Genomic DNA, 49,275 nt, shown 5'->3' with positions numbered 1-49,275 from the left:
CGCGTGTAGCTGACCGATACTAATAAGCCGAGGGCTTGACCTTAACATGATGATTGCAGGCGCTTGCCTGGTACTGGAGACTGCATTGTTCGGTTTTGAGGGTGCTGACATAGCGACGCGTAAATGTGGCCCGTTGGTCAAGCGGTTAAGACGGCGGCCTCTCACGCCGCAAACGTGGGTTCGATTCCCGCACGGGTCACCACTTTTTCTCGTGGTGAAATTTCCTCTTGACAAGAGGATGAAAAATGAATATAATAACTTATCGTTGAGAAGAACGGTAAGGAGAAGAAAGTTGTTAAAGTTTCTTTTACTTACTTTTCTTTTCAAAGAAAAGTAAGTTGGTGTTGATTGCGGTGAGGGTCCACCCGTTCCCATCCCGAACACGGAAGTTAAGCTCACCTGCGCCGAAAATACTTGTCTGGAGACGGACCGGGAAGATAGGTAACGCCAACACAAAGAAGGGTCTGGTCTGACCAGACCGGACCCTTTCATATTCCTCCTTAGCTCAGTCGGTAGAGCATGCGGCTGTTAACCGCAGGGTCGTTGGTTCGAGTCCAACAGGGGGAGCCAAATGTGGCTCGCCGCCACAAGGTGACGGCGAGCCTCTTTTTAAAACAAGTTGGATCGGTATGGGCCTTTAGCTCAGTTGGTTAGAGCAGCCGGCTCATAACCGGCCGGTCCACGGTTCGAGCCCGTGAAGGCCCACCATTTAGGGGTATAGCTCAGCTGGTAGAGCATCGGTCTCCAAAACCGAGTGCCGAGGGTTCGAATCCTTCTGCCCCTGCCAGACGATATCAGCGCTCCGCTGTTTGAATAGATGCATATATGGCGCGGTAGTTCAGTTGGTTAGAACGCCGGCCTGTCACGCCGGAGGTCGAGGGTTCAAGTCCCTTCCGCGTCGCCATTATGCTGCTGTAGCTCAGTAGGTAGAGCACATCCTTGGTAAGGATGAGGTCTCCGGTTCAAATCCGGATAGCAGCTCCACATGAAGCCCTAGAGCCGCAAGGCTTTGGGGCTTTTTGTTTTTTCTTCCAGCAGGTTGAGTGGAGGAAAAAACCAGACAAAAACCCAGACGGGGGCAAAAAACGGAGCCGGACAGGTCAACCCTGCCCGGCTTTTTTCGTGTCCTGTTTGAGAGCGTCCCGGAAAATCTGACTGGCCCGCTTCATGCTTTCCTGATCGGCATGGGTGTACATCCGCAGCGTGACCGCCTTATCACTGTGGCCCAGCTTCTCAGACACGCTGGCCACGTCCGCCCCGCTCGTGATGGCGATACTGGCAAAGGTGTGGCGCAGCTTATGGGGGTGGAGGTCTGGGACGTTGTAGCGTTTGGCGAACTTCTTCAGGTAGCGTGTAGGGCTTTGAGGGTGCATAGGCTCCGGGCTGCCGTCCTGGGTAAAGACATAGGCACTGATGGCCTGGGCGGCCTGCTCCGAGCGGAGGGCCCGCAGCAGAGCCATGATATCTGGATCCACATCAACGGTACGGCTCCGCCCGTTCTTGGGGGTGTCCAGGTATACCCCATTCTGTGGGGTATAGCAGAGGTTTCCGCAGATCGTGATGGTGTTCTCCTGGAAGTCTATGTCCTTCCACTGGAGGCCGCAGCACTCGCCGCGGCGTATGCCGGTATCAATGAGCAGCCGCACCAGCACCTGCCATTTGAGCGGCTCCTTGTCCAGACAGGACAGGATATGGCGCACCTCCTCCACAGTGTAGGCCTCTACCTCATCGTGCCGGGCTTCGTCCTTTCTGGGCTTGGGGCGTTCCACCTTGTGCATGGGATTCCTGGGGATGGTGTCGGCCAGAAAGGCCATTTTGAACAGGCTGTTCAGGATGGTATAGCACTTCACCACCGTTGCGTGGGCCTTGCCCTGGGCCTGCATGGACAGCAGCAGGGCGGTAATATTGGCGGGGGTAATGTCCGGCAGCTTCAGATCCCCCAGGGCGGGATAGATCCACTTGTCAAGCATCCCCTGGAAGCTGCTTCGGCTGTTCTCTGAGATGGAAATGGTCTTGGCGGGCATGAAAACATCCTCGCTGTACTGCTTCAAGGTCTGGATCCTGGCGGCGGCCCGCCGGGCCTCAGCTTCCCGCTCGTGCCGCTCTGACCGGCTGAGGATCTCCCCGGCCTGGCAGCGGCGCTCAAAGTCGGCGGCCACCTTGGAGAGTTCCCGGTCTATGGCCCGCTGGCCCCAGCCTGCGGGCGGATACCACCGCATGGACAGAGGAGCTGTGCTCCGGCCACGGCTGACCCGGATCTCATAGAAGGAATCCCCGGCCTTATTGGTCATTTTCCGGGTGGAAGGCATAAAATCATTTCCTTTCCCGGCCCCGTGTGGTACAATGAGAAGGCATACAGGGCCTATATTTGAACGTGTGGGACTGTGCGCACCGCCCGCTTGGAGTTGCAGCTCCGAGCGGGCTTTATTCTTTATTTAGTAAATTTTTACGTTGATATTTGGGGACTTCTGTTAGTTCATCCACACGGCGAATAGCCTCTTGTTGCCCAATTTCGTTGAGACTTGAAAAGCTATAAAGAAGCTGGCCCACCGAAGTCTCCATAGAGGCTTTTATAAGGGCTCCGTCTGAATTTTCAAATAAATAATCAGGCATACGAGATGGAGGCAATCCATCATTAAAGAAATCTTCAAGAACAAGACGAGTAGTAAAACGTTCATCTAATGTCTTTACTTCAACATTAAGGGCATCTGCAATGCGCTGTAAAGTTTCAAATTTTGGTTTGCGCAAATCATTTTCCCATTGTGCTACGGCTTGAAAGGTGACGCCTATTTTTTCGCCCAGCTCCTTTTGCGTCATTCGGGCAGCCTTTCGGGCATTCTTGATTCGTTGTCCGGTGGTCATTTGTATCACCTCTAACCATAGTATACCACATATAAACAAAAGTTCAAGCAAAAGATAAAGAGTTGAGTAATAAAATGGGTTGACTTTTTCAAAAGATTGAATTATACTGTACTCAGCTCAATCAAATGCAAAAGAAAAGGGGGTAAAACGGTGAGAATCGATAGGGTCAAATTTGCGGCTGAACTTGCTCGGGCAGATTTGAATATAAAGCGACTTGCCGAGCGAGCGGGTCTGTCCAGGGTAACCATTACATCCGTCAAAGGTGGAAAATCTTGCTCTAGATCTACGGCAGAAAAAATAGCCGCAGGGTTAGGTGTATGTGTTCAAGACATCCTGACTACATCCGAATGATAATGGTGTCCAACTTGGACACAGGAAAGGAGAATGAACCATGTCAGCACAAAAGCAGACGCCATTCCAGACCATTGAGCAGGCGTGCAAGACCACGGGGTTATCTATGTACTACCTGCGCCGGGGCTGCTGGGACGGCACGGTGCCCCACGTCAAGAGCGGCCGGGTCTATTACATCAACGTTCCCGCCCTCCTACGCAGCCTTGGGGCCACGACAGAGGAACCGGAACCGGCCCAGCTCCCCGCCAAGGTGACCGATATCAGGGCCGCAGGCCGGAAGAAGGCAAGGGCATGAGAGAATCGGTACTGGAGGGTATCTCCTTCTGCCTGGTTCTGGGTTTGGCGGTCTGTGCGGACGGCCTGGCGGAGCAACCAGGCGGGCTGGTTGCCCTGCTGGTGGGGGTGTTGCTGTCCGGTGTTCCCCTGCTCCTGATCCGGCTGGTGGGGACAGGAGGCCGCAGGAAACGGGCTGGACAAATACGAAAACGCTTTCGTATTTGGGGCAAAAAGAAAGCCGCTGAGGTGGTAGCAACACCCCAACGGCAGGTGAAACAAAGCAGTCACGCAACTATTTCACGCCTCTATTTTACAGAGGCAGAGGGAGATTGTCAAATTGAATTTTGAGGTAATCGAGACCTTGCGCCTGGTATGCGCCGGGTTTGTAACGGACATCGAAAAGGAGTACATACACCTGCCCGCCGCCGATGAGCGATATGACGCCTTTAGCCTGGCGGTCAAAGAAGGCAGGGGGGAAGACCTGGAGGAGCTGTGTATGGCCGTGGCCAGTGAGCATGAATCCCAGGGGTTTGTGAACGGCTTCCGGCTGGGTGTCCGGCTCATGCTGGAGAGCCTTAGCCCCCAGGGCCGGGAGACCGGCAGGAAGGGAGGCGGACGGCATGAGAATGGAACTTGAAAAAATTGCGGCTGCAATACGAAACGCCAGGATCGGGGCTGGATTTACGCAAAAGGAAGTTGCCGAAGTCTTTGGCAAAGGCCAAACAACAGTTGCATCATGGGAAACCGGTAGGTCACAGCCTGATGCAAGCACAATTATTGCATTATCCAACCTTTTTCATGTATCAAGCGACTATCTTTTAGGGATAGGTTTATCATGTGCGCCTGACACCACTCCCGAGCGGGTGCCCATTGCCTCCGTAAAGAGCTATGCTGAGGATGTACAAGCGCTGATTCCGTCTGCCCGTGCCGTACTGGAGGCAGCGGAAGACCAGGTAAGCCGTTATATCCGCAGCGCCCCGGTAAATGGTGGGATGCGGGATTATCTGACGGCCCATGCTGAAAACGTTCAAAACCTGTTGGCGGTAGTGGTTCACTTGCTTGGGGAAATGGAGGACACCCAGAGCCTGGTGATCTCTCTTTGCAGTGGGTGACGGAGTGAAGGCCCGGAGGCTGCCCGCTAACCAGGAGAACGAATACAGGGCGGGGTGCGGTATGCGCTCCGCCCTGGCCTATCAGAAATGGAGGACACGCACATGGAGCAGAGAGGCACGAAGTCTGGGGAACGGCAGCGGATGAGAAACCTGCTGCTTTCACGGGATCGGCTGGCCCGCACTCTGGCGGCCAACTTTACCGGCGGGGATCTGCTGGTTGCACTGACCTATCAGGCAGGCCCCCGGCCCCACTCGCGTGAGCTGGCACGGCAGCAGGTAAGGCAATGGATAGGCAGCATATCGGCGCTCAGAAGGGGCCAGGGCATGGCTGCCAAGTATGTTTATCTGCTGGGAACGGAGCAGGCGGGTAGCCTTGTGCACCGTGTCATACTCAACAGGGGAAAGGAATCTGCCGATGTGCTGGGGCATACGTGGCCGTATGGCCCGGTGTATGTGAGCCCGCTGGATCTGTCTCAGCAGGGGCAGGCGTTGGCGTCGGAGCTGCTGCGCCAGCCCCTCCAGGCAGGACATTCCCCGCTGCCCTGTGCCCGCCTGTGGGTGTCCTCCAGGGGAATCCATCATACATAGAAAGGCGGAAAGAGCATGAATGTAAATCTGGAAACAATTTTGCTGGAAAATGAGGAACTGAAATTCCTGAGCGAATATACCCCATATGCGGAGGGCGGGATTTTATCCGAATTTGAGGAGGAGGGCAAGCGGGTGGCAAAGGCCCTTGCCCAGGTAAATACCCAGGTGGCCGACAAGCGGGCAAAGCGGCTGCTCCTGCTCCGGGGGTTCTATTTCCTTGGGGTGCTTCGAGGTGCAGAGGCGTACAGAACTGTGGTTCTGGATGAGGTAAAGCCGGAGCACCCCGACGCTGATCCGCTTCCCTTTGAGCTGGACGAGGTGTGTGCGCAGCTGTTTGCGGATGGCCTGAACCAGCTTTCACGGGGAGAATTAGATAAACTGTGCGCTGCCCTTGGCGTGTAACCGAGCGGGATCGTACAGAGGGAAAACAACATTTGCCAGAGCCCTTAGAGGCCAGTGCAGGATATAGAGCCGGGTGTGTCCCGGTGCCCTCACTGATGGCAAGCGCATAGTGTGCCAGCGCCTGAGCCCGTCCCGGAGCCTTCCGGGCAGTGCCTGAGCCAGAGCCAACGGTGACCGGGCGGGAGATGATCCCGCCCATGGGGCCATGCTCTGGCTCTTTCTTTATACCTAAAACGGGATAAGAGGTGCGGCGATATGGCAAAGCGGAAAAAGACCATTACAGCGGGTTGCATCGTCAAGACAATCTTATATACCGCTCCCGAGCCACGGGACAGTGAGCGGGCCAGGGCCGAAAAGTCCCGCATGACCACCGCCGCACAGAAGGCCATGAACGACAAGACGGCACGGGCAAGACTGGAAATGCTGCTGGCGGCCAACTTTGAGGGAAAGGATCTCTTTCTTACGCTTACATATCGGGACGCGGATCTTCCGGCCAAACGGGCGGAGGCTGTAAAGAATGTGCGGAAGTTCCTAAAACAGCTGCGAGAGTACCGCAAGGCCCGGGGGCAGGTGCTGAAATACGTCTATACCACAGAGCAGAAGCACGGAGCTGCCCGCCTCCACCACCACCTGGTGATTAACGCCACCGAGCGGGATAGTGAGACGATACGCAGCCTGTGGCCCTACGGCGATATGATAGACCTTGTATACGTGCGAGACAGGGACTATGACACCCTAGCCCGGTATATGACCAAGGAAAGCGTGGAGGGCCGCCCGGTTGGCGCTCAGATGTGGACAAGAAGCCGCAACCTGGAAAAGCCGGTGGTGGAGAGCTGCTTTGTACCGGATGATACGGCCCTGGCCGTCCCTTCTGGATGCTTTGTCCTGGAGCGGGAGGAGAGGGCTACAGAGTATGGGAGCTACAGCTATATCAAGTACCGTATTCCATCCTGGAGACGGCAGTACAGTGGCCCGGAAACGGCCATAGAGCAGGCTTGGCGGGCCTCTCAATATCTTACTTGTAAGTATATATAACTTTAGAACAGGCCCTAGAGAATCAAGGGATAGCCCCTTGTATCGGCGTTCCGGGTGCGCTATGCTGAGACAGGAACAGGCATATACACGCCCGGGCGGCGGCGGGCGTAAAAATTTGAACCAGGAGATGATAGCATGAGTGGGACAGCGGCAGAGCTGGTTTGTAAAACTACCGTGGGAGGGACATGGGTCGTGTGTCCGGTGTGTCGGCGGGGGAAGCTGCTGAAACTGACAGAGGCCACCAGAGCGCAGGGGCTGGTGCTGTTCTGCCGGTGCTGCAAGCATGAGACCGTAGTGGAAATCGGGCCGGGCGGCGGCGGACTGCCCAGGGTGTGGGAAGAGGCCAGGGAGGAGTCCATGCACGGAAGCGCAGCCCGGGCGTGCTGCTGATCCTGGCGACGGAGCGGGGAATTTCACGGGGAAAACGGTGATTTTTTGCGGGGTGATCTTGCCGGTTGGCTACGTACAGGCGTACGGGTACCCGTGTGCGGGCAGGGGCGCACGGGTGCGGGGCCTACGGCCCACCCACCCCCCGGCCCGAAAAAGTTTCAGGGGGCGGGGGTGCAAGACCGTGTGGCCCCTCTGGTGTGAGAAATTCTCCCCAATGGGAGTTTAGGCCAAAACAGGCATAAAGCCGGGGAAAAAGTGTACTTTTGCAGGGGCGATTTGAGGACAAATCACCGGGAGACTTGGGCGCACACGTGGGCGGGTGCGGGTGCGTGCGGGCCTTCGGCCAGAGGCGCCCCGGCTCCGAAAAAATTTGCGGCTTTGTGGGTAAGACCGTGGGCCACCCTCCATGCGGAAATTTTTCCCCATGCAAAAAACTGTTTCCCCACCCCCCCAGCCAAAAAACAGCACGGCCCAAAGAATGGCCTAATCGGGTGGGTTCGAGACAATCCCGAATTGCTCGTACGTGTGCGCGCGCAGCAGCCGAGACTGGTTACGCAGCCGGTGACCTCCGGCTTATGCTTGGGGTAAGCCCTGCTCCCCAGCGGTGCCCAGTGAGTGCCTGGTGGCGCTCCTGGCCCATCCTGCGGGATGGTTAGCCCCAGGGATACCCGCTCGTGCCGGAGGGCCTTTACGTGGGGCGCAGCTTGGCCCCAGCTGGCTTGCTGAGGCCCTGGTATGCAGCTGGTAGTCTCCGGCCGAGCCCGGGATATGCCCGCTCCCCAGCGGTGCCCAGTGAGTGCCTGGTGGCGCTCCTGGCCCTTCCTGTGGGGTGGTAGGCTCTGGGATACCTGCCCGTGTTGAGTAAGGTGCAGCCCGGCCCCGCTGGCCTACTGAGGCCCTGATATGCAGCCGACGGAGGCCCCTAGCCTACCTGGGTATGCCCGCTCCCGGGCGGTGTCTGGTGGGTGCCTGGCGGCGCTCCAGGCCCCTCCTGTGGGGCGGCAGCCCATGGGATACCCGCTCGTGCCGGAGGGCCTTTATATGGGGTGCAGCCCGCCCCAGCTGGCCTGCTGAGGCCCTGGTGCGTAGCCGGTAGCCTGGAATATCCCCGGTCTGGGTGTGGCTCTGTAGGCCTATTCAAATACGAAATCGCTTGCGGATTTGGGGAAGTATTCCGCTTTTCGTTCTGCCCAGGTCTGTAGCCTGGGATACCCGCCCGTATGAGAGAATAGCAGCGGGGCGCAGCACAGGCCACATCACCGATTATGGGGGTGCAGCCAGGCTTACGGGGTATTAGGGGAGCCCCCTAAAAGGGCGTTTGGCTGGCCAAATGCGATGCTTGCGGAAACTGTGGTAACTGATGGATGGGGGCAGATCTGGGAAAGTTCTTGATTGCCTTTTGAATCCATCTGCACTACGGGCAAATCCGTCAACGTTGGCGGATTTGAGGTAGCAGCTGCACGGTACACACTAATCTGAAAAACGACAGCGTTGTCGTTTTTGGCGGCGGGATCGGAGCATAAGGAAATCAAATCGGCAGACGCTTGCCGATTTGGCAGTGTGTCCGACTTGGACACATAACAACAACGAGCGGGCATCCTTCTGAGGTAGGATACCCGCTCGCTATTCTGCTGGGGAATGAGTCTTTATGCCACGCAAAAGCGGCGGCTGGTGATAGTTTTGGTGAATCGCTCTACCAGCTCGGGGGCGGCTGCCTTCAGGGCCTTGCTATCCAGCCGGGAGGAGGTTACCGGCTTCCAGGTGACCTTATATTCCCCGGCCCGCAGCTCCTGGGCGTCGCCCATGTGGGCCTTGATCGTATCCTTGATCGCCTCCGCCTCGGCTTGGGCCTCCTCAATAATGCTCTGGAGCTGGCGCAGCTCCCGGATCCTGCTTTCAAGTTCGTAGCTGCTCATACTGCAAACCTCCTGTTAACTGGGGTCAAGTGCCGGGGGGCTTTACGGCATAGCGTTCTGCTCAGTGCGTCTCAATCTCCCGTATCCCGTCCCGGTCTAACCTTGTGTTCTTGGGATCCACCTTGACTTGACTTGTTCCTCTTGACATTATGAATTATAGCATATCTACCGGTAGATAACAAGCGGTATACCGTACAAATATCTACCGGTAGATTTGTGCAATATATATCTACCGGTAGATTGAATTGTGTGGTATAATTTAAACATAATGGAGGAGGTGCCGAGATTTTACCGGCCCCAGAAAGGAGGAAAGCATGGCAGGGAAAACCGATGCGCAGAAGCGTGCCCAGAAGGCATATATGGAGGGCTTTGCACGGGTTGAAATCAGAATGACTACACAGCAAAGGGCAGCGGTTCAGGCCCATGCAGAGGCCCACGGCGAGAGCGTGAACGGCTTTATCAACCGGGCCATAGCTGAGGCGATGGAGCGGGACAGTGTCGCTTGTGCGGTCACTGGTGGGCCTGCTGAGGGCACAAAATAACCCCAGGCACAGCGCCCGGGGCTTGACAGTGTGGCCACAGCGGCCTATAATGGATATAGAAAGAGGCGCTGCCGAATCGCCGTATCGGTCAGCCCTTAGAGTAGTTTGAAGTGATCGCTGTACTTGTCAGGGTGCCGGCGGTCACTTCTTTTTTGCCTGAATAAACAGGCTGCAAACACCAATGATGACCAAACAAAGCTGAAGAACTTCGGATGTACTCATGGGCAGCCCTCCTTTCCGAAGATCGGAGAGCAAAGAAGCTGCCCTCCGTCAAGAGGGCTGACCGCTGCTGTCCGGCAGCGCCAAGGTCAGGATAACATAGAATGGAGTCGAAAGCAAGTGGGGGGCTTTATGTCTGGTTTTTTGGCCTATAGGGATGAGGTCAGCGGTCAGGGTGGCAGATAGAAACCCAGACAAAAACCAGACGGACTCCCCGAATAAGTTCAGAAACGCCAATGCAAGCAGACAAAAGAACAGAACAGAAAATCCGGGGAAGTATTGCGCCACAATGGAAAGAGACGATAGCGGACAAAAGGCCAGTAAAGTGGAAAATGCGCAAAAAGTAATTGGTAAGGATGAGGTCCCCAGTTCAAATCTGGGTAGCAGCTCCACAAGAAGGTCGCTTTTCTTTTGAAAAGCGGCCTTTTCTTCTAAAATTCGCAACAATTTTTGAAATATTAAATTTTTCCATTTGCTATTGACCACAGAACCAGCCACAGACAGGAAAAAGACGGGCCTCCGGGGGCGCTTTGCCCTCGGAGGCCTGTTTGTTCAACTTGCCGGTTTTTGTTGCTTCGCCTGCTCTTTTCCGGCGGCGATCTCCGCCTTCATTTCCCAGATCAGTCCTGCCAGCTTTTTCTCACACTCGGCTTCCGTTTTCGCGTAGACATTCCGGGCCATGCGCTGGCCATTGAAGATGGGGGAGTAACGGCCCTCCCACAGGTGGTCATTGATTTGGCTGACACAGCCGGTGCCCGGTTTGCGCCGCTGTCCCTTGTGGGCCTGGAAGGTGCTGGGGGCTGGTTTCTGGGGTGCCGCTTCCTGCCTGGGTTTCGGTTCGGCTCTCCCGATTCCTTGGTCGATCTTGTCCGCCGCGTTCTGCCGCATGGCATCGGTGACGTGGGTGTAGGTGTTCAGGGTGGTGGTGCTGGACACATGGCCGATGATGGTGGACAGCGTTTTGATGTCCATGCCGTGTTCCAGGGAGGCGGTAGCGAAGGTGTGCCGCAGGTCATGGAATCGCAGCCGTTTACACTCTGCCCGCTCCAATACTGTCTGGAGCCGCTTCCGGACGGCTGCCGGGTCCATAGGGGAGTCTTCCTTGACAGGGGAGGGAAACATCCACCGTGAGTGGACGGCTTGTTTGTAGGTCTTGAGCACGTTTAGGACCGGGGCAGGGAGGAGTACCGTCCGGTTCCCCGCCTTGGTCTTGGGCGGGGATACTGCCAGTTCTCCCTTGACCCGGTGGACCTGCCGCTCCACCCGCAGGGCGCCGGTCCGGAGATTCAGGTCACGCCACTGGAGGGCCAGGATCTCGCCCCGGCGCAGGCCAGTGGCCAGTTCCAAGAGAAGCAGCTCGTAGCAGCCGTCCTCCCTGGCCTGGATCAGCAGCCGCTGGATCTCCTCCGGAGTCAGAACCTTCATTTCTCTGCCCTTGACAGGAGGAAGTTTACAGCTGTCCGCCGGGTTGCGGAAGATCAGTTTCTCCTCCACTGCCTTGTCCAGTGCGGCGTGGAGGGTGGTGTGGATGCCCCGGATGGTCTGGTCGGAGAGACCCTCTCCATAGAGTTCTGTGCGCAGCAATCTGCCATTCTGCCTAAGATGGGTATAGAACTGCTGGATGTCCCCGGTGGTCAGCTTGTCCAGCTGGATACCGCCCAAGGCGGGGATGATGTGTTGGTAGATCCGCCGTTCATAGGACATCTGGGTGTTAGGACGGAGACTCGCTTTCTTGTAGTCCTGGTACCAATGATCCAGCCAAGCACCCAGGGAAAGCCCTGCTTTTGGAACTTCAGGGGCGGGAGTCTCCAGTCTCTCCCGCAGGGCCTTCAGCTTTGCCACACATTCTGTTTTTGTCTTAGCAAGGACATTTTTGGTTTTGGGCAGGCCCTTTTCGTCATAGCCGATGACCACTCGGCCCTCCCACCGGCCGTCCTTTCTCAGACGGACGCTGCCGTCGCCGTGTTTTCTGCGTTTTGCCACGGGGCCATCTCCTCTCCTAAGTAGTCGGTCAGGAAGCCGCCCACGATTTCCGCCGCCCGCCTCTGCATATCCCCGGTGGTGTGGGTGTAGGTGTCCAGGGTGAAGCTGGCTTTGGTGTGGCCCAGGATGCCGGATAGGGTCTTGGCATCCACTCCGCTGGCCAGAGCGTGGGTGGCGAAGGTGTGCCTTAAATCGTGAAATCTAAGTTCAGGCAGTCCGGTCTCCTGCAGGACCTTTTTCAGCTGGCGGTATGCGGTGCCGGGGTTCAGCAGGGTTTCCGGGCGAAGTGGGTCATGGAAGATCCAAGGGGAGTAGGAAGTCTTTTTTCGCAGCCGCAGCCGCTCCGCCGTGCTGGTGGGCAGGAGGATGGTCCGGGTCCCGGCGTAGGTCTTGGTGTCCCCGGCCACCAGCCGTCCGCCTTTTTCTTTACGCAGTGTACGGGAAATGCTGAGGGTGCCCTTTCGCCCATCGAAGTCGCTCCACATGAGGCCACAGATCTCACCCAGCCGCAGACCGGTGGTGAGTTCCGTGTAGAAGAAGTCCCGCCAAATCGGGTCCCGATCCGTCGCCTCCAGAAAAATGTTCACCTGCGCCTCGTTTAGAATTTTCATGGGCTTGTGGGTGATTTTAGGCGGGTCCACCTGTTTGGCGGGGTTGTTGGGCATCAGCCCCTGATCTGCTGCCGCTTGGAGGGCTTGGTGGAGGGCGGCGTGGATACCGCGGACGGTGGCGGGAGAGAGGCCGGGGCTTTGGCCGGGGCGAGGGGCAATTCGCCCCTGTTCCAGAAGGAAACGGTACAATTCCCGCAGATCCTCAGCGGTGAGTTGCGTGAGCTTCTTTTGTCCCAGGCGGGGTTTGACATGGCGGTCCATGTCGCCCCGGTACCGTTTCAGGGTGCCGGGGCGCAGGGTGAGTGCCATCTGCTCCAGCCAGCGGTCCAGCCACTCTGACAGCGTCATTCTGCTCTCCTCCGTCAGGTCCACTCCCTGATAGGCGTCGATGTTCTGCCGGAGTTTGGCGGTCAGTTCCTTTTGGGTATCTGCGTAGATATACCGGAAGATTGAGTCGCCATTGCTCTTGTGGCCCACTACGATCCGGCCCTCCCAGCGGCCATCCTCCCGCTTGCGCACCATGCCGTCCCCGGATGGTCTTCGCTTTGCCATGTTTCTTACCTCCAGAGTTTATCTTTGATTTGCGGTGCAATTTCTGGGGGACTCACTTGATAGACGGGAACTTGTGAGGCTCTGCCACCCATTGATACACCACAGCCCCGCAGCGGCGGCAGATCAGATAGCGAAGCCGGCTGCCCAGGAGTCCGTGCTTCTTGTAGGTCACCAGCGCCTCTCCGTGCTGCCAGCCCAGGCCCAGATTGTCGCTCCCGCAGTACTGGCACCGCTGGACTGGGGTTTGATTGGTCGTCATTGGTCATCCCTCCTCAGCAACACAACATACCACAGAAACAGGAAATAGCCAGGGGCACGGCGAACTATTATCAGAAAATTATCATTTTGCCTGGCCTTCTTGCTCCAAGGGCTTTCCTATTGTTTTAGGTGCCGTAATTTTTGAGGTGCTCACATCCCGCCCATGACCATGCCGCCCTGGTTCTGCGCCTCCTCATGGTCATCCGGTTTGTGGCCCATAGCGATTTTCTTTTCCTGAATCTTTCTCCGAAGTTTGCTGTCTACCTGGAGGCCGGTGCTGGAGCGGGGCAGGGAGTGATCCTCAAAGATCCGGATCATGTGGTAGAGCAGGCGCGTGGCCGCCAGCATGACGGAAGGCGGATGGAGGCTGTCCTGGTGCTCCAGAAAGAACTGCGCGTACTGGTTCCCCTGGGCGGCGGAGCGGCTGAACCACGCCATTGCTTGGGCTTGATCTTGGGCTACTCCCTGCCCGGTCAGGTACAGCTTGCCCAGCATGTATTGGGCGTACTGGTTGCCCGCCTCTGCCGATTTGGTGAACCACTCCACTGCTCTGGTGGTGTCCTTGTTGACAGCGTTCCCCTCCAGATACTCTTTGCCCAGACGGTAAGCGGTGAAGTGGCATCCGTTTTCTGCGGCCTGTTTCAACCAGCGGATACCCTCGTCCGGGTCCCGGACTTCCATATCGTCAGAGAGAAGCAGTTTGCCCAAGGCATATTGTGCAGCTCGCAGACCATGCCCTGCCGCTTGGGTGAACCAGTGCTTTGCCTTTTGACTGTCTGGGATCAACAGAGGCCCGTCCCGGTAGAGTAGGCCCATCATGTATTGGGCGTGGGCGTCGCCTCGCCCTGCCAGCCGCTTCAACTCTTCCGCCGCCCTGTCCCGGTCCTCCAGCGAAAGTGTCTCGTCCCGGATGATCTGCCGCAGTTCCCAGCAATCATAAGACTCGCCCCGCACCTGCTCCGCCTCGTCGTGGCCAGCCAGGTTCGCATCCTCGAAAGTGATCTCCCCCAACCGGATGCGCTCCGCCTCCTGAATGACGGCGTTCTTGATTTGCCGGAACTTCTTCTCCTGGGACAGCTTTTTCTTCTCTCTGGGCTTGTCGTGGTAGTAGCTGTCCACCTCACTTTGGAGGACGCACCACTGGTCGTAGCACTCACGGACCACTGGCAGTTCCTCCAGCTTGTCCACGATCTCGTCCACGGTTTTCTTCACCGGCTTAGGGAGGTAGCCGTAGGACTTCTTGCCCTTGACCGTCTCCAGCTGCGTGGCCAGCTGCTCCATCTTCTGTTCAATCTCAGGAGCCGAACAGATGCTCTGCGCCATCTCACGGGTCAGACGTCGAATGGCCCTGCGTGCCTCCCGCACCAACTCATCCCGCGACTGGGATTTTTGCTCATGAGTGTGCAGCATCTCCTGTTTGAATATTTGATTCATCAGCCTGGACTTGATCTGCCGGATGCCTTCTTTTGTGAGATAGGCTTCTTCCGGCACCGTTGACCACGCCATCATGTGGACATGGGGGTGCTCCCCCTCGTCGTGGTAGGCGGCATACCAGCGGAAGTGATTTGGCGGGATGTTCATAGCGGCGGCGATGTCATTGCGGTTTGTCCGAAGCAAATTCATCCACGCCCTGGCATTGTCGTAGCCAAGACGAGCGGCATCCTCACGTTTCAGGGAGAAGATGTGCGTCCACACGTTGCCGGTGTATTGATCCAACTCCCGCATTGCTTTTTCTAAATCCACGCCGTCCTCATCCCCAAAGAGGCCGTGGTCACCCAACCGCTCTGCCCTGGGACGGGTGGCAATGTACTTCATGTAGCCGTCCGACTGCTGAACCTGCGGCCAGTTTTCTTCCAGTGCCCTGGTGATGAATGCAGAGGCATTGGCTTTGGTAGGCTTGGCTTCGTAGTCAGAATACTCGTCCAGTCCTATGGCCTCTGGGAAATCTTTTATCAGTTTTCTGACCAACTGCTCTTGTTTCCTTGTGGGCGGCCGGTCATCCGGGATCAGTTCCACGCGCTCCCGTGTTCCAATGTACTGCAGATATCCACTGACAGGATGGTTCCTATCGCACTTCAGGTAGGGACTTTTCAGGATCAGTCTTGCCATTCATCGTCCTCCTCCCAGGCCCCACGTACCCGCTGCTCCAGCGAGACACGGCCGTTGGTCTTTTTCACATTTTGCACGCTCTCCGCCCTCCGGCGGCGGAGATCCTCGTCGCTGAACTGATAGGCGTCAGCAAGGATACCGGCCACCATGTCCTGCTCCACCGCCTGCCGGAAGGCAAGGGAGGACAGACGTTCCTCCAGCTGTCCCAGCCGTCCGTCCAGGTACGATTTGATAGATGTTGGCAGGAAAAGGCCGGCGTCGTTGGCGCTGAGGTAGTCCAGGTAAAAGTCCACCGCCCGCTCGATGAAAGCGGTCATACTCCGGCTTCCGTCCTCCTGATACCGGCGCTCCAGGATGGCTTTCTTTTCCGGGTTGAGATAAAAAGCAAATCTCTCTTTTTTGCCCATAAACTGCTCCTTTCCGGGGCGTGACCCCTATTTTTTCGTTATGGCAGTAGGAGTTCGGGGATTGTGACCACAAACGTGATCCCCGCTGCCTGTTTTTGACCCCACTTTTGATACACCGCAAAACCCCGTAACGACCCGCACTGCGGGGCGAAGTGACCGGCCGGAGGAGCCACTGGCGACCCCGGCGTTTATCCTGCTTTTCCTTTCGTCCTCCGTAAATCAGTTATGGGGCGGCAAATTCCCCGGATAGGCCTCCTCCACAGCGGTGGAACAACGGGCCAAATCCGCTCCAAAACCGCCGGGAGGGGCAGGGACTCTGCCTGCCCCGAAGGGAGCCACACAGCGGCCCACAGGCGGTCACGCGGGGCTTTTCTGCTCCAGCAGGAGGTTCACCACACGCTGGCGCTCTGTAGCCAACTCCAATTCCTCCAACTGGCGGTCGTAGTACTCGTCGATCACCTCCTGGATCGGCCGGAGGGTGAACAGTAGATTGCCGTTGCGCTTTTCTCCTGTCTTGGTGATCACCTCGGTGGGTTCCGTGGTGATAAGTCCACGCTCCTCCAGCTGCCGGATGTACTTGCGGACAGTATTTTCACTCATGCGCACTGCTTCGCCGATGGTTCGGATGCTGGGCCAGCACTGATGCGTCTTGCGATTCTCACACCGTTTCAGGAAACTGTACACAGATAACTCTCCGGCGCTCAGGCCCAAGAGAAACACTTCGTTGGGCAGAGAGAAAAAATTTCCGCGCCCACTGTACTTGCTGTACCTCATACGCCGCCTCCTGTGTGCTCTTTCACCCACTGGATGAACTGCTCTTTGGGCACCACCATGCGATTCCCGATGCGCAGCACCGGGAAACCCGGTTCATGCATCAGCTCATAACCGCTGGACGGTGACACGCCAAGCACCTTTGCCACTGTGTCTGCATTGAGAAACAGCGGCAGGTCATCGTAGGATTTGTATTCGGATTTTTTCAATCAGCATCCTCCTTTGAAATCTTACGGACATCATCCGGGTGGACCAGCTGCAGGAACTCCTCCACGGAGTTGACCACCCCGGCATCTTTCAATTGCTGATATCGGATCAGGTCACAGAGCGTTCGGAGATTGACCTCCGCACACTCCAGCAGCTTGTCCATGGCCACGATCTGCTGTGCTGTGCTGAGCTCCGTGGGCTTGTCAGGATCTTGCAGATAGGTCCGCACCGCATCCGTTTCCGGCATCTCTTCCCCCAGGACTGCCTGCATCTCCTGAAGGACGTAGTCCATAGTTTCCTTTTCTGCATTGGCAGTCAGTGCTTGCAGCAGCTGTTTTGAACTGTTTCCAAATACATTCATGATCTTGTACTCCTCTGTAGGTTTCATTCAGAGCCGCCCGGCCACGGCCAGAGCCGGGGTTTCCGAGGTCCGGAAATTTTGCCCTCTACTTATCAGGACACTCACAGGCGGTTTGTAAACCAGAAAAACAAAAAATTGAGGGGCTCTGTCATTTGACAGAGCCCCTCAGCTGTTCGTGGAGCTTTTTCAGCCGCTTTGATACCGCCGCCTTGGACACGCCGTAGATCGTCCCGATCTCCTCCATGGTCAGACCCCTGCCATATCGGAGTTCTACAAGATCCCGGCCCTGGTCTCCCAGGCCATCGACGGCTTTCCGCAGAGTTTCAAGCTGGAGGTTCCGGAGTACAGTATCCTCCACGGGACGCCTGACACAGTCCGAACAGAACAGCACCGTTTCAAAATCACTTTTACTCAGATGCCTATGGTCCCGCTTGTCCTGCGCCTGTTCCCGCTTCCGATCCTGCTCCAGGAAGTCTGCGACCTCCTTTGGCACTGATACTTGCTGGCCACTATAGGTAATCACGACAGAGTCGCTCATTTGCACCCTTTCCGCTTTACACGGGAAGGTGCACACCCGCGCTGCCGGCACAGCGCCAAATACTGAAGACCTTCATGGAAGTTCCCTTCGTGCAGGGTGGTTGTGGTGCCCTACGAGGCCCATGAATGTCTGAGGTCCCACCGGGGTGTGGACCTCACCGGAAAGCTGCGAGTTTTCGGCTTTCGCCTACGTTCAGTATAGAACAAATGTTCTTTCCTGTCAAGAATGTCCGCGAAAAATAGGTTCCTCATGGATCAGCGGAGGACCTACAGTTGTTTTCTCCCCTGCAGAATTTGATGGACCCTCGTCTGTTATAGGTCATTTGTTTTTAGTAAAATTTTAGTAAAAACTATTGACTTCGAACAGGGGAGAAATATAATGAACTCAGAAGAACTTGAGAGGGAGGGATCTCATGGCGACGATCAAAGATGTGGCCCAGGCCGCCCAGGTCTCGGCTGCCGCGGTTTCCCGAGTTCTAAATAAGGATGACAACATCTCTGTCACGCCGGAGGTGCGGGCCCGGATTTTTCAGGCGGCTCACGCCCTGGGCTATGTGTCGCCCCGGCAGCGGAAGGCGGCGGAGCACAAGACTCATCTGGTCATCGGGGTGGCGGACTGGCGGATCATCCGCCCGGACCGGCCCAATGTGCGGCTGTCATCCTTGTCGTGCCTGGTGCAGATGATGACGGACCAGTATGAGGTCTCCTTTGTCCGGTTGACCTTCGGCGAGTCCCAGAAAGTGGACGGCATCATTGCCCTGGGTGTGTTCAGCGAGAAAGAGATCGACTTTCTCCGCTCTCTGTCCTTTGCCATCGTTTTCGTGAACTCCAATCAGCACAACTATGAGTTCGACCAGGTGCAGGTGGACTTCGACCGGGGCCAGGAGAAAATGGTGTCCTATCTGCTGGATCAGAAGCGGTACACCGGCCTGGGGTATATCGGCGGCATCTACGACGGACCCAACGGCCGCATCGGTGCCCACCGCCTGGCAGCCATCCAGCGCATCCTGGAGGAGCGCGGCCAGTACGACCCCAGCACGTTCCATGTGGGGGAGATCAGCCGGGAGAGCGGCTATGCCCTGGCCAAGAAGGCAGTGGAGGAACACACCCTGGCCGAGGCGGTTCTACTGGGCAGTGACGAGGTGGCTGAGGGCGCGCTGGAGGCCTTCCGGGAGCTGGGCATCCGTGTGCCGAAAGATGTGGCGGTCATTATTTATCAGGACATCCAGACCTTGGAGAGCAAGTGGCCCACTGGCACCTGCCTGGAGATGTTCCCGGACTATGTGTGGGAGAACGCCCTGGAGCTGCTCTTTGGCCGGATCAGCCAGCGCCGCTCCCAGGCGGTGACCGTCACAGTGCCCACTCACCTGAAGATCGGCGACACCGCCTGACTTCCAGAAACGGTTATCAGAGGGGTTCCCCTCTGTAACAGATAGGTCCAAAATCAACCCCAAGACATAAACGAAACATCGAGGAGGATCACAGTATGAAGAAAGCACTTTCTCTCCTGCTGGCTGGCGTGATGTGTGTTGGCCTGTTGGCCGGCTGCGGCGGTCAGAACACGGAGGACACCCTGGGCTCCGGCAGCACGCCGGACACCAGCAGCACCCAGGAGACCGGGAACAAGACCATCGATACCCTGCGCATCGCCTTTGTCCCCTCTCGGGAGCCGGAGGAGATCATCACCGCCACCGAGCCCCTGAAGCAGATGCTCACCGATGAGCTGGCCAAGCTGGGCTACGACGTGGGCGAGGTGGACATCACCGTGGGTACCAGCTACGAGGCGGTTGGCGAGGCTCTGTCCGCCGGCACCGCCGACGTGGGCCTGATCCCTGGCGGCACCTATGTGCTCTATGACGACGGCTGTGATGTGTTGCTCACCGCCACCCGGGACGGTCTTTCCATTGACTCCGACAACGCCAAGGACTGGAACGACAACGCCCCCACTGAGCCCACCACCGAGCAGGTCACCAGTTACCGGGCTCTGATGATTGCCGGTCCCTCTGAGAAGGGTAAGGAGCTGGCCGCCAAGGTCAACGCCGGTGAGGAACTTACTTGGGAAGATGTGAGCAGCGCCAACTGGAGCGTGGCCAACTCCTCCTCTCCCGCCGGGTACATCTACCCCTCCCTGTGGCTCCAGGAGAACTTCGATAAGAACATCACCGACCTGCCCCATGCGGTGCAGTCTGACTCCTACGGTAGCGCCTTCGCCCGTCTGGCCTCCGGTCAGGTGGACATCGTCTGCACCTACGCCGACGCCCGCCGGGACTATGAGGACGAGTGGATCGGAGAGTACGGCATGACCAACAGCATCTGGGACGACACCGCCGTGGTGGGCGTCACCCCCGCCATCTACAACGACACCATCAGCGTCAGCAAGACCTCCCCCATCATGGACGACGACTTCAAGGCCGCCCTGTCCGAGGCATTCATCAACATCGGCAACACCGAGGAGGGAAAGGAGGTCATCGCCATCTATAGCCACAACGGCTACCTGCCCGCCAAGTCCTCTGACTACGACTCCGAGCGGGCCGCCCAGGAGATGATCCAGTCCCTGAACAGCGCGGGTTAAACCCAATCAAACATGGACCACAAACGAGGGAGGGAGGCCGTGGCTTTCCTCCCTTGTTTGGAATGGAGAGAGATACGATGATTGAATTCAAAGAGGTAGAAAAGCGCTACCCCAACGGGTACGAGGCCCTGAAGCACATCAACCTGACCATTGATCAGGGGGAGTTCGTGGCCATCATCGGCCTGTCCGGTGCGGGCAAGTCCACCCTGATCCGCACCATCAACCGGATGCACGACATCACCCAGGGCCAGCTGACGGTGGACGGCACCGACGTGATGACCCTTCACGGGAAGAGCCTGCGGAAGTTCCGCCGGCGGATCGGCATGATCTTCCAGTCCTTTAATCTCATTACCCGCACCACGGTCATCAAGAACGTGCTCACCGCCTTTGTGCCCGACCTGCCCTGGTGGCGGGCCACCTTTGGTATCTTCACGAAAGAAGAGAAGATGAAAGCCCTGGAGGCACTGGATCAGATGGGGATTCTGGACAAGGCCTTTGTCCGGGCGGATCAGCTCTCCGGCGGGCAGCAACAGCGGGTGGCCCTGGCCCGCACCCTGGCCCAAAACCCCCAGATCATCCTGGCGGACGAGCCGGTGGCCTCCCTGGACCCGGTGACCGCCAAGCAGGTGATGGATGACTTCCAGCGCATCAACCGGGACATGCACATTACCGTCCTCATCAACATCCACCATGTGGAGCTGGCCCTCCAGTACGCCACCCGGGTGGTGGGCATCCGGGCCGGAGAGATCGTCTACGACGGCCCGGCTGACCAGGTAGATCAGGGGGTGCTGGACGCCATCTACCAGGGGAAGCAGGAGGAGCCGGCATGAGTGTGTATGACAAGATTTTCCCGCCCAGGGTGCTGACCCTGCCCAACGGGAAACAGGTGTCTAAGCCCCGCTCCCGGGCACCCCTGGCGGCGGTGATCCTGGTGGCCATGACCGCCCTTTCGGTGGAGGTCACCGGCTTTGACATGGAGGTTCTGGTCAGCCGGATCAAAGAATTCTTTGTCATTTTGGGGGACATGATCCCACCAGAGTGGGACTATATGCCTCAGATCTGGCAGCCCCTGTTCGATACCATCAAGATGTCCCTGCTGGGCTCCTTCATCGGCTCGATTTTGGTGGTGCCCTTTGCCATGCTGGCCTCCACCAATATCATCCACAGCCGGGTCATCGTAGCGGCTATGCGGCTGCTGCTGAGCATCATCCGCACCCTGCCCACCCTGGTATCCGCCCTGATCGCCACCTACATCTTCGGCCTTGGCACTCTGGCGGGCACCACTGCCATCGCCATCTTCACCTTCGCCTATATCGGCAAGATCCTCTACGAGGAGATCGAGACCGTGGACATGGGTCCCTTCGAGGCTATGGAGGCCATGGGAGCCACCAAGGTGCGCTCCTTCATCAGCGCCATCGTGCCCCAGGTACTGCCCTCCTATCTCTCCAACTGCCTGTTCTGCTTTGAGGGCAACGTGCGCTACGCCTCCATTCTGGGCTATGTGGGCGCCGGAGGCCTTGGCCTGATCCTGAATGAGAAGATCGGCTGGCGGGAGTATGCCAGCGTGGGTATGATCCTGCTGGCCCTGTTTGTCACCGTGTTCATCATTGAGACCATCAGCCGGGCTGCCCGGAAACGGCTGGTATAAGGAGGGGCTGCTATGAACAACCGAATTGAAGCGGCCTATGAGCAGCGGCCCCGCCGCTGGGTCTTTGAGCTGGCTGTGGCCGTGGTGGTCGTAGCCCTGCTGATTTGGAGCGGCTCCGCCGTGGAGACGGCGGGGACTACCCAGAGCGGCGCCACGATTGCCTGGAACATCCTGGCTGGCATCTTTCATCCGGACACGGACCTGCTGTTCAATTTCACCACGCAGGGCGTACCCTATCTGCTGCTGGAAACCATCTGTATCGCGTTCCTGGGTACCATTGTAGGCGCTATCATCTCCATACCCCTGGCCTTCCTCTCGGCCTCCAACCTGACCCCCAAGCCTGTGGCCTTTCTGGGCCGAATCATCATCATGGCGGTGCGCACCGTTCCCGCCTTTGTCTACGGACTCATGTTTATCCGGGTCACTGGGCCGGGCGCCTTTGCGGGACTTCTGACTATGTCCCTATGCTCTGTTGGCATGGTGAGCAAGATGTATATTGAGGCCATCGAGGACCTGGATGTGCGGGTGCTGGAATCCCTGGACGCGGCGGGCTGCACCACCTGGCAGAAGATCCGCTACGGCATCCTGCCCCAGCTGATGCCCAACTTTGCCTCCACTGCCATCTACCGCTTTGACATCAACCTGCGGGATGCCACGGTCCTGGGCCTGGTGGGGGCAGGCGGCATCGGTGCGCCGCTGATCTTCGCCATGAACGCCTACCGCTGGGAGGAGGCTGGCGCCATCCTGGCGGGCCTCATTGTGCTGGTGCTGATCGTGGAGTGGATCTCCACCAAGATCCGGGTCAAACTGGCCAGGGGGTAAGTATGGAAAAGACGTTTCAAATCTACTATACCTCAGATACCCACGGCCATGTATTCCCGGTGAACTATGCCTCCAACAGCCCGGAAAATGCCGGACTGCTGAATCTGGCCTCTCAGGTTGAAAAGGATGGGAACACCCTGGTGCTGGACGGCGGCGACGCCCTCCAGGGAACGCCGCTGACTCAGTACTACCTGGAGCACCGGGGGGAGTGGCCCATCCACCCGGTGGCCGCCGCCTTCAACGCCATGGGCCTGGACTACTTCACCCTGGGCAACCACGACTTCAACTTCGGCTATGAGGCCCTCCGGGAATATCTGGAGGCCATGGATGGCGTGTGCTTGTGTACGAATGTGGAGGACTTGGGTGGGCAGTTGCGCATCCGGCCCTGGGCGGTGCACACCCTGGACAATGGGCTGCGCATTGGCATTACCGGCGTGGTCACGGATTTCGTGAACATCTGGGAGCAGCCGCAGAATCTGGAGCGGATTCGGATCACAGACGCCTTCCGGGCGGCCCGGGCGGCCTGCGCCGCACTCCGAGACCAGTGCGACGTGTGCGTATGTATCTACCACGGGGGCTTTGAAGAGGATCTGGCGACCGGGCAGCTGCTTTCAGACAGCGGGGAGAATATTGCCTGTAAAATTGCCCGGGATCTGGACTTCGATCTGCTCCTTACCGGCCACCAACACATGGCGGTGGAGGGTGTGAATTTGTCCGGCACCTATGCGACACAGCCCCCGGCCAACGCGGGGCAGTTTCTCCACATGGTTGGCCAGTGGGATGGAGCGAAAAGTCGTTTTCAATCCAATCTGATCCCAGTGGGCGGAACACATCCGGCGGAGCCCTATCAGAGTTTGCTTCCTCTGGAAAATGCCGTTCAGCACTGGCTGGACCAGCCCATTGGTGTATTATCCCAGCCCATCCCTCCGGAGGGAAAGTTGGAAGCGGCTCTTTATGGCAGTCAGGTGGCCGCCCTGTTCAACCAAGTGCAGCTGGCGGAGACTGGGGCGGACTTCTCCTGCACCAGCCTGGGGAACGACCCGGTGGGACTGGCCTCTCCAGTGACCATGCGGGGCGTGACGGCCGCCTATCTCTTTGCCAATACCTTGGTGGTGCTGGAGGTGACGGGAGAGGTGCTGAGGCAGACCATGGAGCGGTGCGCCGCCTACTTCACCCTGGTGGATGGGCAGCCGCAGATCTCCCAGGAGTTCCTGCTCCCCAAGGTGGAGCACTACAATTACGATTTTTACGCCGGCCTGGCATACACCTTCGATCTGCGCCGGCCCGTTGGAAGCCGGGTGGTCCAGCTGACGAAACTGGACGGCTCTCCGCTGGGGGACGGAACCTTCCGCCTGTGCACCAGCAACTACCGGGCCACAGGAACAGGGGGCTATGAGATCCTGCGGAAGTGTCCGGTTCTGTGGCGTGGCGGCGTGGAGATGCCGGATCTCACTGCCCGCTATATCCAGATGCATAGTCCGGTGTCTGCGCTGAAAAACGCAGACATGCGGGCGATCTGGTGAGGCCGCCTTGACAGGACTCACGAAATGTGGTTTGATGAAAAGCAAACAGCAGAAAGAAGGTGAAGAATGGAGCGGTTTGATGTGGCGGCGGAGATCATTCAGGAGGCTGGTAAGATCCTGCGCCGGTGCCATTTGGAGCAGGCAGAAATCAGCCAGAAGACGGGCCACCAGGATCTTGTCACCTTTTGGGATCGCAAAATCGAACAGCAGCTCCGCCATTCGATCCTGACAGCGTTTCCACAGGACTCCATTGTGGGCGAGGAATATCCACCGCAGGAAAACTGTGACAGGAAAGTTACCTGGTATCTGGATCCCATTGACGGGACGACTAATTTTATCAATCAGCACCAGAACTACGCAATCTCTATGGGGTGCTGGGAAGGCGCCGACCCGCTGTTCGGCCTGGTGCTGGACGTGGAGCGGGAAACGCTGTACTGGGGAAAGCACGGCGGCGGTGCGTGGCAGGATCAGACGCCGATCCACACCTCCGTCCGGCGGGAGCTTTCGGAGCTGTTGCTGACAACGCCGGGCCTGCAATACACCTTTCTGGAACCCCATCCCTATCAGGAGCGGATGATCCGGCTCTCCCGGAAGGTACGGGGAGTCCGGTGCCTCGGCTCCGTGGCCCTGGAGCTGTGTGAGGTGGCTGCCGGCCGGGCGGATCTGTTCGTCACCATGCGCTCCTCCCCCTGGGACCACAACGCGGCGCGGATCATCCTGGAGGAGGCCGGCGGCGCGATCTTCACGGTGGATGGAGATGAACTGCCCCTGGATCAGAAAAGCACGGTGGTCGGATTAAATTCTTACAGCATAAAGAGTTGCGTTTTTAGTGGATGAACACATATTTTCACCCTGACTATCGTACCACGCTTGATAGAATAGCTGGGCCAACGAAATCGTTGGCCCAGCTTTTTGCTCTGAACGGCTGACTTGTGCTCTTTTGGTGGATAATTTTCGGGGTGATCCTTTTATGGGATACAAACGGGATTGAGTCATTGCTCCCTATACGCGATCAGATGCTCATCGGCCGCTCTGATCAGAGGCACTTCTTTCCTGGTATATCTTATCCGCGCAGGATTTCGTCGGCGATGGGAACCAGTGCGGAGAAATCGGTAAAGTCCACCTGTTTTCCGTAAGTCTCCAGTAGCGCCTGGTCCTCACCGGACCTCTGTCGCGCCGGTTTACTCCGCAGGGAGAAACACATGGCGGCCATCATGGCCCGGTGACGTGGGGACAGAACGGCATAGTCAATGCCGCCCCGGAGGTGGAAGAAGATAGCCTGAGAGAATAGCTCTGGAGACATCTGCCGTTTCAGGGATACGAGGATATGCGCCCGGTTCTGCGGCTCCCCGGGGTCGGCCAGACCCACAGTGGCCACAATCAGCCGCTGGCCCTCCCGGAGGGAAAGAACTTTCATTGTCTGCTTGAGCCCCAGCACCCCGCCGGCATAGAGCGCCCCAAGATAGACGAGGATACTCCCCTCAGCCAGCCTGTGGAACTCCCCACAGGGGATGGCGGATAGGCCGGTGAGCCGGGAGAGCTCCTCCGCATACCGGCGGGTCGTGCCGTATTTGCTGCCATAGACGATAAGCCCATCCATCTGTGAAAATTCCTCCCTTTGCACAGCGCAACTATCCAGCCCTGCGGTAAAATTTACGTTCACGACAGCGCGGCAATGATCTTCTCCATGGCGGCGTAGCTGGGCATGGCGGCCACCTGGGTGATCTCCGCGGCCAGGTGGGGGACGCCGAAGTGGTCTTCGTCGGCGCCCGTCCCGGATACCTCGGTACGGAAACCGTGGTTTTCCCAGGCCAGGCGCTGGATCTCCTCGTCCATCAGGGCGTCGATGCCCGCCTCCCCCGCCTCGTCCAGGGCGATGTAGATATGGGAGGACCAGACGGTGGGTGTGGGATAGATCAGCACGATGTCATCCTTCAGCTGTTCCCAGTCCTCCGGGTTCTCCACGGCGAACTCCAGCAGTTGGTTTTCATAGCCGGCGATCATGGGCTTGGCCCCCATGCCGGTCTTGAGGAACTGGTCGAAGAGGTCGGAGGAGGACGCCTCCATATAGCCCAACTTCTCGAAGATGGCCTGCAAGCGGGGCAACACCGCCTCCACGCTGTCCTCATCCGCCACCCCGCCGCACAGCACATTGGCCAGCAGCCCCGCGAACATATTCCCGGAGTTGGAGCGCACGGGGTCGGTAGTGTTGACAGCCACGGTGCCGTAGAGCTCCGGGAGCCCCAGGTCCGCCCAGGCGGTGCCCGCCTCGATCTCCGCCACCAGGCCGGCCATATCCATATAGTACACCCCATCCCGCTCCGTCACCAGCCCCTCTTTCTGGAACGCATCCAGGATGGGCCGGTGGGTATAGAGGACGATGGGGGTGTTGAACACGATCTGGCTCCTGTCCGGCGCGCCGTAGAGCTGCTGGTAATACTCCAGGGCGGTCTGGCTGGAGGGAAAGAGGAAATTCCGGCCCTCGTGATCCGCCGTTACCATGTCCAGGGAACCTGCCTTGGCATAGTCCAGGGTGAGCCCGTAGTTCCGATCCAGGATGTCCTGTACCGCCTCGTCCTCCAGCAGGCCGATCTTCTCGCCCCCCACATAGCCCCGCAGGACAGCGGGCTCCGGCTGGGGGCCGCCTCCCAGCAACAGATAGACCGCCGCCGCCCCGATGACGGCCAGCAGGATGATCAGACCGATCCATTTTGATTTGCTTCCCATTGGAATCCCTCCGTGTTCAGCAGGCCCTCCATGACCTTCATATCCGCCTCCGCGTCAAACCGCTCCGAGGCCATCAGCTGACTGAGCTGTGCCTCGAATCCAGTTTTCAGCTTGGGCAGGATGGCCCGCACCTTCCGCTGGAACTCTCGCACCTCGGAAGTCCCCAGCCCGGCCTCCTGGAACTTCACATACTGCCCCAAGATCCGGCCCACCGTGTCCAGGTAGTAGGTGAGGAAGCGGTTGGCCGACGGGATCTTCTCCGGATGCTCCCGGAGATACCGGTAGAGGCGATCCCCCGTCTCCGTGAGGGCCAGGGCGTCCTCATGGGTCCGGACGTCTGTGATGCGGCCGGCGGCCGACCGGATGGCTCTCAGATCCCGCGCCGCCTCCTCCATCAGGGCCTGCATCTCGCCGCCGTCTGGCCGCTTGGCGAAATAGAGGGTGACGGGGTCTGCCTTGGGGGTCAGCAGAAACCACAGGCCCAGATAGATTCCCACCCCCAGCGCGGCGCTGAAGAGGAAACTCCATCGGAGGGCCAGTGCCAGAACCAGAAAGACCGCGATTCCCGCCCCCAGCGACAGTACCAGCTGCCGCAGCTGTCCTTTTTTCATCTCAGTTGTACCCCTTCACACTGCGGAAGGCCCCGATCAGATCCTCCCGTCCGTCAAAGACCCGCGCGTGAGTCAGCTCTGCCAGCTCCTCCAGCTGGGTGGGGTCGGCGGAGCCGAACATGATGGAGAACACCGGCACATCCGCCCCAAAGGCCTCGTAGCCGTCCCGGAAGTCGGAAAAACTCCCATCAGACACTCCGTCTGTCAGCAGGATGATGGCGGGGGTGTATTGGCTCAGATCATAGTCATCCAGCTGCCGCAGGCCCTCCATGGCGGCATAATAGATGTCGGTGCCGCCCACGGCCTCCTCCGCCTCCACCTGAGTATAGAGGGTTTCCAGTTCCCCTCCATTCCCAACGGCGGTGTAGACGTCCCGGGGGTAGCCCTCGAAGGGGATGAGGATATTGACCTCATGCGCCGAGGCCTGGAGCAGATTCTTCTCCGCGTTCTCCTGAATGAGGATCTGGCTCATGGCCTCCACCATCTGCTCCCGGCCTGTTCCCTCCATACTTCCGGAGTAGTCCAGACAATATACGGTGAGGGAGGGCTTGCGGAATTCCGTCTGGTACAGGTTCAGGCACTCCATCAGCACCTCGGTGGACGGCATCCGGATGGGGGAGAGCACCCGGTCTGGCTGGATGCCCCAGTCGGTACGGAACACATCCCGGTTCTCCTCGGATACCCCCTCGTACCCGGTGCGGCGGCCTGTGCGCTGGATCTCGTTTTGCACCTCGTCGGACAGGAGATACTCCTGTAAATCCAGAAAGGCCTGTTCCTTCTCGGTGTCCCCGTTGTCCACATAGCCCAGGGGAGAATCGGCAATGGAGAGACCGTCATAGGGGTAGACGGCATACAGGGTCTCCTCCCCACGGGCCTCCAGTTCCTGATTGGCGCTGATGATAAGGCACTCATAGTTCACCATGGCGTCATAGCCGCCGGTGAGAAATAGGTCCTTCAGCCAGTCGGAGCTGCCGGAGGACCGGTCTACGCCGGAGAGCAGTTGGGTGATCTGTTCCGAGAGACCGGGAGTCTGGAGGCTCTCCGATGTGATCACATCTGGATTGCCCAGCAGGGCATAGAGAAAGCCGATGTAGGCGCTACACCCGGAGTTGGACTGGGTGGCGGAGGTCATGCAGAAGTTCAGCTTCCCGGACTGGATGGCGGAGAGCAGGTCGCTGACCGACACCTCCGTGCCCACGAAACCCAGCTCCTCGGCTAACCCCTGGCGGATTCCGAATACCACCGGGGTGATGGAAATGGACTGGGCGTGCTTTACCCGGTACTGGGTGTCTCCGGCGGTGAGCCACAGGCTGCTGGCCGGCCACACCGCATCATAGTCCACCGTTTCCCCCTGGAGGGTCCGCATGATATCCAGGGAGCCCTGGTACTCCATCTCGATGTTCACGCCCCGTTCCCGGGCAAAGTCATCCAGGATGCCCTCCAGCTCCTGGTTCTCCGAGCCGGAGAGGATGCGCAGGGTCACATCTCCGCCATAATTGAAAGTGTGTTCTCCGCCGGAGGAATTGTCGGCGGAGGCTGTGCTGTCAGACAGCGTCGGACTGCAGGCCGTCAGAATCAATGCCAATGCCAGGATACATACGGATAAAACCGTGCGTTTCATAGCAACAGATCCTTCCTTTCCCAATGTGGCGCGCAGGCAGCGCAAACCCGCCCACGAAATATATAAAATAAGCCTAATTTACCATATCACAGCTGGTCTATGTCCACTACCACAGCACAGTAAAATGCGTGTAAAATCCGTGAGACATCCCGGAAAATGAACGCATCCCCCATGTGTGCGCATGGGGGATGCGTTCATCCGTCTGGGAAATAATCCTTTTTCATTTGGTGCAGCGCCTGGAGACGATTTGTGCCCTCGAAGCCTAACCGTTCTGCCACCGCCACGGCCAAGGCGTCCAGCAGGGCGGCGGGAGCCGCCATGGAGTGGTATTCTTTTTCTCTACCCCGGTAAGCGAACAGGCTGATATCCGCCCGCTCCTCTGCAGGAAGACAGGTGCGGCCCACAAAAGCCAGGGTCCGATAGCCGGCGGCCCGGCTATGATTCAGAAGAACGTGGCCCTCCCGGGAGAGCTTGGAAAAGCTGAACAGCACCACCAGGTCCTCCGGCCCGGCCTGGATCAGCCCCTCCAGCAGCTCCGCGCCCCCGGAGGGCAGCAGCGACACGCGCACGCCCACTCGGCGCAGACGGAAGTGGAGGAGCTGCGCCAGGGCGGCCGAGGCGTTTTTCCCGTGGAGAAATACCGTCCGGGCCGAGCAGATGGCCTCCACCGCTGTCTTAAACTCCTGGGTGGAGAGGAGCTGAGCGGTCTTTTCCAGATACTCCTGCTGGCGCGTCAGCCAGCTCTGGGGGGAAAAGCTCTCCTCCTGCTGCAGGGTCCCCGCCATTTTCACTGCGGGGCCGGAAGCCTGTTCCATCACCAGAGCCTTCAGGGCCTTGAAGTCCCGGCAGCCCACGTGCCGGGCAAACCGGGAGACGGTGGCGTCAGACAGCTCCAGCTGCTGGGCCAGCTGCCCGATGGAAGAAAACAGAAAGGCGTCGGTGTTGGTGTTGATATAGTCCAAGATCTTCTGCTCCGCCCGGGTCAGCTCCCCGGCCGGGGTGGAAAGGCGCAGGTCCATATGGGTGTCCTCACTTCAAGAGAGATTGCATGGCGGTGTGCAGCCTGCCGTTGGTGGCCAGCAGGGGCCCGCCCTGACACAGGGAGAGGGGGCTTCCGTCCGGGGCGGTGACCCGCCCTCCTGCCTCCTCCACCAGCAGAAGCCCGGCGGCATAGTCCCAGGGCTGGAGGGAGAGCTCCACATAGCCCTCCAGGCGGCCGCAGGCCACCCAGCACAGATCCAGGCTGGCACAGCCTGTCCGCCGGATATCCTGGCAGGCGTCGTACAAGTCCCGCATCTGGCGAAACGCCGTGTCGGCCAGCTCCCGGCAGCCCGGGACTGTCCCCACCGAGAGGAGGCTGTCCCCCAGGCGATCTGTGCCGCTTACACGAATGGGACTGCCATTGCAAAAGGCGCCCAGCCCCCGCCTGGCGGTAAAGCACTCGCCGCTGTAGGGATTATATACCACACCGAGGCGGATTTGTCCACCCTCCGCCAGGGCCAGAGAGACGGCGCTGTGCCGGAAGCGGTGGATCAGGTTGGTGGTGCCGTCCACCGGGTCCAAGATCCAGCAGGGGCGGCTCCAGTCCAGGGGGCGGTTGTCTTGTTCCTCCCCCATGAACTGGATGTCCGGGGCCAGGGCCGCCAGGCGCTCCCGCAGAAACTCCTGTACCGCCACATCCACATTGGTGACATAGTCCGTCTTGCTTTTGGCCCGGATGCTGCGGACGGCGGCGGGGTCGGCCAGGAGGGCTCCCGCCTCCCGCACTGCCTGAACGGCCTGTTCCTCCAGCGTTACGATTTGGTCATTCATACGGCAGCCCCCTGGGTCAGGATGGACACATAGTCGCCCCCCAGGGCGTGGATCTCCTTTAACGACCGCTTCAGCAGGCAGGCGGTGCGCACCTGGAAGGGGGCGGTGTCCGCCAGGCGGATGGCATAGCGGCCCTCCCGCATCTCCTCATAGAGGGCCGGGATGGTGTTGCACTCCCGCTCAAACACGGTGGTGACGCAGCCGTACTGCACCGCCTGGTGGGTGTCGCTGCCGGACACCACGGGGATGTCCAGCCTTCTCCCCAGGGCGTAGGTGAGCCGCTCGGTGCGCGCCTGGTCCAGGGCCAGGTCCTTGCCGTTCAGGTCCAGAAATTTCAGGCGGCGCAGCTGCTCCTCCGGCAGCTCGGGCACATGGCCAGGGGCGCGGAAGGGGTGGCCGCAGCCCACCACCACCGGGTACTCCTCAAACAGGTCCATCAGCCGCTGGAAGGGGAGGAAGGAGCCCTTCTCCTTGTTGGGCTCCAGCCGGCGGTTCAGCTCCAGAATGGCCTCCAGGGGTCCGACGGACAGGATGTGGCCGCCTTCCGCCACATCCGTCTCCATGCCGGGAAAAATTTTCAGGCCGTTTTCCAGCTCCAGGGTGTCCCCCGTTCTGCGGCTCACCGAGGCGATGTAGCCATATACGTCGGCGAACTGGAGGGTGTTGAAGTGCTCCGTCAGGCACAGGGCGTCCAGGCCGGCAGCTCTGGCCTCGCCGAAGAGCCAGTCGGTGTAGGCGGTGGAAAACGGGAGCTTTTTGGCCAGCTTCCCGTGAGTGTGAAAATCCAGGCGCAAGAGAAACCCTTCTTTCTTACAGCAATGTAGAGATCAGAACCGCCACCGCCACCACCAGCAGGGAAACCGCAAGGAAGATCCCGTCATTGCAGGATACTTTCAGGGATGCCAGCTTGATCTTCTTCACCGACTTGTTCACCGCCGCGTACCGGTACCCCCGCAGCTCCAGGGCCTCCACCGTGGTGCGGGAGCGCTTGGCGGTGTTGAGCATCAGGGGGTAGAAGGAATGCATGATGATCTTCACCTGATAGATCAGGTACCTGATCTTGCCCCCCAGGGTCTCGTGGGCGGGGGGATTGCCCCGGAGCCGGTAGGAGAGGAGCACGTTCTGAAACTCCTCCATCAGCATGGGCAGCATCCGGTAGGCGTAGGAGATGGAGAAGCTCAGCCGCTCCGGGCAGCCGTACCACATGAGGCCGTTGGACAGCTTATCCGGGTCCAGGCCGGAGAACACGGTCACCGAGGCCAGGGAGATGGTGGCCACCTTCAAGGTGAGGGTCAGCAGAGGGGCAATGGCAGAGGCGTCCCCGCCGAAGAGAAGAGTCACCACGAAGAGATACCCCGTCTGGGAGAAGACCCCCAGGGCGAAGAGAAACAGCACCAGCCCCGCCACCCGGGCCAGGATGGTGGTGCCCATCACCAGCAGGAAGCACCCCAGCAGGAACGGGATGTCGTTTACGAACCAGGGGACCAGGCCGAAGAACAAATACCAGGCCAGCAAGACGCGGGGGTCCAGGGCGGCAATGACGGTATCGTCGTTGCCATAGGCGTTCTTCAGCACCTGATTGCGGAGAAAGTCCATGGAGAATTTATCCAGAATGCTCTCCGACAGTTTGGCAGTCAATTTTTCCACAGCAGTCACGCCTCCTGAAAGGACGATAAAAATTCCTCGACGGTATAACACAGGGCCCGGCGGTCCAGGGCCTGCCCCATGGTGAAGATCTCCGGCGGGCGGATGCCCACCTGTTCCACCACATCGGCCCGGGCGAAGATCTCATCCCTGGGGCCGTCCGCCACCACCTTGCCGTCCCACAGGACCACGATCCGCTCCGCCCACTGGCACACCAGCTGCATGTCGTGGGTGGCGATGACGGCGGTTTGGATGATGTCCTTCATGTCGTCCAGAACGGCCATGATCTCGCGCCGGGTGGCGATGTCCAGGTTTGCGGTGGGCTCGTCCAGCAGCAGGACGCCGGGATTCAGGGCGACGCCGATGGCCAGGCTGGCCCGGCGCATCTGGCCGCCGGACATGAGGCGGCCGTCCCGGTCTGCCAGCTCTGATAGCCGGAACCGCTCCAGCAGCTCCGCAGTGCGTTTTTCCCACTCCGGAATGTTCCGTACCTCCATGGCGTAGGCGATGTCGGCGCGGATGGAATCCTTGATGAACATCTCCTCCGGGTTCTGATACACCAAGGAGATCTGCCGGGACAGATCCTCTGCCTTTTTGTCCCCAATGGCCTCCCCGAAGAGGGAAACCGTGCCGCCATTAGGTCGCAGCAGTCCCACCATCAGCTTCATGAGGGTAGACTTGCCCGCCCCATTGGAGCCGATCAGGGCCACCTTCTCCCCCCTACGGATGGTCAGATTCAAATCCTGAAAGACCGTGCGAGGCTCTCCCTTCACCGAGCGGTAGGAGAGAGACACGTTCTGAAAGGATACCGCCGCCTCACTGGTGGCCTCCGGCGTCCGCCGGGGCGCACCCGGCACATACCGCAGCTGGGAGAAGGCGGTCTTTCCTTCTTCCACGGTGGTGGGCAGGGGGATGTCCGTCGGAAGACGGCCTGCCCTCCGTAGCCGGTGGGCCGCCTGGGTCACCTGGGGCGGGAAAATGTTGCATTCCTCCAGCTCCTCCACCCGCTGGAGGGCGTCCTCCGTGGGCAGCATCCAGCAGACCTGGCCGTCCTTCATGAGCATCACATGCTTGCAGTAGTCGGCGATGTACTCGGTGTGGTGCTCGATGACGATGATGGTCTTACCTTGGTTCTCATTCAGATCCCGGAGAACCTCGTAGATCCGGTCGGCGTGCATGGGGTCCAGCTGGGCGATGGGCTCGTCCAGGATCAGGATGTCCGGCTGGAGGGACACCGCGCCGGCCAGGGCCAGCAGGTGGGTCTGACCGCCGGAGAGCTGCCAGACATATTCCTCCTCCCTGCCCTCCAGACCGCACTGCCGCAAAGCAGTCCTGCCCCGCGCCAGGTAGTCGGGGAAGGCGTAGTTCAGGCAGGCATAGGAGGCGTCGTCCAGCACGGTGGGCCGGACGATCTGGTTTTCAAAGTCCTGATATACATAGCCCACCTTCTGGGCCAGGACGCCCACGTCGCTCTCCCGGGTGTCAAGCCCCTCCACCCGCACGCTTCCCTCCATGGTCCCCGTGATAAAGTGGGGGATCAGGCCGTTGAGGGCCTTACACAAAGTGGACTTCCCGCAGCCGTTGTTGCCAACGACCGCCAGGAAGTCCCCTTTCTCGATCTGAAGGGAGATCTCTTTCAGGGTGGGCTGAGGGGCGCCTGGGTAGGTATAGGTCAGGCCGTCGATCTCAACCGCGTTCATGTCAGTTCACCGCGGCCTTTTTCCCGGCGTTCTTTTTGATGACCAGCAGGGCGATGATGGCCACCGCGGCGGCCGCTACCATGCCCACGGCCATGGCGGTGCCGCTCTCCGCCCACTCGGCCTCCCAGTCGATGAGGGACATGCCGGCGGTGGCGGCCAGCTCGGCCACGATGGCGCACACAAAGCCGACGGCGCACACGGCCAGGGCCTTGGGGCTGATGCCGCTGACGGCGCTGTCCGGGGTGCGGGGAGCCATGCCCAGCAGGGGCTCGATCTTGCCGTACAGCTTGGGTACCAGGTACAGAGTGGGCAGCAGGCAGAACAGGATGCCGGAGAACAGCAGGTCATTGAGGAAGGCGAAGCCCTCGGTGGCGAACACGCTCTCAGGCAGGCCGGCCACAGCCTCGAAGTCCTCCACCGCCAGCTGGACCTTCAGGATGTCCACCGCGGTTCCCATCAGCAGCTGCGCGGCGGTGCCGGTGATGGCGGCCACGCCCACCAGGGCGCGGTTCCTGGGGTCCTTCACCAGCCGGCCGGCGATGTACACGCCGATGGTGACGGTAAGGAACTTCTCCAGCTCGCCCAGGCCACCGAACTGGCCCAGCATGATCTCGCTGAACACCAGCTCGCCGGTGGCGGCGCCCAGGGCGGCGGACAGGGGGTCGAACAGCATGGCCAGGGTCAGGGGAATGAACAGGAAGTACTCCACGGAGAACTCCACGACCCCCACCTGGAACTTGGGGATCAGCTCCGTGAACAGGGTGGCCAGCCCGTACAGGGACATGGACAGGACAAAGATCATCAGCTTCTGGGACTGTGTGGCAGTCTGCTTCTGTGCGATACTCATAGCATATTTTCCTCCCTATGATGGTGTGTTTCTCGCTCACACAGGCACAGTGTACCACCGGGATGTAAATTCTTCCCCCAAAGTCCTGTAAAATGTAAATAAATTTTCTTATCTGCCGTGTTATGTAAGTTCTGCCCTCATTTACATCCGCATCGCCGCGTCCAGAGCCAAAGAGGAACGCTCGCACTCGTCAGGGAGCATGGTCAGCTGGACGCACAGGGGACTGCCCTTCATGCGGGCGCTGGCATAGGTCAATCCGTTGCTCCGGGTGTCCAGCAGGGGGTGGTCGATCTGGGCCGGGTCCCCCAGCAGCACTACCTTGGTGCCCTTTCCCACCCGGGTGATGATGCCCTTGACCTGCCGGGGGGTGAGGTTCTGGGCCTCGTCGATGATGAGCCAGGTATCGGTGATGGAGCGGCCCCGCATGAAGTTCATGGCCTCGGCAGCGATGACGCCGGTGTCAAAGAGGTAGTCAATGCGCCCCCGCAGCTCCTCCTCGCTGCGCCGCTCCTTTTTCTTCCCCTCCAGGTCCAGCAAGATCTCCAGGTTGTCCACAATGGGCCGCATGAGGGGGGAGATCTTTTCCTGCTCACTGCCCGGGAGAAAACCGATGTCCGCGTCAAACTGGGCATTGGGGCGGCACACCAGAATCTTCCGATAGGGCCGTTCCTCCGCCTCCAGCACCTGCTCCAGCCCTGCAGCCAGGGCGTAAAAGGTCTTGGCGGTGCCCGCCGGCCCTTGGATGATGGCCAGGGGCGCCTCCGCCACCGGCAGCAGCAGGGCCTCCTGCAGGAATTGCTGCCCCACGCTCCGGGGCTTGACGCCGAATGGGCGGACGCCGCCAAAGCGCAGGGCGGTGACCTTCCCCTCCCGGAAACGGCCCAGCATGGTCTTTTTCGGCTCGGTATCCGAGTGCAGAAGGACAAACTGGTTCTCGGTCAAGGAAACCGGCTTCCGCTCCCCCGCGCCGTCCACGGTATAGAGTTCTTCCGCCGGAGCTCCCTTTTTCTTGAACGCTGTGAGCAGGCTGTCCGAGATGTAGACCTCCGCCCGGCCGGTGTAGGGCTGGGCTCCATCCGGCAGCCGGTCGGTGGTGAAGTCCTCCGCCGGCACCTCCATCATCTGGGCCCGGATGCGAGCGACCATGTCCCGGCTCACCAGCGTCACCGGCGCTCCCTCGTCCATGAGGCCCCGACACACCTTCAGCACCCTTCCCGCCCGGCTGCCGGGTTCTATCCCTTGGGGAAGGGCCGCGTCCACATGGTTGACCTCCAGGCGCACGGTGCCTCCACTGGGCAGGGTCACGCCTTTTACCAGGTCTCCTTGGAGCCGTAATCTCTCCAGGAAGCGGAGCACATGTCGGGCGTTGTTTCCCGCTTCACCGTCAGCCCCCTTCCGATCATCCAACTCCTCCAGCACCGCCAGTGGCAGCACGATGTGGTTGTCCTCGAAGGACTCCAGAGCGTAGGGGGCCTGGAGGAGGACATTGGCGTCCAGCACATAGGTCTTCTGCATACGTTGCGCCTGCCTTTCTTCTTTGCTTTCTTATGACCATTGGGCGCGGCATCCACAAAAACAGCGCCGGTCCGCCCTGTAAGGGCGCAAACCGGCGCTGATCATACTCTGTCGATTTTGATCGGGCTGTCTGAAACCGTACTCCATACTGCCGCTCCCAACCGATGCCTACCGCATCTGTGTTCAGTATAGCAGACGCCTTTCCCAGCGTGCGACGGTATTTCAGTAAAGAAACCGTCAAATCCATGTGAAGCGCGTTTGCTATGAACCCGGTTTCGTTCCAGACCTCCTCTGCCTACAAGAAATTTACACATTCCCTCTTTCGGATTTTACAGTCGTGGGATTATACTAAATCAAATAGGGAGAACGTACCGCTCCCTTTCCAAAACAAAATCGCAGGAGGAAACAGCATGAGAAAAGCAAGACGGCCGGCAGCCATTGCCATGGCCCTCGCCCTGGCGCTTCAGCTGGGCACTGTGGTGCCAGCGGCGGCAGCGGGCATCAACTCGACCGCTGGGTATGAAAACGGCAATTCCCCCCTGAATCTGAACCTGATTGCCCGGTACGCCTCCGGCCAGTACAACGTGGACGGCGGCGTCATGGAGATCGTGGCCTACAGCCAGAGCAATGGCTATGCTTACGCCATCAACGGCCAGAGCGGCCTGCTGGCGGCAATCCCCCTGGGGGATCTCACCGCCGGGATCTCCGTCGCCCGGCTCAGCGGCACGGACATCGACGTGAAGGCCCTGGTGGAGGCGGCGGACAGCTCATTCCGCTATGGGGACATGACCTCCGTGGCCATCTCTCCGGACAACACCATCCTGGCCGCCGCCCTCCAGGCGGAGGGATATCATGACGCCGGCCGGGTAGCCCTGTTCGCCTGCAATGCCGACGGCTCCTTGACCCTGAGGGGACTGGTGGAAACCGGTGTGCAGCCGGATATGGTGACCTTTGCCGGCAGCAGCACCGTCCTCACCGCCGACGAGGGGGAGCCTCGGGAGGGCTACGGCGACGGAATCGTTGATCCCAGGGGCTCGGTTACTGTGGCAGATGTGTCAACCCTCACCAGCGAGGTGGTGGGCTTTGACGCTTTCGACGCCCGCCGTGACGAGCTGGCCTCAGCCGGGATCGTGCTGAAGAAGGGAGTCGATCCCTCCACGGACCTGGAGCCGGAGTATATCGCCGTATCCGGCGGCAAGGCCTATGTCACCCTGCAGGAGAACAATGCCATCGCCGTGCTGGATCTGGCCTCCCGTACCTTTGACGGGATCTACTCCGCAGGTTTTGAGGACTACAGCGTCACCCCCATTGATATCGACAAGAAGGATGACGCCTATGCGCCCAGGACCTACGGCAGCCTCATGGGCATCCGGATGCCCGACGGCATCGCCGCCTTCCAGGTGGACGGCAAAACCTATCTGGTCACCGCCAACGAGGGCGACGCCCGAGAGTGGGGCGACGAGGATCTGGGCACCTTCTACCTCAGCGAGGACGAGCAGGACTTCGGCGAGGAGGGCGTGACCTCCCCCACTGGAGCCATCACCGGGGAGAACTCCGGCCTGGAGGGCAAGGTGGTCTTCTTCAAGGTGGAGGACTTTGACGGCTTGGACAGCGGCAAGGACTACCTCTTCGGCGGCCGCACCTTTACCATTTATGAGGCCGGGGAGAACGGCGTCACCGAGGTGTTCACCAGCGGCAACGACTTTGAGACCCTCACCGCCCGGTACCTGACCGATTACTACAACTGCTCCAACGACAACACCGTGGTGGATGACCGCTCTGGCAAGAAGGGACCGGAGGCGGAGAGCGTCACGGTTGGTACGGTGGACGGCCGCACCTATGCCTTCGTGGCCCTGGAGCGCACCGGCGGCGTCATGGTCTATGACGTGACCGAGCCTGCCTCCGCCCAGTACGTGAATTACATTAACACCCGGGATTTCGCCTCCATAGTGGAGGGCTCCGAGGAGTATGAGGACGGGGAGCTGGACAAGTGGGTCACCGGCGGCGATGTGGCCCCCGAGGGTCTGCTGTTCCTGAGTGATGCCGTCAGCCCCACCGGAGAGGCCCTGCTGCTGGCAGCCTGTGAGGTATCCGGCACGGTGGCTGTCTATCAGGTGGGCGGCGAGCCCCTGTCCGTCCTGCCCTTCACCGATGTGGAGGCCCGGGATGCCCAGGCGGTGCGCTATGTCTGTGAGAACGGCCTGATGGCCGGCGTCAGCGCGGACCGCTTTGAGCCCAATGGGACGCTGACCCGGGGCGAGGCGGTCACGGCCCTGTGGGCGCTGGAGGGCCGCCCGGTGGTGAATTATCTGATGGACTTCTCCGATGTGGACCCGGCGGCCTCCTATGGCGAGGCCGTCCGCTGGGCCGCCTCCGAGGGGATCGCCGGCGGCTACGGCGGCGGCCTGTTCGGCCCGGACGATCCCATCACCCGGGAGCAGCTGGCGGTCATGCTCTACCGCTACGCCCGGCATGAGGGCTATGACACCGCCCAGGGCGGCATGGCCGTCCGGGAGTTCGCCGACTATGACCAGATCGCCGGCTACGCTGCGGAGGCCATGACCTGGGCGGTGGAGGCCGGCGTGCTCACCGCGACCTCCTTGGACACGCTGGCCCCCGGCCAGGCAGCCACTCGGGTGCAGACTGCCCAGGCGCTGCTGGCCCTGTCCCAATTCACCAAATAACCAGGCGAATTGGGGTGTGAAGACCATGAAGCGTTTGGATAAGGAACGCCGGAAGCTGGAAAAGGTCGGATTCTCCGGGCAAACGTTGGAGCGGGCGATGGAGCTGCTGGAGCGGACGAATGCGTCCATCCTGAGCGAGCTCCTGGTCAAGATGGTGACCAGGCAGGAAAAAACGCCCTCCATGGCGCTGTACGAGATGGAGACCAAAACGCGGGAACTGGAGGCCAAACTGGGACTCTCGCCCAAGGAGCCATTCTAAACATCAGCAAAATAAAGCAGCGGGGAGTAGGCAGATGTGCCTTCTCCCCGCTGCTTTTCTGTGCCGGTCAGTCCCTCAGATCGGCGGTCCAGTCGAAGATCCGCCCCGTCCGGGGGTCCAGTTCAAACTCGTACTTCATGCCGTCCAGGAACAGCTCCCCTTCGTAACGTCCCCGGCCGTCGCCGGACTCTTCCCAGACAGATACGTCCGCCGCACTGGCGCCGGAAACCTTGCCGGCCACGATGGAAGTGGCCTCCTCCGCTGTGACAGGGCTGCCGTCCAGAGCGTCCAGCCACTCCTCGTCCACCTCGTAGTCCGCACCAACGATGCGACCGTCGGCCATGGACACCTCAAAGTCGTAGTCGCCGTAGTCGGTCTCGAACTCGATGTCATAGATGGGGATGCCATTGTCGCTGTCGGTCTCGTTTTTGATGTTGTAGGCGTCGCCCTCCGGCACGTCCGCATTGTCCAGGGCGATGGCCAGGGCCTCCTCCCGGCTGATCTCCCCGGCGGCGACTCCCCTCTCCGGGTCGGGGGACACAGGCGGCGTCTGCCCCTGGCCGGCGGGCGTTTCCGGAACGGAGGACGCCGGGGGAGTCTGGCCGCCGGAGGGGGCCGTCCCGCCGGGCGCGGCGCCGCCCGCCTGTCCGCCGCAGCCGGTCAGGCAGGCCAGCAAAAGCGCCGCTGTCAAACCGAAAGAAAAGATCTGTTTCATCCCGCGCGCTCCTTTCTGTGTGCGTGCCTCCATCCTACCACGAAGAACCCTGGCGCGCAACCCATCCAAGGGAACACAAAACCGCCCCATCCGTTTCTTTACATACATTTGACAAAGATTTGACATCCAGACGGTCGCGCCTCCGTTTCGCAGCCGCTAAACTTTACAATAGTGTTTTCTACCCTTTGAAAATTTCTGCTGTGACCCCGAAAATCCGGCGGCGTGTCCGTATCCTACTGCCGGAGGGGGATGGAGGGATGGCAATGGTGCGCACAGAGCACGACATCGTTTCCCAGGTACGATCGGCCAAGACGGACTCGGAGGCGGCGGACGCCCTCATCCGTCAGTACATGGGCTTTATCCGCTCGGAGACGGTGAAGTTTCTTCATACCGCCCCGGAAAACGGCCACGAGGACGAGCTGAGCATTGCCATGCTGGCCTTCTATGAGGCGGTGCTGGCCTATGAGAAGAGCCGGGGCGCCTTTCTGCCCTACGCCGCCCGTGCTATTAAAAACCGACTCATCGACCACTACCGGACGGAGAAGCGCTGCGGCAACGTGATCTCCCTCCACACCCCCCTGGGCGGGGAGGAGGACGGCGGCGAGCTGCTGGACACCATCCCCGACACCGTGGACCACGCCGGGGACTATGTGGTGCGCACCGCCAGCCGGCGGGAAATCCGGGAGTTTTCCGAGAAGCTGGCCCAGTTCGGCCTGACCTTCTCCGACGTGGCGGACAACTGCCCCCGGCAGGAGCGGACCTTCGCCGCCTGCCGCCGGGTGCTGGACTTCGCCCGGACCCAGCCGGAGCTGCTCAAGCGGGTGGAGGACACGGGCAAGCTGCCCATGGGGGAGCTGGCCGCCGGCTCCGGCACCGACAGGAAGACCATGGAGCGGCACCGGAAGTACCTGGTAGCCATCCTGCTGGCCTTCACCAACGGCTATGAGATCATCCGGGGCCACCTGTGCCAGGTGGGCCCCAAGAGAGGGGGCGACGAGGCGTGAGCTATCTGGTCATGGAGGTGCACCCGGCCTACGCGGTGGTGCTGGACGAGGAGGGCCGCTTCTTGAAGGCCGCCAACCTGCGCTATCAGGTGGGGGACACAGTGCGGGACATCGTGGAGCTGCGGCACCCCAGGGAAAAACGCCCCGCCCTGTGGAAGCCCCTGTCCGGCGTGGCTGGCCTGGCCGCCTGTCTGTGCTTGGTGTTCTTTGGCTACTACCAGCCAAACTTCACCCCCTACGGCGCCCTGCGCATCCAGATCAACCCGGATGTGGAGCTCACCCTCAGCCGCACCGACCGGGTGCTGGAGCTGGAGGGGCTCAATGAGGACGGCCAGAGCCTGATTGCGGGCTACGAATACAGCGGCAAGGACCGGGAGGACGTGACCGGGGAGCTGGTGGAGCGGGCCATCGATATGGGCTACCTCTCCGGCGGGGAGACGGTGTCCATCACGGTCACCAGCGCCGACGCCGACTGGCAGGCCCGGGAGGAACAGGCGGCCCGGGAGGATCTGGAGGAGCGGTACGGGGAGACCATCGTGATCCAAATCGGCCCCGCGCCGGAGGAGGAACCGGCCACCGAGGTGGTGATCCCGGTGGCGCCGCCCAGCCCCACGCCGTCCCCCACCTCGGACCTCACGCCGGAGCCTGTGCCGGAGCCCACGCCGGCGCCCTCCGCGCCCCCTGTCCCCTCTGCCGACCCGGGGATCACGGACTACGATGACACGGACTACGGCCCCAACGCCGACGGGGTCACCGATTATGAGGATACGGATTACGGTCCTTACAGCGACGGCGTCACCGACTATGAACCTCCCGACGACGGCCCTTATGTGGACGGTGACACCGACTATGAGGACCGGGATGACGGCGATGACCGGGACGACGATGACGACGACTGGGACGGCGATGACGATGATGATGGCGACGATGACGGAGAGCGGGATGACGACGATTAACGCAGAAAAATTTCCGCCGCGGCCCCGGTTTTGGAGACCGGCCGCCGTATCCTCCCTGTGTCAGCCGAAGAAGAGGAAAAAAGTTTTTCCCAGGCCCCGGTTTTTCGGCAGCGGCTCCGTAATCTAAAAGCAGAACACACAAACCAAACACCCTTTTCAAGGAGATGAATGAAATGAAACAGAACATCCGCACCAAATGGTTTGCCCTGACCCTGACCGCCGCCCTGGCCCTGACCACTCTGACCGCCTGCGGGAACGGCGCCGGCACGGCGTCCCTCCCCGAGACCCCCGGCACCAGCGCCCCCCTCCTGGAAGAGAGCGGCGGCGTGGCCGGCACCGTCCTGCTGAGCGTGAACCCGGAGATCGAGATGGACTATGACGATCTGGGCAACGTGGTGGCCCTCACCGGCCGCAACCAGGAGGCCCAGACCCTGCTGGCCTCCTACACCGGCTATGAGGGCCGGCCCTGTACCCAGGTGGTGGGAGAGCTGGTGGACGAGATCAATGCCCTGGGCTACTTCGACGCCACCGTGGGCGGCCACGAGAAGAACATCATCCTGAAGCTGGAGCGGGGCTCCGTCTACCCCAATGACCAGTTCCTGAACGAACTGGCCGAGGCGGTCCGGCTGGTGGTGGAGACCGACCAGATCGGCTCCCAGGCCGTGACCCTGGACCAAGACGACTACGACGACGCCTACGGGGACAAGGGGTACATCAACGCCTCCGCCGCTCAGAGCATCCTCTCCACCCAGCTGGGCCGGGACGATCTGCAGTTTGTGGAGAAGGAGTACGACCTGGACGACGGGGAGTACGAGGTGGAATTCGTCCTGGACGGCGTGGAGTACGAGTATGAGGTGAACGCCTACACCGGCAAGGTCACCGAGATGGACGCGGAGTTCCAGGACTATGACGACACCGACTATGGCCCGGGCAGCGACGGGATCACCGATTACGGCGTGACTGACTACGACGACACCGACTACGGCCCCAATGCCGACGGGATCACCGACTATGACGACACGGACTATGGCCCCAACAATGATGGAATCACCGATTACGACGACACCGACTACGGTCCCAACGCCGACGGCATCACCGATTACGACGACACGGACTACGGCCCCAATGCCGACGGCATCACCGATTACGACGACACGGACTACGGCCCCAACGCCGACGGCATCACCGATTACGACGACACCGACTACGGCCCCAATGCCGATGGCATCACCGACTACGACGACTGGGGCGATGACGACGACTGGTACGGCGACCCCACCGGCGAGGACCACTGGGACGACGATGACGACGGCTGGGACGACACGGACTACGACGACCGGGACGACGATGACGACTGGGACGACGATTGGGACGACTGAGCCCCTCCGCCTGCGCCACGAGGTCAAGCACCAGATCTCTCCCCAGGAGGATCTGGTGCTCGCCTCCAGGCTGGGGAAGCTCTTTCCCCGGGACGGCCACGCCGGGCCGGACGGCTCCTACCGGGTGACCAGCCTGTATTTCGACACCCCCTACGATACCGCCCTCCGGGAGAAGCTGGACGGGGTGGACCGGCGGGAGAAGTTCCGCCTGCGGTACTACGGGGAGCGCCCGGATTTTCTCAAGCTGGAGAAAAAATTTAAGGTGAACGGCCTGTGCGGCAAGCGGTCCGCCCGCCTGACCTGGTCGGAGGCGGAGCGGCTGCTCTCCGGGGAGGACGCCTTCCTTCTGGAGCGGGGGGAGCCCCTGCTGTCGGAGCTGTACCACAAGCTCCGGGGGACGCTGCTGCGGCCCAGGACGGTGGTGTGCTATGACCGGGAGGCATTCCTGTACGCCCCCGGAAACGTCCGGGTGACCCTGGACCGGGACCTGCGCACCTGCGGGGACAGCGCCGGCTTCCTGTCCCCAGGAGCCTTTCCCCTCAGGCCCCTGGAGGGGGTGACGGTACTGGAGGTCAAGTACGATGCCTTTCTCCCCGACCTGGTGCGGCTGGCCGTCCAGACGCCGGGCCGCCGGGCGGGGGCCTGTTCCAAATACGCCCTGTGCCGGCGGTTTGACTGAGAACGAAGAAAAGAGGTGTGGCTGCCATGCCCACGTTCACCTTTCAGGACATCTTCAAATCCAGCTTTCTGGAGCGGCTGGACGCGGTCTCCCTGCCGGACGCCGCCATCGCCCTGGCGCTGGCCTTCTGCCTGGGCCTGTTCATCTTCCTGGTCTATAAAAAATGCTACGCCGGGGTCATGTACGCCCCCAGCTTCGGGGTGACCCTCATCGCCCTCACCCTCATCACAACCCTGCTGATCCTGGCGGTGACCAGCAACATCGTCCTCTCCCTGGGCATGGTGGGCGCCCTGTCCATCGTCCGCTTCCGTACCGCCATCAAGGAGCCCATGGATATCGCCTTCCTGTTCTGGGCCATCGCGGCGGGCATCGTGCTGGCGGCGGGGCTGATCCCCCTGGCGGTGGTGGGCAGCCTATTTGTGGGGGTGGTGCTGCTGGTGTTCTCCCGGCAGAAGAACGGGGAGTCCCCCTACATCCTGGTGGTCCACTGCGCCGACCAGGATGTGGAGGGGCAGGTGCGCGCCCTGGTGGAGGCCCGGGTGCGGCGGCTGAATCTGAAGAGCAAGAGCGTGGCCCCGGGCCAGATCGAGCTGAACTACGAGGTGCGCCTGCGGGATGCCGACACGGAGTTCGTCAATGAGCTGGGGGCCATGGAGGGCGTGGGGAACGTGGTGCTGGTCTCCTACAACGGGGACTACATGGGGTGAGGCCATGATCCGCCACCGGCATATCGATCTTATCTGCGGCGGGGCCATCCTATTGGCCCTGGTCCTCACCGGTCTGCTCTGCTTCGGGGAGGCTCTGGGCCTCCGGCCCGCCAGCGCCGCGCCCGGGTACGCCTCCCGCCTCTTTGACGATGGCCGGGTCCACACCGTGGACCTGCGGGTGGAGGACTGGGCGGCTTTCCTCGAAAACGCCCCGGCGGAGGAGTATATCCCCTGCACCGCGGTCATCGACGGGGAGGAATTTTACCAGGTGGGCCTACGGGCCAAGGGGAACAACTCCCTCCGGCTGACGGAGGAGTATGGTCTGTCCCGGTACAGCCTAAAACTGGAGTTCGACCACTATGTGGACGGCGGGAATTACCACGGCCTGGACAAGCTCTCCCTGGACGCCTCCTTCCAGGACAACAGCTATCTCAAAACCTGGCTGGTCTACCACATGATGGCCTACATGGGGGTGCCCGCCCCTCTGTGCAGCTATGCCTGGGTGACGGTGAACGGCACCCCCTGGGGGCTGTTTCTGGCCATCGAGGAGCCAGAGGAGGCCTTTGCCCGGCGAAACTTCGGCCCGGATCACGGAGCGCTCTACAAGCCGGACTACCGCTCCCTGAACGCGGAGAACACCGACGTGGCCCTGCGGTACATCGGCGATGACCCCGCCGCCTACCCAAACATCTTTGACAACGCCAAGTTTGACACGGACGTGGCGGACCGGGAGCGGCTGATCCAGGCCCTGCGGGTGCTGTCCACCGGGGAGGACCTGGAGACGGCGGTCAATGCGGATGAGGTGTTGCGGTATTTTGCCGTCCAGGTGTTCGTCATGAACTGGGACAGCTACCTGGGCCACACCGGGCACAACTACTTCCTCTATGAGGAGGACGGGGTGATCTCCATTCTGCCCTGGGACTACAACCTGGCCTTCGGCACCTACGCCCTGGGCATGACCGATCCCATCCGGGACCCCGACGTGCTGATCAACTGGCCGGTGAACACCCCCGCCCGGGGGGAGGTCATGCTGGAGCGGCCTCTGTATCACAATCTGATGAAAAACAGAGACTATTTTGCCCGGTACCACGCCTATTTCGGCCAACTACTCTCGGAGTATTTCGAGAGCGGCCGGTATGAGGCAGTCATCCGGCAGGCACAGGTCATGATCGCTCCCTATGTGGAGGTCGATCCCACCGCCTTCTGCTCCTATGAGGATCATCTGCTGGCGGTGGACACGCTGCTGGAGGTGTGCCGCCTGCGCTCTGAGAGCATTCGGGGACAGCTGGAGGGGGACTACCCTATCACCCTGGCCCAACAGGGGGCGGGGGTGGACGCCTCCCATGTGGATCTGCGGGCGCTGGGGGATTTCGACGACCTGGAGGCTGCGAAGGAGCGGCAGAATGAGGCCGCGGCAATTGCGGGGGTGGAATAAGAGGGTAGCTCATATTGTTTACTGTCCCGTAAATTTTGAGCTGCCTCCGGCATAAATGGATTACATTATTTCCCTCCAAAAATTACAACGCAGACGGGCAGAAAATGCCTCCCCACTTTGTCGGCGGACGTGCCGCCGGCAAAAGAGGGGAGGCGCTTTTGACCACATTTTCAGCCACAGCGCGATGTGGAGTATACGGAAACAGGATGCTCAAAAAGTGGCGGAAAGCAAGCAGATCGGAGTGTATATCGCTATAAAGTACGAAAAATAGTTAGAAAAAGTTCCAAAGCCGCTTGGTAAGGATGAGGTCTCCGGTTCAAATCCGGATAGCAGCTCCAAGAAGCCTTGAAAACTTCGGTTTTCAAGGCTTTTTTTATGCAAGCGCATTGGGATAGGAGAAACTCCTGTCTCGTGCGCTTTTTCTGCGTTTCATAAAATTTTTCATTTAATGAAACCATAGCACACTGAAGATCGAATATATGATTAAAAAGGCGGTGAGACAGTGGAAGAGGAACAGAAGTGGATCCGGGATATTCAGCGCCGAGGGTCCCGACAGGCGGCGGACAAGCTGGTGCGGACCTATTATGACGAGATCTATCGCTTTGCCTACCGCCAGCTGGGCCACAAGGCGTCCTTTCGTACCTGGCTGTACCGCATCGCCGCTCATAAGGCCATAGACTGCCGTCGGAAAGTTCAGGGGAATATCCTGCTGCTGGAGGAGACAGAGACACCTGACCAGACCGACTTTGCTGCCCAAATTCAGGACCGGGATCTGTTGGACCGGATGGAAGAGTATATATCCCGTCTGGACCCGGATACCCAGGCGGTGTATCGTCTGCGCCTTTACGGTGAGCGCACCTTTCCCGAGATTGCCGCCGTCCTGGGCCAGCCGGAGGCGGCAGTCAAGACACGCTACTACCGGCTGATGGCCCGGTTGAGAAAGGAGTTTGGCTGATATGACGTGTTGGAACGAGCAGATGCCTGCCCATGGTGAGCGGGAGGCGGCCATTTCTGCCATTTTGGAGCAAGGGCTTGCCCCCAGACAGGGGCTGGCGGCCACACTCCGAACAGCTCTGGATGTCCGGGTCCTCTTTTTCGGGGTGGCCGACTGCGTCTTTCTGAGTGTCCTGGCGGCGGTGCTGATGCTGATCCTCTTGCCGGCCGCCGCGCTCCAGATGATGTATCCGGCCCCGATCCTCTTCCTGATCTCTCCGGCGCTGTACGCCCTGCTGCTGGGCCTCACAGCATGGAAGGAGGCTCAGTCCGGCCTGCTGGATTGGAAGCGGAGCTGCCGTCTGTCTGTCCGGACTGTGACCGCCCTGCGGATGGTGGTGTTTGGCGGCAGCTCGCTGCTGGTGTGGGTACCGGCGAACCTGTGGCTGTGGAAGGCCATGGGAGGGGACCTGCCCCTGAGCTGGATGCTGGGGATATCCCTGTCCAGCTTGTTCCTCTATGGTCTGCTGTCCCTGATCTGCCTGGAGGGAAAGGGACGGGGACGGTTGATTGCCCCGCCGGTCATTTGGGTGGCCCTGGGGGGACTGCTGCTGATGTGGGACAGAGCGTCAGCCTGGCTGACCGCCCTGCCGGGGGTGGTATTTCTGGCCCTGGCAGGGGGCGCTCTGGCCCTGTACCTGCTGGAATTGAGACGGTTCTGCCTGGGGCGGAGGAGAGGAGAAGCTTATGCTTTCAGTTGAACATGTGACCAAGCGCTATGGGAAGTTTACTGCCCTGGAGGACGTGAATCTGGCCTTTGAGCCGGGGGTATATGGGCTGCTGGCTCCCAATGGAGCAGGCAAGACCACCCTCATCAAGCTGCTGGCCACGCTGCTGTTTGCTACCGAGGGGCAGATTTTGTGGGACGGGGAGGATATCAATGCCCTGGGAGCGGAGTACCGGGGGTTGCTGGGCTATCTGCCCCAGGATTTCGGCTTTTACCCCTCCTATACCGCCCGGCAGTTCCTCCGCTACGCTGCTGCCCTCCAGTGCCTGCCCAAGGGGGAGGCGGAGAAGCGCATTAGGGAGCTGCTGGATACCGTGGGCCTGTCCGAGGCGGCGGACAAGAAGCTGAAAACCTTTTCCGGCGGCATGCGCCAGCGGGTGGGCATCGCCGTTGCTATGCTCACAAACCCCAGGCTGCTGCTGCTGGACGAACCCACAGCCGGACTGGACCCCCGGGAGCGGGTGCGGTTCCGCAACCTGATCCACGCCTTGTCCACCGATCGCATTGTCATCCTGTCCACCCACATCGTCTCCGACATTGAGACCATCGCCGGGCAGATCGTTATGTTCAAGGACCATAAGTTGTACTGCTGCGACAGCCCCGCCCGCATTTGCGCCCAGTGGAAGGGCAAGGTGTGGCAGGTGCCGGCGGAGGCCCGGTTGGGGCCGGAGCAGCTGATCCTCAGCGAGGGGCAGAGTGAGACTGGCCCCGTGCTGCGGGTGCTGTCCGACGTGCCTCCGGCAGGGGCGGTCTCTGTAGTGCCCAGCCTGGAGGACGCCTTCCTGGCCATCTACCGGGAGGAGGGACGGGCATGAGGCTGGCGGTGTGGGAGTGGCGGAAACTGTTCCGTCTGCCTGCCCTGTGGGTGTTTGTGGGGCTGTGCCTGGCACTCAACGGCCTGCTTCTGTCTCCCCCCTCTGCCATGGACCGGTCCTTCTTCAACGACACCTCGGCGGATGCCGCCGCCCTGGGCCAGAGGGTGGACGAGGAATTCCTGACCGGGCTGGAGGCCCTGCCGGACACGGAAAACCGGACCATTCTGCGGCAGTATGTGACGGGACTGGAGAACACCCTGGAGGGCTACGACACCCAGGAACTGACGAACTTCTATCAGAGTCTCATGGCGGGGGACAGCCTGGCTCAGAGGTGGATGGCCTGGAAATATGACCTGCTCCAGGAGCGGGTAGACCACCTGGCCCAGACCGG

General features: G+C 60.3%; 54 protein-coding genes, 6 tRNA genes and 1 rRNA gene (1 of these 61 cut by a window edge). 36 read left to right on the top strand and 25 right to left on the bottom strand.

The annotated features are described in order from the left end of the window. Positions 1 to 127 precede the first annotated feature (127 nt). The 7 genes from B5G34_RS11420 to B5G34_RS11390 all read left to right on the top strand — a co-directional run bounded on the left by B5G34_RS11420 (position 128) and on the right by B5G34_RS11390 (position 984). Positions 128 to 202 (top strand) — tRNA-Glu (locus B5G34_RS11420). Between the two features lie 135 nt (positions 203 to 337). Continuing rightward, positions 338 to 453 (top strand): 5S ribosomal RNA (gene rrf, locus B5G34_RS11415). Between the two features lie 41 nt (positions 454 to 494). Continuing rightward, positions 495 to 570, top strand: a tRNA-Asn gene (locus tag B5G34_RS11410). A gap of 61 nt (positions 571 to 631) precedes the next feature. Next, a tRNA-Ile gene (locus B5G34_RS11405) sits at positions 632 to 708 on the top strand. Between the two features lie 3 nt (positions 709 to 711). Then, positions 712 to 787, top strand: a tRNA-Trp gene (locus B5G34_RS11400). A gap of 40 nt (positions 788 to 827) precedes the next feature. Continuing rightward, positions 828 to 904 (top strand) — tRNA-Asp (locus B5G34_RS11395). A 4-nt stretch (positions 905 to 908) separates the two neighbouring features. After that, positions 909 to 984, top strand: a tRNA-Thr gene (locus B5G34_RS11390). 116 nt (positions 985 to 1,100) lie between these two features. Here B5G34_RS11390 and B5G34_RS11385 read toward each other — a convergent pair. Both B5G34_RS11385 and B5G34_RS11380 read right to left on the bottom strand, forming a co-directional pair. Further along, positions 1,101 to 2,309: a site-specific integrase gene (locus tag B5G34_RS11385; RefSeq protein ID WP_087337416.1), complete on the bottom strand. Its 1,209-nt coding sequence runs from the start codon at positions 2,307 to 2,309 to the stop codon at positions 1,101 to 1,103. Positions 2,310 to 2,424: 115 nt separating this feature from the next. Further along, positions 2,425 to 2,862 carry a helix-turn-helix transcriptional regulator gene (locus B5G34_RS11380; protein ID WP_087337413.1) on the bottom strand — a complete coding sequence of 146 codons (438 nt, stop codon included), beginning with the start codon at positions 2,860 to 2,862 and terminating at the stop codon, positions 2,425 to 2,427. A gap of 391 nt (positions 2,863 to 3,253) precedes the next feature. Here B5G34_RS11380 and B5G34_RS18935 point away from each other — a divergent pair, with 391 nt between their 5' ends. The 9 genes from B5G34_RS18935 to B5G34_RS18780 all read left to right on the top strand — a co-directional run bounded on the left by B5G34_RS18935 (position 3,254) and on the right by B5G34_RS18780 (position 8,090). Beyond that, entirely contained in the window at positions 3,254 to 3,508 is a 255-nt protein-coding gene (locus tag B5G34_RS18935; protein WP_087337407.1) for a hypothetical protein, read from the top strand. Continuing rightward, positions 3,505 to 3,837, top strand: a complete 333-nt coding sequence (locus B5G34_RS11365) for a hypothetical protein (RefSeq protein ID WP_087337404.1) — start codon at positions 3,505 to 3,507, stop codon at positions 3,835 to 3,837. The genes B5G34_RS18935 and B5G34_RS11365 overlap by 4 nt, the downstream gene beginning before the upstream one ends. Beyond that, positions 3,827 to 4,126 (top strand): hypothetical protein, encoded by a 300-nt coding sequence (locus B5G34_RS11360; RefSeq protein WP_087337401.1) that lies wholly within the window; start codon positions 3,827 to 3,829, stop codon positions 4,124 to 4,126. Before B5G34_RS11365 ends, B5G34_RS11360 begins: the two co-directional genes overlap by 11 nt. Further along, positions 4,110 to 4,601 (top strand): helix-turn-helix transcriptional regulator, encoded by a 492-nt coding sequence (locus tag B5G34_RS11355; RefSeq protein WP_087337398.1) that lies wholly within the window; start codon positions 4,110 to 4,112, stop codon positions 4,599 to 4,601. The genes B5G34_RS11360 and B5G34_RS11355 overlap by 17 nt, the downstream gene beginning before the upstream one ends. Positions 4,602 to 4,703: 102 nt before the next feature. After that, complete coding sequence (locus B5G34_RS11350; protein ID WP_087337394.1) at positions 4,704 to 5,189, top strand: hypothetical protein; 486 nt, start codon at positions 4,704 to 4,706, stop codon at positions 5,187 to 5,189. Positions 5,190 to 5,204: 15 nt separating this feature from the next. Beyond that, positions 5,205 to 5,591, top strand: coding sequence for a hypothetical protein (locus tag B5G34_RS11345; protein WP_087337391.1), 387 nt, complete (start codon positions 5,205 to 5,207; stop codon positions 5,589 to 5,591). Between the two features lie 255 nt (positions 5,592 to 5,846). Beyond that, a complete protein-coding gene (locus B5G34_RS11340; RefSeq protein WP_087337388.1) occupies positions 5,847 to 6,626 on the top strand; it encodes a hypothetical protein in 780 nt (259 codons plus the stop codon). Positions 6,627 to 6,761: 135 nt separating this feature from the next. Then, on the top strand, positions 6,762 to 7,016 hold the full coding sequence (locus B5G34_RS11335) for a cysteine-rich KTR domain-containing protein (RefSeq protein ID WP_087337385.1): 255 nt from the start codon (positions 6,762 to 6,764) through the stop codon (positions 7,014 to 7,016). A gap of 903 nt (positions 7,017 to 7,919) precedes the next feature. After that, positions 7,920 to 8,090: a hypothetical protein gene (locus tag B5G34_RS18780; protein WP_162609472.1), complete on the top strand. Its 171-nt coding sequence runs from the start codon at positions 7,920 to 7,922 to the stop codon at positions 8,088 to 8,090. Between the two features lie 572 nt (positions 8,091 to 8,662). On the opposite strand, the gene B5G34_RS11330 is transcribed toward B5G34_RS18780, so the two are convergent. Continuing rightward, the gene (locus tag B5G34_RS11330) at positions 8,663 to 8,932 is read right to left on the bottom strand and encodes a hypothetical protein (protein ID WP_087337382.1); all 270 of its coding nucleotides are present in this window, start codon (positions 8,930 to 8,932) and stop codon (positions 8,663 to 8,665) included. A 314-nt stretch (positions 8,933 to 9,246) separates the two neighbouring features. Here B5G34_RS11330 and B5G34_RS11325 point away from each other — a divergent pair, with 314 nt between their 5' ends. Then, the gene (locus B5G34_RS11325; protein WP_087337378.1) at positions 9,247 to 9,474 is read left to right on the top strand and encodes a hypothetical protein; all 228 of its coding nucleotides are present in this window, start codon (positions 9,247 to 9,249) and stop codon (positions 9,472 to 9,474) included. Between the two features lie 270 nt (positions 9,475 to 9,744). Here the strand turns inward: B5G34_RS11325 and B5G34_RS11320 are convergent, their stop codons facing one another. From B5G34_RS11320 to B5G34_RS11275, 10 genes are all read right to left on the bottom strand, one after another. Further along, the gene (locus B5G34_RS11320) at positions 9,745 to 10,179 is read right to left on the bottom strand and encodes a hypothetical protein (RefSeq protein ID WP_087337374.1); all 435 of its coding nucleotides are present in this window, start codon (positions 10,177 to 10,179) and stop codon (positions 9,745 to 9,747) included. Between the two features lie 66 nt (positions 10,180 to 10,245). Further along, entirely contained in the window at positions 10,246 to 11,676 is a 1,431-nt protein-coding gene (locus tag B5G34_RS11315) for a site-specific integrase (RefSeq protein WP_087337371.1), read from the bottom strand. Beyond that, positions 11,634 to 12,839, bottom strand: coding sequence for a site-specific integrase (locus B5G34_RS11310; protein ID WP_036630294.1), 1,206 nt, complete (start codon positions 12,837 to 12,839; stop codon positions 11,634 to 11,636). Before B5G34_RS11310 ends, B5G34_RS11315 begins: the two co-directional genes overlap by 43 nt. A 52-nt stretch (positions 12,840 to 12,891) precedes the next feature. Then, positions 12,892 to 13,098 carry a hypothetical protein gene (locus B5G34_RS11305; protein WP_021749216.1) on the bottom strand — a complete coding sequence of 69 codons (207 nt, stop codon included), beginning with the start codon at positions 13,096 to 13,098 and terminating at the stop codon, positions 12,892 to 12,894. Positions 13,099 to 13,247: 149 nt separating this feature from the next. Further along, positions 13,248 to 15,206, bottom strand: a complete 1,959-nt coding sequence (gene mobP3 / locus B5G34_RS11300; RefSeq protein ID WP_087337368.1) for a MobP3 family relaxase — start codon at positions 15,204 to 15,206, stop codon at positions 13,248 to 13,250. Next, positions 15,194 to 15,613: a hypothetical protein gene (locus tag B5G34_RS11295; RefSeq protein WP_087337365.1), complete on the bottom strand. Its 420-nt coding sequence runs from the start codon at positions 15,611 to 15,613 to the stop codon at positions 15,194 to 15,196. Before B5G34_RS11295 ends, mobP3 begins: the two co-directional genes overlap by 13 nt. A gap of 357 nt (positions 15,614 to 15,970) precedes the next feature. Beyond that, positions 15,971 to 16,387, bottom strand: a complete 417-nt coding sequence (locus B5G34_RS11290) for a helix-turn-helix domain-containing protein (protein ID WP_087337361.1) — start codon at positions 16,385 to 16,387, stop codon at positions 15,971 to 15,973. Further along, the gene (locus tag B5G34_RS11285) at positions 16,384 to 16,593 is read right to left on the bottom strand and encodes a helix-turn-helix domain-containing protein (protein WP_087337358.1); all 210 of its coding nucleotides are present in this window, start codon (positions 16,591 to 16,593) and stop codon (positions 16,384 to 16,386) included. Before B5G34_RS11285 ends, B5G34_RS11290 begins: the two co-directional genes overlap by 4 nt. Then, entirely contained in the window at positions 16,590 to 16,952 is a 363-nt protein-coding gene (locus B5G34_RS11280; RefSeq protein WP_087337355.1) for a hypothetical protein, read from the bottom strand. The genes B5G34_RS11285 and B5G34_RS11280 overlap by 4 nt, the downstream gene beginning before the upstream one ends. Before the next feature lie 148 nt (positions 16,953 to 17,100). After that, the gene (locus tag B5G34_RS11275) at positions 17,101 to 17,490 is read right to left on the bottom strand and encodes a sigma-70 family RNA polymerase sigma factor (protein WP_087337353.1); all 390 of its coding nucleotides are present in this window, start codon (positions 17,488 to 17,490) and stop codon (positions 17,101 to 17,103) included. Positions 17,491 to 17,902: 412 nt separating this feature from the next. Here B5G34_RS11275 and B5G34_RS11270 point away from each other — a divergent pair, with 412 nt between their 5' ends. The 7 genes from B5G34_RS11270 to B5G34_RS11240 all read left to right on the top strand — a co-directional run bounded on the left by B5G34_RS11270 (position 17,903) and on the right by B5G34_RS11240 (position 24,891). Beyond that, a complete protein-coding gene (locus tag B5G34_RS11270) occupies positions 17,903 to 18,880 on the top strand; it encodes a substrate-binding domain-containing protein (protein ID WP_087337351.1) in 978 nt (325 codons plus the stop codon). 95 nt (positions 18,881 to 18,975) lie between these two features. Further along, positions 18,976 to 20,061, top strand: a complete 1,086-nt coding sequence (locus B5G34_RS11265; RefSeq protein ID WP_087337348.1) for a PhnD/SsuA/transferrin family substrate-binding protein — start codon at positions 18,976 to 18,978, stop codon at positions 20,059 to 20,061. A 77-nt stretch (positions 20,062 to 20,138) separates the two neighbouring features. Next, positions 20,139 to 20,891 carry a phosphonate ABC transporter ATP-binding protein gene (gene phnC / locus B5G34_RS11260; RefSeq protein WP_087337344.1) on the top strand — a complete coding sequence of 251 codons (753 nt, stop codon included), beginning with the start codon at positions 20,139 to 20,141 and terminating at the stop codon, positions 20,889 to 20,891. Further along, complete coding sequence (phnE, locus tag B5G34_RS11255; protein ID WP_087337341.1) at positions 20,888 to 21,709, top strand: phosphonate ABC transporter, permease protein PhnE; 822 nt, start codon at positions 20,888 to 20,890, stop codon at positions 21,707 to 21,709. The genes phnC and phnE (B5G34_RS11255) overlap by 4 nt, the downstream gene beginning before the upstream one ends. Before the next feature lie 12 nt (positions 21,710 to 21,721). Beyond that, the gene (phnE, locus tag B5G34_RS11250) at positions 21,722 to 22,531 is read left to right on the top strand and encodes a phosphonate ABC transporter, permease protein PhnE (protein WP_087337338.1); all 810 of its coding nucleotides are present in this window, start codon (positions 21,722 to 21,724) and stop codon (positions 22,529 to 22,531) included. A 2-nt stretch (positions 22,532 to 22,533) separates the two neighbouring features. Continuing rightward, on the top strand, positions 22,534 to 24,054 hold the full coding sequence (locus B5G34_RS11245) for a bifunctional UDP-sugar hydrolase/5'-nucleotidase (RefSeq protein ID WP_087337335.1): 1,521 nt from the start codon (positions 22,534 to 22,536) through the stop codon (positions 24,052 to 24,054). A gap of 66 nt (positions 24,055 to 24,120) precedes the next feature. Beyond that, a complete protein-coding gene (locus tag B5G34_RS11240; RefSeq protein ID WP_087337332.1) occupies positions 24,121 to 24,891 on the top strand; it encodes an inositol monophosphatase family protein in 771 nt (256 codons plus the stop codon). 226 nt (positions 24,892 to 25,117) lie between these two features. Here the strand turns inward: B5G34_RS11240 and B5G34_RS11235 are convergent, their stop codons facing one another. The 11 genes from B5G34_RS11235 to B5G34_RS11185 form a co-directional block, all read right to left on the bottom strand. Then, a complete protein-coding gene (locus B5G34_RS11235) occupies positions 25,118 to 25,654 on the bottom strand; it encodes a flavodoxin domain-containing protein (RefSeq protein ID WP_087337329.1) in 537 nt (178 codons plus the stop codon). Between the two features lie 59 nt (positions 25,655 to 25,713). Next, a complete protein-coding gene (locus B5G34_RS11230; protein WP_087337324.1) occupies positions 25,714 to 26,781 on the bottom strand; it encodes a hypothetical protein in 1,068 nt (355 codons plus the stop codon). Beyond that, positions 26,751 to 27,392 (bottom strand): 5-bromo-4-chloroindolyl phosphate hydrolysis family protein, encoded by a 642-nt coding sequence (locus tag B5G34_RS11225; RefSeq protein WP_087337322.1) that lies wholly within the window; start codon positions 27,390 to 27,392, stop codon positions 26,751 to 26,753. The genes B5G34_RS11230 and B5G34_RS11225 overlap by 31 nt, the downstream gene beginning before the upstream one ends. A gap of 1 nt (position 27,393) precedes the next feature. After that, positions 27,394 to 29,013 (bottom strand): VWA domain-containing protein, encoded by a 1,620-nt coding sequence (locus B5G34_RS11220; protein ID WP_087337319.1) that lies wholly within the window; start codon positions 29,011 to 29,013, stop codon positions 27,394 to 27,396. A gap of 194 nt (positions 29,014 to 29,207) precedes the next feature. Further along, positions 29,208 to 30,032 (bottom strand): MurR/RpiR family transcriptional regulator, encoded by an 825-nt coding sequence (locus B5G34_RS11215; RefSeq protein WP_087337316.1) that lies wholly within the window; start codon positions 30,030 to 30,032, stop codon positions 29,208 to 29,210. A gap of 10 nt (positions 30,033 to 30,042) precedes the next feature. Then, positions 30,043 to 30,825, bottom strand: a complete 783-nt coding sequence (locus B5G34_RS11210; RefSeq protein ID WP_087337313.1) for an inositol monophosphatase family protein — start codon at positions 30,823 to 30,825, stop codon at positions 30,043 to 30,045. Continuing rightward, complete coding sequence (locus B5G34_RS11205) at positions 30,822 to 31,619, bottom strand: PHP-associated domain-containing protein (RefSeq protein WP_087337310.1); 798 nt, start codon at positions 31,617 to 31,619, stop codon at positions 30,822 to 30,824. Before B5G34_RS11205 ends, B5G34_RS11210 begins: the two co-directional genes overlap by 4 nt. A 16-nt stretch (positions 31,620 to 31,635) precedes the next feature. Then, a complete protein-coding gene (locus B5G34_RS11200; RefSeq protein ID WP_087337307.1) occupies positions 31,636 to 32,472 on the bottom strand; it encodes an energy-coupling factor transporter transmembrane component T in 837 nt (278 codons plus the stop codon). Positions 32,473 to 32,477: 5 nt separating this feature from the next. Beyond that, positions 32,478 to 34,169 (bottom strand): energy-coupling factor transporter ATPase, encoded by a 1,692-nt coding sequence (locus tag B5G34_RS11195; RefSeq protein ID WP_087337304.1) that lies wholly within the window; start codon positions 34,167 to 34,169, stop codon positions 32,478 to 32,480. A 1-nt stretch (position 34,170) separates the two neighbouring features. Further along, entirely contained in the window at positions 34,171 to 35,016 is an 846-nt protein-coding gene (locus B5G34_RS11190; RefSeq protein ID WP_087337301.1) for a cell division protein FtsQ, read from the bottom strand. A gap of 141 nt (positions 35,017 to 35,157) precedes the next feature. After that, a complete protein-coding gene (locus tag B5G34_RS11185; protein ID WP_087239155.1) occupies positions 35,158 to 36,531 on the bottom strand; it encodes a PhoH family protein in 1,374 nt (457 codons plus the stop codon). 410 nt (positions 36,532 to 36,941) lie between these two features. Between B5G34_RS11185 and B5G34_RS11180 the strand changes: the two genes are divergently transcribed. Beyond that, a complete protein-coding gene (locus B5G34_RS11180) occupies positions 36,942 to 39,215 on the top strand; it encodes a choice-of-anchor I family protein (RefSeq protein ID WP_140397239.1) in 2,274 nt (757 codons plus the stop codon). Between the two features lie 25 nt (positions 39,216 to 39,240). Further along, positions 39,241 to 39,474, top strand: a complete 234-nt coding sequence (locus tag B5G34_RS11175) for a hypothetical protein (RefSeq protein ID WP_140397238.1) — start codon at positions 39,241 to 39,243, stop codon at positions 39,472 to 39,474. A 67-nt stretch (positions 39,475 to 39,541) separates the two neighbouring features. On the opposite strand, the gene B5G34_RS11170 is transcribed toward B5G34_RS11175, so the two are convergent. After that, positions 39,542 to 40,189 (bottom strand): PepSY domain-containing protein, encoded by a 648-nt coding sequence (locus B5G34_RS11170; RefSeq protein WP_162609471.1) that lies wholly within the window; start codon positions 40,187 to 40,189, stop codon positions 39,542 to 39,544. 257 nt (positions 40,190 to 40,446) lie between these two features. On the opposite strand from B5G34_RS11170, the gene B5G34_RS11165 reads away from it, so the two are divergent. From B5G34_RS11165 to B5G34_RS11120, 10 genes are all read left to right on the top strand, one after another. Then, positions 40,447 to 41,193 (top strand): sigma factor, encoded by a 747-nt coding sequence (locus B5G34_RS11165; protein ID WP_242956999.1) that lies wholly within the window; start codon positions 40,447 to 40,449, stop codon positions 41,191 to 41,193. Then, the gene (locus tag B5G34_RS18930) at positions 41,190 to 42,149 is read left to right on the top strand and encodes a hypothetical protein (RefSeq protein ID WP_204245945.1); all 960 of its coding nucleotides are present in this window, start codon (positions 41,190 to 41,192) and stop codon (positions 42,147 to 42,149) included. The genes B5G34_RS11165 and B5G34_RS18930 overlap by 4 nt, the downstream gene beginning before the upstream one ends. Before the next feature lie 173 nt (positions 42,150 to 42,322). Continuing rightward, on the top strand, positions 42,323 to 43,528 hold the full coding sequence (locus tag B5G34_RS11155; protein ID WP_140397237.1) for a PepSY domain-containing protein: 1,206 nt from the start codon (positions 42,323 to 42,325) through the stop codon (positions 43,526 to 43,528). Further along, positions 43,497 to 44,207 (top strand): polyphosphate polymerase domain-containing protein, encoded by a 711-nt coding sequence (locus B5G34_RS11150; RefSeq protein ID WP_087337285.1) that lies wholly within the window; start codon positions 43,497 to 43,499, stop codon positions 44,205 to 44,207. The genes B5G34_RS11155 and B5G34_RS11150 overlap by 32 nt, the downstream gene beginning before the upstream one ends. Before the next feature lie 26 nt (positions 44,208 to 44,233). Then, the gene (locus tag B5G34_RS11145; protein ID WP_087268431.1) at positions 44,234 to 44,914 is read left to right on the top strand and encodes a DUF4956 domain-containing protein; all 681 of its coding nucleotides are present in this window, start codon (positions 44,234 to 44,236) and stop codon (positions 44,912 to 44,914) included. 4 nt (positions 44,915 to 44,918) lie between these two features. Beyond that, complete coding sequence (locus B5G34_RS11140) at positions 44,919 to 46,349, top strand: CotH kinase family protein (protein ID WP_162609470.1); 1,431 nt, start codon at positions 44,919 to 44,921, stop codon at positions 46,347 to 46,349. A 502-nt stretch (positions 46,350 to 46,851) separates the two neighbouring features. Then, entirely contained in the window at positions 46,852 to 47,304 is a 453-nt protein-coding gene (locus B5G34_RS11135) for an RNA polymerase sigma factor (protein WP_087337278.1), read from the top strand. Between the two features lies 1 nt (position 47,305). After that, positions 47,306 to 48,043 carry a hypothetical protein gene (locus tag B5G34_RS11130; protein WP_087337275.1) on the top strand — a complete coding sequence of 246 codons (738 nt, stop codon included), beginning with the start codon at positions 47,306 to 47,308 and terminating at the stop codon, positions 48,041 to 48,043. Further along, positions 48,030 to 48,884, top strand: coding sequence for an ABC transporter ATP-binding protein (locus B5G34_RS11125; protein WP_087337272.1), 855 nt, complete (start codon positions 48,030 to 48,032; stop codon positions 48,882 to 48,884). Before B5G34_RS11130 ends, B5G34_RS11125 begins: the two co-directional genes overlap by 14 nt. Beyond that, on the top strand, positions 48,881 to 49,275 hold the beginning of the coding sequence (locus tag B5G34_RS11120; RefSeq protein WP_087337270.1) for a hypothetical protein. It continues 751 nt past the right edge of the window; 395 of the gene's 1,146 nt are visible here — the first part of the coding sequence; its start codon is at positions 48,881 to 48,883; the stop codon falls past the right edge of the window. Before B5G34_RS11125 ends, B5G34_RS11120 begins: the two co-directional genes overlap by 4 nt.

This window comes from Flavonifractor sp. An82, from assembly GCF_002159265.1.
GTDB lineage: Bacteria > Bacillota > Clostridia > Oscillospirales > Oscillospiraceae > Flavonifractor.
The sequence above is the reverse complement of the archived record's forward strand: the minus strand, read 5'-3'. Positions and strand labels throughout refer to the sequence as shown.

What these genes read in the sequence shown, in the direction of transcription:
- B5G34_RS11385 (WP_087337416.1), bottom strand. Translation starts at nt 2,309, where the DNA reads ATGCCTTCCACCCGGAAAATGACCAATAAGGCCGGGGATTCCTTCTAT.
- B5G34_RS11380 (WP_087337413.1), bottom strand. Translation starts at nt 2,862, where the DNA reads ATGACCACCGGACAACGAATCAAGAATGCCCGAAAGGCTGCCCGAATG.
- B5G34_RS18935 (WP_087337407.1), top strand. Translation starts at nt 3,254, where the DNA reads ATGTCAGCACAAAAGCAGACGCCATTCCAGACCATTGAGCAGGCGTGC.
- B5G34_RS11365 (WP_087337404.1), top strand. Translation starts at nt 3,505, where the DNA reads ATGAGAGAATCGGTACTGGAGGGTATCTCCTTCTGCCTGGTTCTGGGT.
- B5G34_RS11355 (WP_087337398.1), top strand. Translation starts at nt 4,110, where the DNA reads ATGAGAATGGAACTTGAAAAAATTGCGGCTGCAATACGAAACGCCAGG.
- B5G34_RS11350 (WP_087337394.1), top strand. Translation starts at nt 4,704, where the DNA reads ATGGAGCAGAGAGGCACGAAGTCTGGGGAACGGCAGCGGATGAGAAAC.
- B5G34_RS11345 (WP_087337391.1), top strand. Translation starts at nt 5,205, where the DNA reads ATGAATGTAAATCTGGAAACAATTTTGCTGGAAAATGAGGAACTGAAA.
- B5G34_RS11340 (WP_087337388.1), top strand. Translation starts at nt 5,847, where the DNA reads ATGGCAAAGCGGAAAAAGACCATTACAGCGGGTTGCATCGTCAAGACA.
- B5G34_RS11335 (WP_087337385.1), top strand. Translation starts at nt 6,762, where the DNA reads ATGAGTGGGACAGCGGCAGAGCTGGTTTGTAAAACTACCGTGGGAGGG.
- B5G34_RS18780 (WP_162609472.1), top strand. Translation starts at nt 7,920, where the DNA reads ATGCAGCCGACGGAGGCCCCTAGCCTACCTGGGTATGCCCGCTCCCGG.
- B5G34_RS11330 (WP_087337382.1), bottom strand. Translation starts at nt 8,932, where the DNA reads ATGAGCAGCTACGAACTTGAAAGCAGGATCCGGGAGCTGCGCCAGCTC.
- B5G34_RS11325 (WP_087337378.1), top strand. Translation starts at nt 9,247, where the DNA reads ATGGCAGGGAAAACCGATGCGCAGAAGCGTGCCCAGAAGGCATATATG.
- B5G34_RS11310 (WP_036630294.1), bottom strand. Translation starts at nt 12,839, where the DNA reads ATGGCAAAGCGAAGACCATCCGGGGACGGCATGGTGCGCAAGCGGGAG.
- B5G34_RS11305 (WP_021749216.1), bottom strand. Translation starts at nt 13,098, where the DNA reads ATGACGACCAATCAAACCCCAGTCCAGCGGTGCCAGTACTGCGGGAGC.
- mobP3 (WP_087337368.1), bottom strand. Translation starts at nt 15,206, where the DNA reads ATGGCAAGACTGATCCTGAAAAGTCCCTACCTGAAGTGCGATAGGAAC.
- B5G34_RS11295 (WP_087337365.1), bottom strand. Translation starts at nt 15,613, where the DNA reads ATGGGCAAAAAAGAGAGATTTGCTTTTTATCTCAACCCGGAAAAGAAA.
- B5G34_RS11290 (WP_087337361.1), bottom strand. Translation starts at nt 16,387, where the DNA reads ATGAGGTACAGCAAGTACAGTGGGCGCGGAAATTTTTTCTCTCTGCCC.
- B5G34_RS11280 (WP_087337355.1), bottom strand. Translation starts at nt 16,952, where the DNA reads ATGAATGTATTTGGAAACAGTTCAAAACAGCTGCTGCAAGCACTGACT.
- B5G34_RS11275 (WP_087337353.1), bottom strand. Translation starts at nt 17,490, where the DNA reads ATGAGCGACTCTGTCGTGATTACCTATAGTGGCCAGCAAGTATCAGTG.
- B5G34_RS11270 (WP_087337351.1), top strand. Translation starts at nt 17,903, where the DNA reads ATGGCGACGATCAAAGATGTGGCCCAGGCCGCCCAGGTCTCGGCTGCC.
- B5G34_RS11265 (WP_087337348.1), top strand. Translation starts at nt 18,976, where the DNA reads ATGAAGAAAGCACTTTCTCTCCTGCTGGCTGGCGTGATGTGTGTTGGC.
- phnC (WP_087337344.1), top strand. Translation starts at nt 20,139, where the DNA reads ATGATTGAATTCAAAGAGGTAGAAAAGCGCTACCCCAACGGGTACGAG.
- phnE (WP_087337341.1), top strand. Translation starts at nt 20,888, where the DNA reads ATGAGTGTGTATGACAAGATTTTCCCGCCCAGGGTGCTGACCCTGCCC.
- phnE (WP_087337338.1), top strand. Translation starts at nt 21,722, where the DNA reads ATGAACAACCGAATTGAAGCGGCCTATGAGCAGCGGCCCCGCCGCTGG.
- B5G34_RS11245 (WP_087337335.1), top strand. Translation starts at nt 22,534, where the DNA reads ATGGAAAAGACGTTTCAAATCTACTATACCTCAGATACCCACGGCCAT.
- B5G34_RS11240 (WP_087337332.1), top strand. Translation starts at nt 24,121, where the DNA reads ATGGAGCGGTTTGATGTGGCGGCGGAGATCATTCAGGAGGCTGGTAAG.
- B5G34_RS11235 (WP_087337329.1), bottom strand. Translation starts at nt 25,654, where the DNA reads ATGGATGGGCTTATCGTCTATGGCAGCAAATACGGCACGACCCGCCGG.
- B5G34_RS11230 (WP_087337324.1), bottom strand. Translation starts at nt 26,781, where the DNA reads ATGGGAAGCAAATCAAAATGGATCGGTCTGATCATCCTGCTGGCCGTC.
- B5G34_RS11225 (WP_087337322.1), bottom strand. Translation starts at nt 27,392, where the DNA reads ATGAAAAAAGGACAGCTGCGGCAGCTGGTACTGTCGCTGGGGGCGGGA.
- B5G34_RS11220 (WP_087337319.1), bottom strand. Translation starts at nt 29,013, where the DNA reads ATGAAACGCACGGTTTTATCCGTATGTATCCTGGCATTGGCATTGATT.
- B5G34_RS11215 (WP_087337316.1), bottom strand. Translation starts at nt 30,032, where the DNA reads ATGGACCTGCGCCTTTCCACCCCGGCCGGGGAGCTGACCCGGGCGGAG.
- B5G34_RS11210 (WP_087337313.1), bottom strand. Translation starts at nt 30,825, where the DNA reads ATGAATGACCAAATCGTAACGCTGGAGGAACAGGCCGTTCAGGCAGTG.
- B5G34_RS11195 (WP_087337304.1), bottom strand. Translation starts at nt 34,169, where the DNA reads ATGAACGCGGTTGAGATCGACGGCCTGACCTATACCTACCCAGGCGCC.
- B5G34_RS11190 (WP_087337301.1), bottom strand. Translation starts at nt 35,016, where the DNA reads ATGAGTATCGCACAGAAGCAGACTGCCACACAGTCCCAGAAGCTGATG.
- B5G34_RS11185 (WP_087239155.1), bottom strand. Translation starts at nt 36,531, where the DNA reads ATGCAGAAGACCTATGTGCTGGACGCCAATGTCCTCCTCCAGGCCCCC.
- B5G34_RS11180 (WP_140397239.1), top strand. Translation starts at nt 36,942, where the DNA reads ATGAGAAAAGCAAGACGGCCGGCAGCCATTGCCATGGCCCTCGCCCTG.
- B5G34_RS11175 (WP_140397238.1), top strand. Translation starts at nt 39,241, where the DNA reads ATGAAGCGTTTGGATAAGGAACGCCGGAAGCTGGAAAAGGTCGGATTC.
- B5G34_RS11170 (WP_162609471.1), bottom strand. Translation starts at nt 40,189, where the DNA reads ATGAAACAGATCTTTTCTTTCGGTTTGACAGCGGCGCTTTTGCTGGCC.
- B5G34_RS11165 (WP_242956999.1), top strand. Translation starts at nt 40,447, where the DNA reads ATGGCAATGGTGCGCACAGAGCACGACATCGTTTCCCAGGTACGATCG.
- B5G34_RS11155 (WP_140397237.1), top strand. Translation starts at nt 42,323, where the DNA reads ATGAAACAGAACATCCGCACCAAATGGTTTGCCCTGACCCTGACCGCC.
- B5G34_RS11150 (WP_087337285.1), top strand. Translation starts at nt 43,497, where the DNA reads ATGACGACTGGGACGACGATTGGGACGACTGAGCCCCTCCGCCTGCGC.
- B5G34_RS11145 (WP_087268431.1), top strand. Translation starts at nt 44,234, where the DNA reads ATGCCCACGTTCACCTTTCAGGACATCTTCAAATCCAGCTTTCTGGAG.
- B5G34_RS11140 (WP_162609470.1), top strand. Translation starts at nt 44,919, where the DNA reads ATGATCCGCCACCGGCATATCGATCTTATCTGCGGCGGGGCCATCCTA.
- B5G34_RS11130 (WP_087337275.1), top strand. Translation starts at nt 47,306, where the DNA reads ATGACGTGTTGGAACGAGCAGATGCCTGCCCATGGTGAGCGGGAGGCG.
- B5G34_RS11125 (WP_087337272.1), top strand. Translation starts at nt 48,030, where the DNA reads ATGCTTTCAGTTGAACATGTGACCAAGCGCTATGGGAAGTTTACTGCC.